57 protein-coding genes (1 of these 57 running past the window's edge) are annotated in these 53,864 nt (G+C 72.5%); 37 read left to right on the forward strand and 20 right to left on the reverse strand.

The features are described 5' to 3' along the window. Window positions 1–85: 85 nt before the first annotated feature. Genes ACYVKX_RS21035 through ACYVKX_RS21070 form a run of 8 tightly spaced genes read left to right on the forward strand, consistent with a single transcriptional unit; the run spans window position 86 to window position 5,008 of the window. On the forward strand, window positions 86–421 hold the full coding sequence (locus tag ACYVKX_RS21035) for a hypothetical protein (protein ID WP_460835646.1): 336 nt from the start codon (window positions 86–88) through the stop codon (window positions 419–421). Further along, window positions 382–930, forward strand: a complete 549-nt coding sequence (locus ACYVKX_RS21040) for a hypothetical protein (RefSeq protein ID WP_460835647.1) — start codon at window positions 382–384, stop codon at window positions 928–930. The genes ACYVKX_RS21035 and ACYVKX_RS21040 overlap by 40 nt, the downstream gene beginning before the upstream one ends. Before the next feature lie 7 nt (window positions 931–937). Continuing rightward, entirely contained in the window at window positions 938–1,615 is a 678-nt protein-coding gene (locus ACYVKX_RS21045) for a hypothetical protein (RefSeq protein WP_460835648.1), read from the forward strand. 36 nt (window positions 1,616–1,651) lie between these two features. Further along, entirely contained in the window at window positions 1,652–2,617 is a 966-nt protein-coding gene (locus tag ACYVKX_RS21050; protein ID WP_460835649.1) for an NAD(P)/FAD-dependent oxidoreductase, read from the forward strand. Between the two features lie 2 nt (window positions 2,618–2,619). After that, complete coding sequence (locus ACYVKX_RS21055; protein WP_460835650.1) at window positions 2,620–2,811, forward strand: ferredoxin; 192 nt, start codon at window positions 2,620–2,622, stop codon at window positions 2,809–2,811. Window positions 2,812–2,829: 18 nt separating this feature from the next. After that, the gene (locus ACYVKX_RS21060; protein WP_460835651.1) at window positions 2,830–3,756 is read left to right on the forward strand and encodes a 3-oxoacyl-ACP reductase; all 927 of its coding nucleotides are present in this window, start codon (window positions 2,830–2,832) and stop codon (window positions 3,754–3,756) included. Then, a complete protein-coding gene (locus ACYVKX_RS21065; protein ID WP_460835652.1) occupies window positions 3,753–4,505 on the forward strand; it encodes a glucose 1-dehydrogenase in 753 nt (250 codons plus the stop codon). The genes ACYVKX_RS21060 and ACYVKX_RS21065 overlap by 4 nt, the downstream gene beginning before the upstream one ends. Before the next feature lie 5 nt (window positions 4,506–4,510). Further along, on the forward strand, window positions 4,511–5,008 hold the full coding sequence (locus ACYVKX_RS21070) for a pyridoxamine 5'-phosphate oxidase family protein (protein ID WP_460835653.1): 498 nt from the start codon (window positions 4,511–4,513) through the stop codon (window positions 5,006–5,008). A gap of 94 nt (window positions 5,009–5,102) precedes the next feature. Here the strand turns inward: ACYVKX_RS21070 and ACYVKX_RS21075 are convergent, their stop codons facing one another. Beyond that, window positions 5,103–5,348: an addiction module protein gene (locus ACYVKX_RS21075; protein ID WP_460835654.1), complete on the reverse strand. Its 246-nt coding sequence runs from the start codon at window positions 5,346–5,348 to the stop codon at window positions 5,103–5,105. A 105-nt stretch (window positions 5,349–5,453) separates the two neighbouring features. Between ACYVKX_RS21075 and ACYVKX_RS21080 the strand changes: the two genes are divergently transcribed. Beyond that, window positions 5,454–7,631: a CocE/NonD family hydrolase gene (locus ACYVKX_RS21080; RefSeq protein WP_460835655.1), complete on the forward strand. Its 2,178-nt coding sequence runs from the start codon at window positions 5,454–5,456 to the stop codon at window positions 7,629–7,631. Between the two features lie 146 nt (window positions 7,632–7,777). Here the strand turns inward: ACYVKX_RS21080 and ACYVKX_RS21085 are convergent, their stop codons facing one another. Beyond that, window positions 7,778–8,395: a TetR family transcriptional regulator gene (locus ACYVKX_RS21085; RefSeq protein ID WP_460835656.1), complete on the reverse strand. Its 618-nt coding sequence runs from the start codon at window positions 8,393–8,395 to the stop codon at window positions 7,778–7,780. A gap of 184 nt (window positions 8,396–8,579) precedes the next feature. Between ACYVKX_RS21085 and ACYVKX_RS21090 the strand changes: the two genes are divergently transcribed. Genes ACYVKX_RS21090 through ACYVKX_RS21100 form a run of 3 tightly spaced genes read left to right on the forward strand, consistent with a single transcriptional unit; the run spans window position 8,580 to window position 11,693 of the window. Continuing rightward, window positions 8,580–9,833: a glycosyltransferase family 4 protein gene (locus ACYVKX_RS21090; RefSeq protein WP_460835657.1), complete on the forward strand. Its 1,254-nt coding sequence runs from the start codon at window positions 8,580–8,582 to the stop codon at window positions 9,831–9,833. Continuing rightward, window positions 9,820–10,572, forward strand: a complete 753-nt coding sequence (locus tag ACYVKX_RS21095) for a class I SAM-dependent methyltransferase (protein WP_460835658.1) — start codon at window positions 9,820–9,822, stop codon at window positions 10,570–10,572. The genes ACYVKX_RS21090 and ACYVKX_RS21095 overlap by 14 nt, the downstream gene beginning before the upstream one ends. Continuing rightward, complete coding sequence (locus tag ACYVKX_RS21100) at window positions 10,569–11,693, forward strand: prenyltransferase/squalene oxidase repeat-containing protein (protein WP_460835659.1); 1,125 nt, start codon at window positions 10,569–10,571, stop codon at window positions 11,691–11,693. The genes ACYVKX_RS21095 and ACYVKX_RS21100 overlap by 4 nt, the downstream gene beginning before the upstream one ends. Here the strand turns inward: ACYVKX_RS21100 and ACYVKX_RS21105 are convergent. Beyond that, complete coding sequence (locus ACYVKX_RS21105; RefSeq protein WP_460835660.1) at window positions 11,652–12,332, reverse strand: class I SAM-dependent methyltransferase; 681 nt, start codon at window positions 12,330–12,332, stop codon at window positions 11,652–11,654. The genes ACYVKX_RS21100 and ACYVKX_RS21105 overlap by 42 nt on opposite strands. A gap of 86 nt (window positions 12,333–12,418) precedes the next feature. Between ACYVKX_RS21105 and ACYVKX_RS21110 the strand changes: the two genes are divergently transcribed. Both ACYVKX_RS21110 and ACYVKX_RS21115 read left to right on the forward strand, forming a co-directional pair. Then, window positions 12,419–14,464, forward strand: coding sequence for an acyl-CoA dehydrogenase family protein (locus ACYVKX_RS21110; protein ID WP_460835661.1), 2,046 nt, complete (start codon window positions 12,419–12,421; stop codon window positions 14,462–14,464). 88 nt (window positions 14,465–14,552) lie between these two features. Continuing rightward, window positions 14,553–15,815, forward strand: a complete 1,263-nt coding sequence (locus ACYVKX_RS21115) for a lytic transglycosylase domain-containing protein (protein WP_460835662.1) — start codon at window positions 14,553–14,555, stop codon at window positions 15,813–15,815. Here the strand turns inward: ACYVKX_RS21115 and ACYVKX_RS21120 are convergent. Beyond that, window positions 15,788–17,044, reverse strand: a complete 1,257-nt coding sequence (locus ACYVKX_RS21120; RefSeq protein WP_460835663.1) for an alpha/beta hydrolase fold domain-containing protein — start codon at window positions 17,042–17,044, stop codon at window positions 15,788–15,790. The two genes, ACYVKX_RS21115 and ACYVKX_RS21120, sit on opposite strands and share 28 nt — an antisense overlap. Before the next feature lie 109 nt (window positions 17,045–17,153). Here ACYVKX_RS21120 and ACYVKX_RS21125 point away from each other — a divergent pair, with 109 nt between their 5' ends. Continuing rightward, entirely contained in the window at window positions 17,154–18,593 is a 1,440-nt protein-coding gene (locus ACYVKX_RS21125; RefSeq protein ID WP_460835664.1) for a WS/DGAT/MGAT family O-acyltransferase, read from the forward strand. A gap of 153 nt (window positions 18,594–18,746) precedes the next feature. Here ACYVKX_RS21125 and ACYVKX_RS21130 read toward each other — a convergent pair whose 3' ends face one another. After that, entirely contained in the window at window positions 18,747–19,661 is a 915-nt protein-coding gene (locus ACYVKX_RS21130) for an alpha/beta fold hydrolase (protein ID WP_460835665.1), read from the reverse strand. 96 nt (window positions 19,662–19,757) lie between these two features. On the opposite strand from ACYVKX_RS21130, the gene ACYVKX_RS21135 reads away from it, so the two are divergent. The 6 genes from ACYVKX_RS21135 (at window position 19,758) to ACYVKX_RS21160 (ending at window position 25,688) form a co-directional block, all read left to right on the forward strand. Next, a complete protein-coding gene (locus ACYVKX_RS21135; protein WP_460835666.1) occupies window positions 19,758–21,944 on the forward strand; it encodes an acyl-CoA dehydrogenase in 2,187 nt (728 codons plus the stop codon). Beyond that, window positions 21,941–22,447, forward strand: a complete 507-nt coding sequence (locus ACYVKX_RS21140) for an FAS1-like dehydratase domain-containing protein (protein ID WP_460835667.1) — start codon at window positions 21,941–21,943, stop codon at window positions 22,445–22,447. Before ACYVKX_RS21135 ends, ACYVKX_RS21140 begins: the two co-directional genes overlap by 4 nt. Beyond that, window positions 22,444–22,842, forward strand: coding sequence for a Zn-ribbon domain-containing OB-fold protein (locus ACYVKX_RS21145; RefSeq protein ID WP_460835668.1), 399 nt, complete (start codon window positions 22,444–22,446; stop codon window positions 22,840–22,842). The genes ACYVKX_RS21140 and ACYVKX_RS21145 overlap by 4 nt, the downstream gene beginning before the upstream one ends. After that, the gene (locus ACYVKX_RS21150) at window positions 22,839–23,219 is read left to right on the forward strand and encodes a MaoC family dehydratase (protein WP_460835669.1); all 381 of its coding nucleotides are present in this window, start codon (window positions 22,839–22,841) and stop codon (window positions 23,217–23,219) included. Before ACYVKX_RS21145 ends, ACYVKX_RS21150 begins: the two co-directional genes overlap by 4 nt. Further along, complete coding sequence (locus ACYVKX_RS21155; RefSeq protein ID WP_460835670.1) at window positions 23,216–24,379, forward strand: lipid-transfer protein; 1,164 nt, start codon at window positions 23,216–23,218, stop codon at window positions 24,377–24,379. The genes ACYVKX_RS21150 and ACYVKX_RS21155 overlap by 4 nt, the downstream gene beginning before the upstream one ends. Before the next feature lie 109 nt (window positions 24,380–24,488). Continuing rightward, entirely contained in the window at window positions 24,489–25,688 is a 1,200-nt protein-coding gene (locus tag ACYVKX_RS21160) for a DUF480 domain-containing protein (protein WP_460835671.1), read from the forward strand. On the opposite strand, the gene ACYVKX_RS21165 is transcribed toward ACYVKX_RS21160, so the two are convergent. Genes ACYVKX_RS21165 through kstD form a run of 4 tightly spaced genes read right to left on the reverse strand, consistent with a single transcriptional unit; the run spans window position 25,669 to window position 28,934 of the window. Beyond that, window positions 25,669–26,091, reverse strand: a complete 423-nt coding sequence (locus ACYVKX_RS21165) for a TA system VapC family ribonuclease toxin (protein ID WP_460835672.1) — start codon at window positions 26,089–26,091, stop codon at window positions 25,669–25,671. The two genes, ACYVKX_RS21160 and ACYVKX_RS21165, sit on opposite strands and share 20 nt — an antisense overlap. Beyond that, entirely contained in the window at window positions 26,088–26,318 is a 231-nt protein-coding gene (locus ACYVKX_RS21170) for a ribbon-helix-helix protein, CopG family (RefSeq protein ID WP_460835673.1), read from the reverse strand. Before ACYVKX_RS21170 ends, ACYVKX_RS21165 begins: the two co-directional genes overlap by 4 nt. A gap of 47 nt (window positions 26,319–26,365) precedes the next feature. After that, entirely contained in the window at window positions 26,366–27,217 is an 852-nt protein-coding gene (locus tag ACYVKX_RS21175; protein WP_460835674.1) for a MaoC family dehydratase, read from the reverse strand. 49 nt (window positions 27,218–27,266) lie between these two features. Continuing rightward, window positions 27,267–28,934 (reverse strand): 3-oxosteroid 1-dehydrogenase, encoded by a 1,668-nt coding sequence (gene kstD / locus ACYVKX_RS21180; RefSeq protein ID WP_460835675.1) that lies wholly within the window; start codon window positions 28,932–28,934, stop codon window positions 27,267–27,269. Window positions 28,935–28,960: 26 nt separating this feature from the next. Between kstD and ACYVKX_RS21185 the strand changes: the two genes are divergently transcribed. The 5 genes from ACYVKX_RS21185 to ACYVKX_RS21205 all read left to right on the forward strand — a co-directional run bounded on the left by ACYVKX_RS21185 (window position 28,961) and on the right by ACYVKX_RS21205 (window position 33,515). After that, on the forward strand, window positions 28,961–29,767 hold the full coding sequence (locus ACYVKX_RS21185; protein ID WP_460835676.1) for a 2-keto-4-pentenoate hydratase: 807 nt from the start codon (window positions 28,961–28,963) through the stop codon (window positions 29,765–29,767). A 127-nt stretch (window positions 29,768–29,894) separates the two neighbouring features. After that, window positions 29,895–31,061 (forward strand): 3-hydroxy-9,10-secoandrosta-1,3,5(10)-triene-9,17-dione monooxygenase oxygenase subunit, encoded by a 1,167-nt coding sequence (gene hsaA, locus ACYVKX_RS21190; protein ID WP_460835677.1) that lies wholly within the window; start codon window positions 29,895–29,897, stop codon window positions 31,059–31,061. Then, the gene (hsaD, locus tag ACYVKX_RS21195; RefSeq protein WP_460835678.1) at window positions 31,062–31,943 is read left to right on the forward strand and encodes a 4,5:9,10-diseco-3-hydroxy-5,9,17-trioxoandrosta-1(10),2-diene-4-oate hydrolase; all 882 of its coding nucleotides are present in this window, start codon (window positions 31,062–31,064) and stop codon (window positions 31,941–31,943) included. Further along, entirely contained in the window at window positions 31,940–32,839 is a 900-nt protein-coding gene (gene hsaC, locus ACYVKX_RS21200; RefSeq protein WP_460835679.1) for an iron-dependent extradiol dioxygenase HsaC, read from the forward strand. The genes hsaD and hsaC overlap by 4 nt, the downstream gene beginning before the upstream one ends. Before the next feature lie 13 nt (window positions 32,840–32,852). Further along, the gene (locus ACYVKX_RS21205) at window positions 32,853–33,515 is read left to right on the forward strand and encodes a flavin reductase family protein (protein WP_460835680.1); all 663 of its coding nucleotides are present in this window, start codon (window positions 32,853–32,855) and stop codon (window positions 33,513–33,515) included. Between the two features lie 155 nt (window positions 33,516–33,670). On the opposite strand, the gene ACYVKX_RS21210 is transcribed toward ACYVKX_RS21205, so the two are convergent. Genes ACYVKX_RS21210 through ACYVKX_RS21225 form a run of 4 tightly spaced genes read right to left on the reverse strand, consistent with a single transcriptional unit; the run spans window position 33,671 to window position 38,188 of the window. After that, on the reverse strand, window positions 33,671–34,630 hold the full coding sequence (locus ACYVKX_RS21210) for an acyl-CoA dehydrogenase family protein (RefSeq protein WP_460835681.1): 960 nt from the start codon (window positions 34,628–34,630) through the stop codon (window positions 33,671–33,673). Then, entirely contained in the window at window positions 34,630–35,514 is an 885-nt protein-coding gene (locus ACYVKX_RS21215) for an acyl-CoA dehydrogenase family protein (RefSeq protein ID WP_460835682.1), read from the reverse strand. Before ACYVKX_RS21215 ends, ACYVKX_RS21210 begins: the two co-directional genes overlap by 1 nt. Continuing rightward, window positions 35,511–36,680, reverse strand: a complete 1,170-nt coding sequence (locus ACYVKX_RS21220; protein ID WP_460835683.1) for an acyl-CoA dehydrogenase family protein — start codon at window positions 36,678–36,680, stop codon at window positions 35,511–35,513. The genes ACYVKX_RS21215 and ACYVKX_RS21220 overlap by 4 nt, the downstream gene beginning before the upstream one ends. Continuing rightward, window positions 36,680–38,188, reverse strand: a complete 1,509-nt coding sequence (locus ACYVKX_RS21225) for a FadD3 family acyl-CoA ligase (protein ID WP_460835684.1) — start codon at window positions 38,186–38,188, stop codon at window positions 36,680–36,682. Before ACYVKX_RS21225 ends, ACYVKX_RS21220 begins: the two co-directional genes overlap by 1 nt. 21 nt (window positions 38,189–38,209) lie before the next feature. Between ACYVKX_RS21225 and ACYVKX_RS21230 the strand changes: the two genes are divergently transcribed. The 4 genes from ACYVKX_RS21230 to ACYVKX_RS21245 are packed head-to-tail and all read left to right on the forward strand — an operon-like array spanning window position 38,210 to window position 41,930. Continuing rightward, window positions 38,210–39,427 carry an acyl-CoA dehydrogenase family protein gene (locus ACYVKX_RS21230; protein WP_460835685.1) on the forward strand — a complete coding sequence of 406 codons (1,218 nt, stop codon included), beginning with the start codon at window positions 38,210–38,212 and terminating at the stop codon, window positions 39,425–39,427. Further along, complete coding sequence (locus tag ACYVKX_RS21235) at window positions 39,424–40,209, forward strand: SDR family oxidoreductase (RefSeq protein ID WP_460835686.1); 786 nt, start codon at window positions 39,424–39,426, stop codon at window positions 40,207–40,209. Before ACYVKX_RS21230 ends, ACYVKX_RS21235 begins: the two co-directional genes overlap by 4 nt. After that, a complete protein-coding gene (locus ACYVKX_RS21240) occupies window positions 40,202–40,774 on the forward strand; it encodes a TetR/AcrR family transcriptional regulator (protein WP_460835687.1) in 573 nt (190 codons plus the stop codon). The genes ACYVKX_RS21235 and ACYVKX_RS21240 overlap by 8 nt, the downstream gene beginning before the upstream one ends. Continuing rightward, on the forward strand, window positions 40,767–41,930 hold the full coding sequence (locus ACYVKX_RS21245; RefSeq protein ID WP_460835688.1) for an acetyl-CoA C-acetyltransferase: 1,164 nt from the start codon (window positions 40,767–40,769) through the stop codon (window positions 41,928–41,930). Before ACYVKX_RS21240 ends, ACYVKX_RS21245 begins: the two co-directional genes overlap by 8 nt. Before the next feature lie 21 nt (window positions 41,931–41,951). On the opposite strand, the gene ACYVKX_RS21250 is transcribed toward ACYVKX_RS21245, so the two are convergent. Beyond that, window positions 41,952–42,320 carry a hypothetical protein gene (locus tag ACYVKX_RS21250; protein ID WP_460835689.1) on the reverse strand — a complete coding sequence of 123 codons (369 nt, stop codon included), beginning with the start codon at window positions 42,318–42,320 and terminating at the stop codon, window positions 41,952–41,954. 78 nt (window positions 42,321–42,398) lie between these two features. Between ACYVKX_RS21250 and ACYVKX_RS21255 the strand changes: the two genes are divergently transcribed. Continuing rightward, entirely contained in the window at window positions 42,399–43,385 is a 987-nt protein-coding gene (locus ACYVKX_RS21255; RefSeq protein ID WP_460835690.1) for a GNAT family N-acetyltransferase, read from the forward strand. On the opposite strand, the gene ACYVKX_RS21260 is transcribed toward ACYVKX_RS21255, so the two are convergent. Genes ACYVKX_RS21260 through ACYVKX_RS21275 form a run of 4 tightly spaced genes read right to left on the reverse strand, consistent with a single transcriptional unit; the run spans window position 43,386 to window position 46,853 of the window. Continuing rightward, window positions 43,386–44,468, reverse strand: coding sequence for an NAD(P)H-dependent flavin oxidoreductase (locus ACYVKX_RS21260; protein ID WP_460835691.1), 1,083 nt, complete (start codon window positions 44,466–44,468; stop codon window positions 43,386–43,388). Next, the gene (locus ACYVKX_RS21265) at window positions 44,465–45,223 is read right to left on the reverse strand and encodes a CoA-transferase subunit beta (protein ID WP_460835692.1); all 759 of its coding nucleotides are present in this window, start codon (window positions 45,221–45,223) and stop codon (window positions 44,465–44,467) included. The genes ACYVKX_RS21260 and ACYVKX_RS21265 overlap by 4 nt, the downstream gene beginning before the upstream one ends. Next, the gene (locus ACYVKX_RS21270) at window positions 45,220–46,101 is read right to left on the reverse strand and encodes a CoA transferase subunit A (RefSeq protein ID WP_460835693.1); all 882 of its coding nucleotides are present in this window, start codon (window positions 46,099–46,101) and stop codon (window positions 45,220–45,222) included. The genes ACYVKX_RS21265 and ACYVKX_RS21270 overlap by 4 nt, the downstream gene beginning before the upstream one ends. After that, entirely contained in the window at window positions 46,098–46,853 is a 756-nt protein-coding gene (locus ACYVKX_RS21275; protein ID WP_460835694.1) for an enoyl-CoA hydratase family protein, read from the reverse strand. Before ACYVKX_RS21275 ends, ACYVKX_RS21270 begins: the two co-directional genes overlap by 4 nt. Before the next feature lie 78 nt (window positions 46,854–46,931). Between ACYVKX_RS21275 and ACYVKX_RS21280 the strand changes: the two genes are divergently transcribed. Continuing rightward, window positions 46,932–47,681, forward strand: a complete 750-nt coding sequence (locus ACYVKX_RS21280; RefSeq protein ID WP_460835695.1) for an SDR family oxidoreductase — start codon at window positions 46,932–46,934, stop codon at window positions 47,679–47,681. Further along, window positions 47,678–48,574, forward strand: coding sequence for an SDR family oxidoreductase (locus ACYVKX_RS21285; protein ID WP_460835696.1), 897 nt, complete (start codon window positions 47,678–47,680; stop codon window positions 48,572–48,574). The genes ACYVKX_RS21280 and ACYVKX_RS21285 overlap by 4 nt, the downstream gene beginning before the upstream one ends. Before the next feature lie 12 nt (window positions 48,575–48,586). On the opposite strand, the gene ACYVKX_RS21290 is transcribed toward ACYVKX_RS21285, so the two are convergent. Beyond that, window positions 48,587–49,750, reverse strand: coding sequence for a steroid 3-ketoacyl-CoA thiolase (locus ACYVKX_RS21290; protein WP_460835697.1), 1,164 nt, complete (start codon window positions 49,748–49,750; stop codon window positions 48,587–48,589). A gap of 146 nt (window positions 49,751–49,896) precedes the next feature. On the opposite strand from ACYVKX_RS21290, the gene ACYVKX_RS21295 reads away from it, so the two are divergent. Then, entirely contained in the window at window positions 49,897–51,135 is a 1,239-nt protein-coding gene (locus tag ACYVKX_RS21295) for a cytochrome P450 (RefSeq protein WP_460835698.1), read from the forward strand. Here the strand turns inward: ACYVKX_RS21295 and map are convergent. Beyond that, entirely contained in the window at window positions 51,122–51,901 is a 780-nt protein-coding gene (gene map, locus ACYVKX_RS21300) for a type I methionyl aminopeptidase (protein WP_460835699.1), read from the reverse strand. The two genes, ACYVKX_RS21295 and map, sit on opposite strands and share 14 nt — an antisense overlap. 138 nt (window positions 51,902–52,039) lie before the next feature. On the opposite strand from map, the gene ACYVKX_RS21305 reads away from it, so the two are divergent. The 3 genes in view from ACYVKX_RS21305 to ACYVKX_RS21315 are tightly spaced (at most 29 nt apart) and all read left to right on the forward strand, a layout consistent with a single transcriptional unit that may run on beyond the window. Continuing rightward, window positions 52,040–52,645, forward strand: a complete 606-nt coding sequence (locus ACYVKX_RS21305) for a ClpP family protease (RefSeq protein WP_460835700.1) — start codon at window positions 52,040–52,042, stop codon at window positions 52,643–52,645. Further along, window positions 52,642–53,244 carry a ClpP family protease gene (locus ACYVKX_RS21310; RefSeq protein ID WP_460835701.1) on the forward strand — a complete coding sequence of 201 codons (603 nt, stop codon included), beginning with the start codon at window positions 52,642–52,644 and terminating at the stop codon, window positions 53,242–53,244. The genes ACYVKX_RS21305 and ACYVKX_RS21310 overlap by 4 nt, the downstream gene beginning before the upstream one ends. Before the next feature lie 29 nt (window positions 53,245–53,273). After that, a protein-coding gene (locus tag ACYVKX_RS21315) for a maleylpyruvate isomerase family mycothiol-dependent enzyme (RefSeq protein WP_460835702.1) crosses the window boundary here: on the forward strand, window positions 53,274–53,864 show its 5' portion. Its footprint extends 183 nt past the window's final position; 591 of the gene's 774 nt are visible here — the first part of the coding sequence; the start codon lies at window positions 53,274–53,276; its stop codon lies off the right edge, out of view.

The following is a 53,864-nucleotide window of genomic DNA, read 5'->3' on the forward strand; positions in this document are numbered from 1 at the left end:
TGAAACCAAAGAGGTCCGAACCCACACCTCATGGGTTCGGACCTCCGGGATGTCCTGAGACATCACAGGCGACGGCTACGGCCATGTGAACCTGCAGCTGGACTACCGGCAGCCGCCCTGCACCGAGGGCTACAAGCCGCGCAGCCAGTGGCGCCAGACCAACGACCTGACCGACTCCCCGATCTACCCGGCGCGGTGCGCCAGCGGGCCGCCGTTCGCGATGCGCGGCTCCAACTACACGCCCGGGCCCGGCTCGCCGGGGCGCGTCTACCGATCGGCGTACGACCCCGGCAGCGGGTTCGTGTCGGGTGCGGTCGATCGGAGGGGCAACGCCGTACGATTCGTCGATCAGGGCAACCTGTCGATCCTGGGAGGGGACGCGTGGAAGTGGCTGCTGGTGGGTCCGGTGACCAGCCGGTGATCCCCGGCTCCCGGACCCGCCTCGACATCGGCCTCTTCGTGGCCGCGCTGCTGCTCGCCTGCGCGAGCGCCTTCGGCGGCGTGCTGGCGGTCCAGCAGCACCGCGACGGCGAGCGCGCGCAGGAGGAGCAGGAGCGGTACGGCGCCGTGCTGGCCGCGGCCCGGGACGAGGTGACGGCGTTCATCAACATCGACTACCGCAGCGCCCAGGAGAGCATCGACGCCGTCGCGCAGGGGGCCACCGGCGACTTCGCCAAGCAGTACGACTCCTCCTCCCAGGGCGTCCTGCGGTTGCTCACCCGGGAGAGGTCGGTGATGGACGGCGAGGTCCTGTGGGCCGGCGTGTCCGACATCGACTCCGACAGCGCCACCGTGCTGGTCGCGACGACCGGCACCGTGCGCAACCGGTCGACCGACAACGAGTCGGTCGCCCGCTACTTCCGCCTCAAGCTCGACCTGCAGCGGGTCGGCGGCGCGTGGCTGACCAGCAACCTGGAGTTCGTGGGATGAGCACCGCATGAGCGGGCCGAAGCGCGGCCTCGGATCCCGCAACCCGACCGGGCGCCCCCGCAAGCTCGCGACCCAGACCCACGAGATCCCTCCCGAGACGCCGGAGCCGGTCGAGGAGCCCCCGACCCCGCCCGCGGAGCCGCCGGCCGAGGAGCCCGCGGGCGGTGGATCCGGCGGGCGGCGTACCACGATCGCGCTGGTCGTCGCCGTCGTGCTGCTCCTCGGGATCGGCGTCGCCGAGGTGGTCTACCTGGCCCACGACGACCAGGCGACGGTGTCCTCGTCGCGCCCGGTCGTCGTCGGCGACGCGACCCGCGCGGAGGCGGTGCGCACGGCCGCGCAGTCGACCGAGGAGATCCTCTCGACCAGCTTCGAGAGCTACGACGAGCAGGTCGACCAGGCCACCGCGAAGATGACCGACGCGTTCGCGGCGGAGTACCGCACCACCGCCGACGGCATCCGCGACCGCTTCGTCCAGCAGCGCACCAAGCTCCAGGTGAAGGCCGTCGGACAGAGCGTGGTGCAGGCGTCTCCCGAGCAGGTGCAGGCGCTGCTGTTCCTCAACCAGTACGTCGCGAAGCGCGAGCAGGGCCGACCGAAGACCGACTTCGCGCAGTACCGTGCGCTGGTCACCGTCGTCCGCACCGATCAGGGCTGGCTGGTGGCGGGCATCGAGACCCAATAAGGTAGAACACGTTCTATTTCGAGTGGAGGACCGCAGGTGCACGAGACCGACCTGCTGATCATCGGTGCCGGCCCGACGGGGCTGTTCGCCGCCTACTACGCCGGCTTCCGCGGCATGAGCGTCGCCGTCGTCGACTCCCTGCCCGAGCTCGGCGGCCAGATCACCGCGATGTACCCCGAGAAGCAGATCCTCGACGTCGCGGGCTTCCCGACGGTCAAGGGCCGCGACCTGGTCGAGGGGCTGGTCGCGCAGGCGGCGACCGCCGACCCGGCGTACTTCCTCGACCGCACCGCGGCCACGCTCGCCGAGGACGAGGACTCCGTCACGATCGGCCTCGACGACGGCACCGAGATCCGTGCGAAGGCGGTGCTGATCACCGCGGGCATCGGCAAGTTCAGCCCGCGGGCGCTGCCCGCCGGCGACGGCTGGCTGGGCCGGGGCCTGGAGTTCTTCGTGCCGAGCTTCGCGCCGTACGCCGGCAAGGACGTCGTCATCGTCGGCGGCGGCGACAGCGCGTTCGACTGGGCGCTGCACCTCGAGCCGGTCGCGCAGTCGGTGACGCTGGTGCACCGGCGCGACGCGTTCCGCGCCCACGAGCGCACCGTCGAGGCCGTCCGCGCGTCGTCGGTCGACATCGTGACGAGGGCGGAGGTCTCCGCGCTGCGCGGCAACGGCCGGCTGGAGTCGGTCGAGATCACCGTCGACGGCGAGGCCACCGAGCGTCCCGCGCAGGCCGTGGTCGCCGCGCTCGGCTTCATCGCCGACCTCGGCCCGCTGCAGCAGTGGGGGCTCGAGGTGCAGAAGCGGCACATCGTCGTGAACCCCGCGATGCGCACCAACCTGGCGCGGGTCTTCGCCGCCGGCGACATCACCGAGTACGCCGGCAAGGTCCGGCTGATCGCGGTCGGCTTCGGCGAGGCGGCGACCGCCGTCAACAACGCCGCGGTCGTCATCGACCCCACCGCCCACGTGTTCCCCGGTCACTCCTCGGAAGGGAGCTAGCAGTGAAGATCAAGGTCGACTTCGACCTCTGCGAGTCCAACGCGCTCTGCGAGGCGCTGGCACCCGAGGTGTTCGAGCTGGACGACGACGACTTCCTCCAGCTCAAGACCGAGGAGACCACGCCGTCGAACATCGAGGCCGTCCAGCGCGCCGTGGCCGCCTGCCCGCGCGCGGCGATCTCCCTGTCCGAGTGAACGCGGAGGAATGAGCTCGTGAGCACCTCACTGGAGGGCAAGGTCGCGATCGTCACCGGGGCCGGCGCCGGCCTCGGTCGCGCCGAGGCCCTCGCGCTGGCCGACGCCGGCGCCCGCGTCGTCCTCAACGACCTGCCCGGCGGCGCGGACGAGACGGCGGAGGAGGTCCGCTCCCGCGGCGGCGAGGCGTCCGTCGTACCCGGCGACGTGGGGGAGCGCGCCACGGCCGACGCGATGGTCGCGGCCGCGGTCGAGGGCTTCGGCGCGCTCGACGTCGTGGTCAACAACGCCGGCGTCACGCGCGACCGGATGCTGTTCAACATGTCCGACGAGGAGTGGGACCAGGTCGTCCGCATCCACCTGCGCGGCCACTTCCTGCTCTCGCGCAACGCCGCCGCCTACTGGCGCGCACGGGCCAAGGAGTCCGGGCCGGTCGGCGCCGCGGTCGTGAACACCGCGTCCGAGGCGTTCCTCTCCGGCCCGCCCGGACAGGCCAACTACGGCGCCGCCAAGGCCGGCATCGCCGCGCTCACGGTCTCGACCGCCCGGGCGCTCGCGAGCTCCGGCGTCCGCGCCAACGCGATCTGCCCGCGGGCCCGCACCGCGATGACCGCCGAGGTGTTCGGCGCCGACGAGTCCGGCCTCGAGGTCGACCCGTACTCGCCGGACCACGTCGCGCCGGTCGTCGCCTACCTCGCCTCGCCGGCCGCCGAGCGGATCACCGGCCAGGTCTTCGTCGTGTACGGCGGCATGGTGGCCCTCGTGGCCGCGCCGACCATCGAGCAGCGCTTCGACAAGTCCGGGACGCTCTGGACCGCCGACGACCTCGACAAGCAGCTCGGCGGCTACTTCGACGACCGCGACCCCGCGGTCGGGTTCGCCGCCGACGCGATCATGGGGCTGACGCTGGTCGAGCCCGTCGAGACCCGGGGGGCCGGGCGATGAGACTCCAGGGGAAGGTCGCCATCGTCACCGGCGGCGCGATGGGCCAGGGCGCGGCGATCGTCCGGGCGTTCGTGGCCGAGGGCGCCCGCGTGGTGATCGCGGACGTGGCGAAGGAGCAGGGCCAGGCGCTGGCAGACGAGCTCGGGTCTCCCGCCCGCTTCGCGGCCCATGACGTGTCCGACGCCGCCTCGTGGGAGGCGCTCGTCGAGGACACGAACGCCCGCTTCGGGCCGGTCGGCGTGCTCGCCAACAACGCCGGCATCCTGCGCTTCGGCGACATCGAGCGGATGCCGGCCGACGAGGTCGAGCTGCTCTGGCGGGTCAACCAGCTCGGCTGCTTCCTGGGCATGCAGGCGGTCACCCGCACCATGCGCAAGGCGGGCGCCGGGTCGATCATCAACGCCTCGTCCGTCGAGGGCCTCGCGGGCATGGCCGGCTGCACGGCGTACGCCGCGACGAAGTGGGCGATCCGCGGCATGACCAAGTGCGCGGCGATGGAGCTCGGCCCGAAGGGCATCCGGGTCAACTCGGTGCACCCCGGCATGATCGACACCCCGATGACGCGGGTGCACGGCGGCGACGCCGCGATGGAGTACGGCGCCTCGAAGGTGCCGCTGCGCCGGGTCGGGACACCTGCGGACATCGCGCCGCTCTACGTCTACCTCGCCAGCGACGAGTCGGCGTACGTCAACGGCGCCGAGATCTCCATCGACGGCGGCGTCACCGCGACGCACGCCTTCGGCGGCTGAGTCTCTTGGCCAAGCAGCGCGCCCAGGTCGTGATGACGCACGACGAGCAGGTCGAGTTCCTCGGCCAGCAGCGGTCCTCGACGCTCGGCACGTACGGTCCGCAGGGCCGGATCCACCTGGTCGGCATGTGGTACGCCGTGATGGACGACCACATCTGGTTCGAGACCAAGAGGAAGGCGCAGAAGACGCTCAACCTGCGCCGCGACCCGCGCTGCTCCTTCCTCGTCGAGGCCGGCCACACCTACGACCAGCTCCGCGGCGTCGCCATCGAGGGCACCGCCGAGGTGATCGAGGACGAGGCCGTCGTCTGGGACGTCTGCGTCAACATCTTCGAGCGCTACCACGGCCCCTACTCCGAGGAGATGCGGCCGTTCGTGGAGTTCATGGCCCACAACCGCGCCGCGCTGCGCCTCGACCCGGCCCGGGTCCGCTCCTGGGACCACCGCAAGCTCGGGCTGCCGCCGATGGAGCTCGGCGGGTCGACGGCGGAGTCCGTCGAGTAGTGCTCTTGGAGGCGCCGCGGCACGCCGACGGTCCTGGTTGGTGGCCAGCGCTCGTCGGAGGCTGTGGTCGCTGGCCGTGCTTACCCAGTCGTCGTCATGGACGGGCGGCCCACTTGTCCTCGAAGCGAGTGCGCACCGTCTCGGCCGGGATCGCGCGCGACGGGTCCGCCTTCAACGCGTCAGAGGCCGCGGCAGCCTCAGTACGCAGCCAGCCCTCCGCCGCAGTGTCGAACGCCGCGTCCGGCTCGACCGACTCGAGGAGTCGCAGCGCCACGTCCCTGCGCACATCAGGAGGCAGTGCCAGCCCCGCCTCGTAGAACTCCGACGCGCTCAGCGACATGCACTCGAGTCTACGCCCAGCCGCGGCGAGGGCTCCCTCGCCGGCTGGAGTGACCAGCGCCCGATTCCGGACCCATCGGGACCGGATCGGTGGCAGCATCGCGCCATGGGAGTCCGGAGGATGGCGGCGGTGGCCGCGGCAGGGGCATGCGTGCTGGCGGGCACGCTGGTCGCGACCGGCGGTGCGAGCGCCGCCGGCCCGGACTTCACGGTCCGCGGGAGCGTCAACCAGCTGTACGTGCTGGATGGCACGCCGGGGGACTCCCTCGAACTGCGCGACGGCGACCGCGTGGTCGCGAGCGGGACCGTGGACGACCTCGGCAGTCTCGTGTGGCGTGGCCTGGACGCCGGCGCCTACACGGTCGTCGGAGCCGGCGGCTCGGTGCCCGCGACGGTGGCCGACTTCGACGACCCGGCCCCGACCCAGGCGTTCTACGATGCCCAGACCCTCGAGGGCGGGTTCGGCTACGTCACCACTCGCGACGGCACCACGCTCTCGGTCAACGTCTCGCTGCCGCCCGGCGAGGGGCCGTTCCCGACGGTCGTCGAGTACTCGGGCTACGACCCCAGCCGGCCGGACAACACGACGTTCGCGCGCCTCTTCAACGCCCTCGGCTACGCCTACGTCGGCGTGAACATGCGCGGCACCGGCTGCTCGGGCGGGTCGTTCCAGCACTTCGAGCCGGTCCAGAGCCTCGACGGGTACGACGCCGTCGAGGCGATCGCCGCACAGCCGTGGGTGAAGTTCGGCAAGGTCGGGATGGTCGGCGTCTCCTACTCCGGCATCTCGCAGCTCTACGTCGCCCGCACCCGCCCGCCCCATCTGGCCGCGATCACGCCGCTGTCGGTGCTCGACGACTCCTTCCGCGGCACGCTCTACCCGGGCGGCATCCTCAACACCGGCTTCGCGGTGCCATGGGCGGCCGAGCGCTCGGCCCAGGCGGCGCCGTACGGCCAGGGCTGGGAGCGGGGCCGGGTCGACGCGGGCGACACCGTGTGCGAGCAGAACCAGCGGGTCCGGCTGCAGAACCCGGACGTGATGCAGTTGATCGAGGACAACCCGTTCTACACCCCGGAGGTGGCCGACCCGCTCAACCCGAGCCTGTTCGTGGGCGCGATCGACGTGCCGGTCTTCCTCGCCGGATCGTGGCAGGACGAGCAGACCGGCGGGCACTTCCCGGCGCTGCTCGACGACTTCACGTCGGCACCGCAGGTCTACGCGTCCCTGGTCAACGGGTCGCACGCGGAGTCGCTGAGCCTCGGCGTCTTCGGCCGCTACGCCGACTTCCTCGATCTCTACGTCGCGCGCCGGGTGCCGACCGGCGCCAAGAGCCTCGTCGCGCCGATCCTGGCCGCGTCGGTCACGGGTGTCTCGGGGCTCTCCCTGCCGCGCGGGATCGACTATGCCGGCCTGAGCTATCGGCAGGCGCTCAAGAGATTCGAGGCCCAGCGGCCGGTGCGGATCCTCTTCGAGGAGGGCGCGGCCACGGGCCAGCCGGCCGGCTCGCCGCTGCCGCGGTTCGTGCGCACCTTCGACTCCTGGCCGATCCCGCAGGCGAGGCCCACGGCCTGGTATCTCGGCCCGCGGGGCCGCCTGCGAGGCACGCCGTCGAAGCAGTCCCCGGGGACTGCCGAGGTCCGGGGATACGCCGCCGACCCGTCGGCCCTGCCCGAGACCACCCGCGGCGGCGCCGACGACGCGCTGTGGGGTCCCAGCCCGGCGTACGACTGGCGGCAGATCCCGAAGGGCTACGGCCTCGGCTGGGTCAGCGCGCCGCTGAAGCGGGACGTCGTCGCGATCGGCAACGGCTCGGTCGACCTGTGGGTCCGGTCCGATGCCGCCGACACCGACCTGGAGGTCACGCTCACCGAGGTGCGCCCCGACGGGACCGAGGTCTACGTCCAGTCCGGCTGGCTGCGCGCCAGCCAGCGGGCGCTCGACCGGGAGCAGTCGACGGTGACCGCCCCGGTGCAGACCAACCTGGCCGCCGACGAGGCCCCGCTGCCGGCGGGGAGGTTCACGAAGGTGCGGGTCGCGCTGCTCCCGTTCGCCCAGGCGTTCCGCGCCGGCTCGCGGCTGCGGATCACGCTCGACGCTCCGGGGAACGCCCGCCCCCAGTGGGCCTTCGACACGATCTCCGACGGCGAGCGCGTCGAGATCGCGGCCGACCGCCGGCACCGCTCCCGCGTGGTCCTGGCCGTCGTCCCGGGCGTCAAGGTGCCCCGTACGGCCCCGGCCTGCGCGTCCCTGCGCAGCCAGCCCTGCCGCACCTACCGCCGCTGAGATGCCGAGTCGGCGTGTCTTGCCCGGCTGAGGGGCGCGAGTCGGCGTGTCTTGCCCGCTGTGTCCACCACGGCTGTGGAGAGAGTGGGCATGTTGCGCCGAGTCGGCGGTGCTGGGCGGGCAAGTTGCGCCGAGTCGGCGGAAACTCAGTCGCGCAGCAATAGCTTGACCGCGACCTCGATCTGCTGGCCGGTCTCGACCGCGGACGACCGGCCGGTGACCCAGCCGACGAGGGCGGAGAGCCAGACGTCGCCGATGACACGCGCGATCTGGACGTCGTCCTCGGTGACCTCGTCGTGGCCCTCGGGGTACATCGCGCGAGTCAGCATCGAGGTCAGCAGCATGCCGACCTGGTGGATCTCGGCGGCGACGGAGGCGTCGGCGAACATGAACGCGCGGGTGAGCGCCTCGGTGAGCTGCGGGTCGCTCTGCATGCCGCGGGTGGTGCGCTTGAGCACGGAGATCACCCGGTCGGCGGTGCCGTCGCCCTCGATCGGCTTGTCCCGGAGCGCGGTCTCGGTGCGCTCGAACTCGCGCTGGAGCGCGGAGACGAGCAGGTGGATCTTGGAGGGGAAGTACCGGTAGAGCGTGCCCAGGGCGACGTCCGCGCGCTCGGCCACGGCGCGCATCTGGACGGCGTCGAAGCCGCCCTGCGACGCGAGCTGGATCGTGGCGTCGAGGATGCGCTTGCGCCGGTCGCGCTGCGCGGCCGAGCCGAGATCTTCCATGGCGAGCGAGTTGGCGCTGCTCACACGGACCCCCATCGAGAGATTGTTCGTTCGGAACGTCGTTGGCCCGCAGAGTCTAGAGAACCCCCGAGAGTTCCGTTGATATCGACATTGATACCGGCGACTAGGCTAGCAATTCGTGGGCTAAAATAGGAACACGTTCCAGTTCGTCGGCCGCTCGTGTCCGACAGCTCCCCGAGTGATGAGAGAGAGGGCGCGGATGCGGGTCGCGTTGCTGTCCTACCGGAGCAAGCCCCACTGCGGTGGACAGGGGATCTACATCCGGCACCTGAGCCGCGAGCTCACCAACCTCGGCCACCGGGTCGAGGTGTTCTCCGGGCAGCCGTACCCCGAGCTCGACCCCGGCGTGGAGCTGACCAAGCTGCCCAGCCTCGACCTCTACCGCGAGCCGGACCCGTTCCGCGTGCCGAAGCGCAAGGAGTTCCGCGACCGCATCGACGTCGAGGAGTTCGCCACCATGTGCGCGGGGGGCTTCCCGGAGCCCAAGACGTTCAGCCTGCGCGCCGCACGCGCCCTGCGGGACCGCGTCGGCGACTTCGACATCGTCCACGACAACCAGGTGCTCGGCTACGGCATGCTCGAGATCGAGCGGCTCGGCCTGCCGCTGATCACCACCCTGCACCACCCGATCAGCTACGACCGCCGCATCGACATCTCGGCCACGAGGAACCCGTGGCGCAAGCTCACGCTCTCGCGCTGGTACGGCTTCGTGCGGATGCAGGCGCGGGTGGCCCGCCAGGCGCGCCGGATCATGACGCCCTCGGAGACCTCCAAGCGCGACATCGCCCGCGACTTCGGCGTCGACCCCGCCAGGATGCAGGTCATCCTGCTCGGCGTCGACGACGTCTTCGTGCCGCCGACCGCGCCGCGGGTGCCCGGCCGGATCATGGCGATGGCCAGCGCCGACGCACCGATGAAGGGCATCGCGACCCTGCTCGAGGCGTTCGCCAAGCTGCGCACCGAGCGCGACGTCGAGCTGTTCCTCGTCACCAGGCCCAAGGCCGGCGGCCGCACCGAGAAGCTGATCGAGAGGCTCTCGATCCAGGACTCGGTCCGCTTCGTGCACGGCATCAGCGACGCCGAGCTGGTCGAGCTGATGGGGTCGGCCGAGGTCGCCTGCGTGCCGTCCCTCTACGAGGGCTTCTCGCTGCCGACCGCCGAGCTGATGGCCTGCGCGACCCCGCTGGTCGCCTCCGACGCCGGCGCGATCCCCGAGGTCGTCGGCCCCGACGGGCTCTGCGCCGACCTGGTCGCGCCGGGCGACGTGGGCGAGCTGGAGGCCGCCATCGCGGCGCTGCTCGACGACCCCGAGCGCCGGGAGCGGTACGGCGCCGCCGGCCGCCGCCGGGTCGAGGAGCTGTTCAGCTGGCGGGCCGTGGCGCGACAGGTGGCGGCGGCGTACGAGGACGTGATCGAGGAGTTCCAGAAGGAGAACCGGCATGCTGACCGTTGATTTCGACCGGCTCGGCCTCCTGCCGGGCGACCGCGTGCTCGACATGGGAGCGGGCGGCGGCCGGCACGCCTTCGAGATGTACCGCCGCGGCGCCGACGTGGTCGCGTTCGACAGGGACGCCGACGAGCTGGCCGGCGTGCTGGAGATCTTCGGCGCGATGAAGGAGAACGGCGAGGTGCCCGAGGGTGCCCACGCCGACATCAAGCAGGGCGACGCGCTGGAGCTGCCGTTCGCGGACGGCGAGTTCGACCGGGTCGTCGCGGCCGAGGTGCTCGAGCACGTCCACGCCGACGTCTCGGCGATCACCGAGCTGGTCCGCGTCCTGCGCCCCGGCGGCACACTGGCCATCTCGGTGCCGCGCTGGCTGCCGGAGGTCATCAACTGGAGGCTCTCCGAGGACTACCACAACGCCCCGGGCGGCCACATCCGGATCTACACCGATCACGAGCTGATCGACAAGGTCACCAAGGCCGGACGGCTCAACGACGGCACGCCCGGCGACGCGATGGTCTTCGAGGGCAAGGACCACGCGCACGGCCTGCACGCGCCGTACTGGTGGATCAAGTGCGCGGTCGGCGTCGACAACGACGACCACCCGCTCGCCAAGGCCTACCACCGGCTGCTGGTCTGGGAGATCGTCAAGCAGCCGAAGGCCCTCCAGTACGCCGGCAGGGTGCTCGACCCCCTGATCGGCAAGAGCATGGTGCTGTACTTCCGCAAGCCGGAAGATCCCTCGTGAGCATCCCCTACGTCGAGGGCGTGCTCAGCGCGGAGCAGGTGGCCGACTCCGCCGCCGCGATCGCCGCGATGCAGGAGCCGTGGGGCGCCGTGCCGTGGACGGTCGGCGAGCACGTCGACATGTGGAACCACGTCGAGGCCGCCATGGCGATGCTCGTCGGCGGCCAGGTCGACGCCGCCGAGCGCGCCTACGCCTGGATGCCCGGGCTGCAGCGCGCGGACGGGTCGTTCCCGATGAAGATCGTGGGCGGCCTCCCGGCGGACGAGCGCGGCGACGTCAACATGACGGCCTACCTCGCCGTCGGCGTCTGGCACCACTGGCTGGTGCGCCGCGACATCGGGTTCGTGCACCGCTACTGGCCGGTGGTCCGGTCGGCCCTCGACTGGGTCGTCTCGCAGCAGGTCGCGTGGGGCGGGATCAACTGGACGCCGAGCGAGGACTTCTGCCTGCTGACCGGCAACTCGAGCATCTACCACTCGCTGCGCGCGGGCGTCGCGCTCGCCGACCTGCTCGACGACCCGCAGCCGGAGTGGGAGCTCGCCGGCGGCCGCCTCGGGCACGCCGTGCGCGAGCACCGCGATCTGTTCGCGGACAAGTCCGTGCACTCGATGGACTGGTACTACCCGGTCCTCGGCGGTGCGGTCCGCGGCCGCGACGCGTTCGAGCTGCTGGACAGCCGGTGGGACGACTTCGTGCGCCCGGGCCTGGGCATCCGCTGCGTCTCGACCAACCCGTGGGTGACCGGTGCCGAGACCTGCGAGCTGGCGATGGCGCTGGACCTCCTCGGCGACCGCCGCCGCGCGCTCGCGCTGCTCGAGGACGTGCAGCACCTGCGCGAGGACGACGGCCGCTACTGGACCGGCTGGGTCTACGGCGACGGCGACACCGACGCGGAGAGCGGCGAGCCGCGCAACGTCCACTGGCCGGTCGAGCACACGACCTACACCGCCGCCGCCGTGATCCTCGCGGTCGACGCCCTGGGCGAGGTCGCCGGGCACGGCACGGCCGGCTCCGGCATCATGCGCGGCACCTCGCTGGCGCCGCACTTCGCCGAGCTCGCCCTGGAGTGCGGCTGCCCCTCAGCCGACGCCCTCGCCGGCGTTCCCGGCCGTACGCCGTAGCACCCGCATCGAGCCCAGCGCCTCGACCTCGGTGAAGGCGCCGCTCTCCAGCGCCCGCAGGAAGACGTGGTACGGCGGCCGGCCGCCGTCCGCCGGGTCCGGGAACACGTCGTGGATGACGAGCAGCCCGCCCGGCATCAGCCAGTGCGCCCAGCCGGAATAGTCGCTCTGGGCGTGCTCCTCGGCGTGCCCGCCGTCGACGAACAGCAGCGACAGGGGGGTGCGCCAGTGCGCGCTGACCGTGGTGCTGCGGCCGACCACGGCGACGACCTGGTCCTCCAGGCCGGCGCGGGCGAGGGTCCTGCGGAACGCCGGCAGCGTGTCCATCAGGCCGAACTCGTCGTCGACCAGCGACGCGTCGTGGTGCTCCCACCCGGCCTGGTTCTCCTCCGAGCCGCGGTGGTGGTCGACGGTGAAGACCGTCCCGCCGACCTCGCGGGCGGCCGCGCCGAGGTAGATCGCGGACTTGCCGCAGTAGGTGCCCACCTCGAGCACCGGCCCGTGGGGGAGTCGCTCGCGCGCGTGCCGGTGCAGCAGCATCCCCTCGTCCGCGGGCATGAAGCCCTTGGCGGCGCGGGCGTGGGTGAGCCAGTCACTGGTCGGGTCGCTGGTCGGGTCGCTGGTCGGGTCGGTGGTCACGGCCGCACTCTAGTAGGATTGGAACACGTTCTAGTTTCGAGACGGTTGCCGAGCAACCTCCTCAGCTACCGGACACGAGGAGCCGCATGTCCATCGGGATCTCCGACGAGCACGTCGAGCTGGCCGCCAGCCTGCGCAAGTGGGCCGCCGACCTGGGCGGCCGCGAGCTCGCCCGTGCCGCCGAGCAGGACGCCGACGCGACCTTCGCCGGGGCCCGGGCCGCGCTCGTCGAGATGGGGGTGCCGGCCATCGGGTTGCTGGAGAGCGCCGGCGGCGGAGGGGGTACGCCGCTCGACGTGGCCGTCGCCCTCGAGGCGTGCGCCCACGAGCTGGTGCCGGGCCCGCTGCTCGGCCCTGCGGTCGCCGCCGCGGTCCTGGGTGAGCTCCCCGACAATGCCATCGTCGGCATCGCGCTCGACGACGTGCTCTGGGACGCGCCGTCGGTAACTCACGTGCTCGTCGATGCGGACGGCTGGCGACTCCTGCCGCGCGACGCCGTCGAGATCTCCACCGCGACGGGGCTCGACCTGACCCGCCGGCACGGCCGGGTGCGCGTCACCGACGCGAGCGCCGGCCGGGCCGTCGACGTGACGACCGAGCTGGTCCGGCGTACCGCCGTCACGTTCGGCGCCGCCGAGGCCGCCGGCGTCGCCCGCTGGTGCCTGGCGACCGCGGTGGAGTACGCCAAGGTGCGCGAGCAGTTCGGCCAGAAGATCGGCGGCTTCCAGGCGGTCAAGCACCTCTGCGCCGAGATGCTCGAGACCGCCGAGGCCGTCACGGCGGCCGCCTGGGACGTGGCGTCGGCGGCCGGTGGGGATGACGAGCAGTGGGCGTTCGCGGCCGACGTCGCGGCCGAGACCGCCTTCGACGGCGCGGTGGCCGTGGCCAAGGGCTGCCTCCAGGTGCTCGGCGGGATCGGCTTCACCTTCGAGCACGACGCGCACCTCTACCTCCGCCGCGCGCTCGCCCTGCGCGCGCTCGCCGGCGACTCCGACGCCGCCGCCGAGCGGCTCACCGCTGCCGCGGTGGGGGGCGCGCGCCGCCGGGTCGAGCTGGACCTCGAGGGCCGCGACGAGGCGATCCGGCCCGGGGTGCGGGAGAGCGTCGCCCGGATCGCCGCGCTGCCCGACGGCGAGCGGCGCCGGGGGTTGGTCGAGACCGGCTACCTCACGCCGCACTGGCCGGCGCCGTACGGCCTCGGCGCGGACCCGGTCGCCCAGATCGTGATCGACCAGGAGCTGGCCCGGGCCGGGCTGAGCCGGCCGGACATCGTGATCGCCGGCTGGGCCCTGCCGACGATCCTCGAGCACGGCACCGACGCGCAGCGCGAGCGGTTCGTGACGCCGTCGCTGCTCGGCGAGCTGGTGTGGTGCCAGCTGTTCTCCGAGCCGGGCGCCGGCTCCGACCTGGCGTCGCTGCGCACGAGGGCCGAGCGGGTCGACGGCGGGTGGCGGCTGACCGGGCAGAAGGTGTGGAACTCGGTCGCCGAGCGCGCCGACTGGGGCATCTGCCTGGCCCGCACCGACCCGGACGCCCCGAAGCACCGGGGCATCACCTACTTCCTCGTGGACATGAAGGGCAGCGACGGCATCGAGGTGCGGCCGCTGCGCGAGATCACCGGCAAGGCGCTGTTCAACGAGGTCTTCCTCGACGAGGTGTTCGTACCAGACGAGATGGTGGTCGGCGAGGTCGGCGACGGGTGGCGGCTGGCGCGCACCACGCTGGCCAACGAGCGGGTCGCGATGGGGTCGACCCGGCTCGACCACAGCACCGAGCGGGCCGTCGAGCTCGCGGCCGACGGCGTCTCGGCCGCCCAGCGGGTGCAGGTCGGCCACGCGGTCGCGCTGGCGACGGTCTGCGGCCTGCTCGGCGTCCGGTCGACGCTGCGCTCGCTGGCCGGCCACGGGCCCGGTGCGGAGTCGAGCGTGGCCAAGCTGCTCGGCGTACGCGCCCGGCAGGACGGCGCCGAGCTGGTCGCCACGCTGCACGGCGAGCGGATCCTCGTCGACGACGAGCGGGTCCGCGCGGACGTCTGGGAGCTGCTCAACACCCGCTGCCTCTCGATCGCGGGCGGCACGACGCAGATCCTGCGGAACGTGGCCGGCGAGCGGATCCTGGGCCTGCCCCGGTGAACGCCGCGAGGTCGGCGCGTGAACGCCAGGCGGCGTAGCCCGAAAGGAGGGCACGTCGCCTGGGGCGCCGGTCTAGGCTAGGGGAACCATGCGTCACGTCCGTCCCGTTCGCCTCGTCCTGACTGCCTCGCTCACCGCTGCGGCGCTCGCCGTCGCGCTCTACCCGCGCTCCGCGCCGGAGCCCGCGGCCCGGATGAGCGTCCCGGTCGCCCCGTCGGTCGCTCCGACGGCCGACCCCGCCGATCCGGTCGTCCCGGCCACGGCCGACGCGCGGGTCGCGATCGAGCGGGCGGTGCTGCCGGCCGCGAGCGGCGCCGACCAGATCCCGGACGTCGCGCTCGCGGCGTACCAGCGCGCCGCGTCGGTCGCCTCGAAGGTGGACGACGGGTGCGGCATCACCTGGACCCTGCTCGCCGCCGTCGGCGGCGTCGAGTCCGACCACGGCCGCCACGGCGGCGCGGTCCTCGGCGACGACGGCGTCTCGACGCCGCTGATCCGCGGCGTCGCGCTCGACGGCCGCGGCCGGGTCGCCAGGGTCGCCGATACCGATGCGGGCCGGGTCGACGGCGACCGGAGGTGGGACCGCGCGGTCGGCCCGATGCAGTTCCTGCCCGCCACCTGGGCGACCGTCGGTGTCGACGCCGACGGCGATGGCACCCGCTCGGCCGACGACATCGACGACGCGGCGCTCGGCGCCGCCGTGTTCCTGTGCGCGGTGCCCGGCGACCTCACCGACCGCGCCGGCGTGCGGGCCGCGCTGCTCCGCTACAACCCCTCGACGGCGTACGTCGCCGAGGTGATCGCCCTGGAGCGCGCGTACCGCACCGGCGACTACGCCCCGCCGGAGACCGGCGAGGTGCCGGCGACCGTCGTGCAGGCCGCGCGCCAGCCCCAGACCGTGCAGTCGGAGCAGCCGGAGCAGCCACAGCAGCCGGACCGCGAACCGCAGGCGCAGGCGGGCGTGGCCGGGGGCGAGGACGGCACGGTCGGGAGCAGGGCCGGGGGCATCAAGGACTGGCCCGACCAGCAGCCGGCGCCGGAGCCCGAGCCGACACCGGAGACCGAGGCGGTCACCGGCGTGCTGACCGACTGCGGCACCGAGGCCGAGCCGGCCCAGCCGTCGACCTGGTGCCTCGAGGAGACCGTGCTCGACCTCGGCGACGCCGACTACCTCGCCGCGCCGGCGCTCGGCGACTTCGACGGCGACGCGGTCGTCGAGACCAACGCCGAGGAGCTCGCCGGCCTGGCCGGCACCGAGGTCACGCTGACGGTGCTGCGTCGCGAGGACGCGGCCCCGCAGGTGCTGAGGATCGGCGACCTGGACTACGTGGCCACCGACCCCGAGGACTGAGCCTCGCGCTCACGGCGCCAGCGGTTCCAGTGCCAGTGCAGGTAGCGGTCGATGGCGCGGACCACGTGCGCGCTGCGGATCGACGCGAACACGTCGAACGCGTGCTGCGCGCCGGGTAGCTCGGCGTACACGACGGTCGCCCCGGAGGTCTCCCGGAGCCGCTGCACGAACAGCCGGGCCTGCTCGACCGGCACGAGGGTGTCGTGGGCGCCGTGCAGCACGAAGAAGTCGGGCGCGTCCTTGCCGACCCGCAGCAGGGGAGTGCCGGCCTCGAACACCTCGGGCGCCTCGGCCCAGGTGCGCCCGACGATCCGCGGCGCGAGGAACCGGTCGCGCATCAGCTCGGCGTTGCGCAGGCCGGTGCAGCCGGCGAAGTCGTAGACGCCGTAGTGCGGGATCGCGACGGCGACGCTGGTGTCGGCGTCCTCGACGCCCGGCTGGTACGCCGGATCGTTGGGCGTCACCGCGGCCAGTGCCGCGAGGTGGCCGCCGGCGGACCCGCCGGTGATCGCGAGGTAGTCCGGGTCGCCGCCGTACTCCTCGATGTGCTCGCGGATCCACGCGATCGCGCGCTTCACGTCGATGATCTGGGCCGGGAACGGGTCGCGCGGCGCGAGCCGGTAGTTGATCGCGACGCAGACCCAGCCCTTGGCGGCGAGGTGCCGCATGAGCGGGAGGCCCTGCTGGTCCTTGGTGCCGATCGTCCAGCCGCCGCCGTGCACCTGGAGCAGGACCGGAGCGCCCTCGGTCGGCTCGGCCGGCCGGTAGACGTCGAGCAGGCCGCGCCTGCCGTGCTCGGGCGCGTAGGGGATGTCCTTCTCGACGACCACGCCGGCGTCGCGAACTCGGAACGGGTTGACCAGCTGCCGCCACGGGGTCGCGAGCTCGGCCGGGGTGGGCAGCGCGTCGAGCTGCTCGCCGTACTCCGCCCCCAGGCCCTCGACCAGTGCCTCCTCGGCGTCCTGCCGCACCCGCCGCGCCTGGTCGAGCAGGAATGCCTGGCCCGCGAGGTTGGCCGCGGCGAGCGCGAGGCCGGCCCGGCTGTGCGGGCGGCGGCGCAGCAGGTGCGCCGCGGTGTCGGCGGCGGTGAGCGCGAACAGGTGCGTGGCGAGCTCGGAGGTCAGCCACCCGGCGGCGAAGGCCGGGATGCCCGCGCGGTAGCCCGGCGCGGGGTGGATCGCGTTCGCGGTGAGAGCGGCGGTGACGAGCTGGCGGCGCAGGTAGGGCATGGCGTCCGATCCGGTGGGGGGAGGATGGTGAGAGGGCGGTCACGCGTGTCGTCCATGGGGGACCGTCGTTTCAAAGTGAAACACGTTCCACCGCACGAAGGGGAGGGCCATGGAGCGGCTGTCGGGACTCGACGCGAGCTTCCTCTACCTGGAGACGCCCGAGCAGCTGATGCACGTCTGCGGCGTGATCGTGCTCGACCCGACGACGATGCCGCAGGGCTACTCCTACGAGGGGTTCCGGGCCGAGCTCGAGCGCCGGGTGCGCGACGTGCCGGAGTTCACGCGCAAGCTGCGCCGGGTCCCGATGGGCATCGACCACCCGATCTGGGTGCAGGACGCGCACTTCGACGTCGACCGGCACGTGCACCGGCTCGCGCTGCCCGCGCCGGGCGGCTACCGGGAGCTGGTCGAGCTCACCGGCCACCTCGCCGGCCTCCCGCTGGACCGCTCGCGCCCGCTGTGGGAGATGTGGGTGATCGAGGGGTACGGCGACCGGGTCGCGGTCTTCTCCAAGATGCACCACGCGACCGTGGACGGCGTCTCCGGCGCGAACCTGATCTCCCATCTGTGCAGCCTGGAGGCCGACGTGCCCCCGCTCCTGGCGAGCGAGCCGCAGGAGAGCGGCCACGAGCCGACGCGCGCCGAGCTCTTCGCCCGCGGGGTGGTCGGGTTCGCGGCGCGGCCGCTGAACGCCGTACGCCTCGTGACGCCGTCGGCCCAGCTCGTGGCCAGGACCGTCGGCCGCGCCCGGGCCGGTACGGCGATGGCGGCGCCGTTCTCGGCCCCGCGCACGTCGTTCAACGGCACCATCACCGGCCACCGCGCGCTCGCGCTCGCGGACCTGGACCTCGAGGACGTCCGCGGGGTCAAGAGCGCGACCGGCACGACCGTCAACGACGTCGTGCTCGCCGTCGCGGGCGGCGCGCTGCGCTCCTATCTCGAGGAGCGTGGCGAGCTGCCGTCGTCCTCGCTGCTGGCGACCGTGCCGGTCTCGGTGCGCGAGGAGTCGCACCGGTCGGGTGGCGCCAACAAGGTCTCCGCGCTGTTCGCCAAGCTGGGCACCGACACCGAGGACCCGCTCGAGCGGCTGCGCGACCTGGCCGAGCGCAACCGGCACGCCAAGGACCACCACGCCGCGATCAGCGCCGAGACGCTCCAGGACTGGGCCGAGTTCGCGGCGCCGCGCACCTTCGGCCTCGCCGTCCGGGCCTACGCCGGCCTGCGGCTGCCCGAGCGGCACCCGGTCGTGCACAACCTGGTGATCTCCAACGTCCCCGGACCGCCGGTGCCGCTGTACTTCATGGGCGCCCGGATCGAGGGGCTCTACCCGCTCGGCCCGGTCTTCCACGGTGCCGGCCTGAACATCACCGTGATGTCCAACAACGGCCAGCTGCACGTCGGGATCATCGCCTGCCGCGAGTCGCTGCCGGACGTCGAGGACCTGGTGCGGCGGTTCCCCGCCGAGCTGGCCGCCCTCAAGGCGGCGGTCGTGTCGGACCGGAAGCCTTCCGTCCGGCGGGCGCGGAAGGGGTCTGCTCCGGCGGGGTAGGCGGGATGGATCCCCGGTCAGCCGGGGATCCCTGACGTTGTCAGGGGTTGCAACGCCCGACAACGTCAGGAAGAGCCTGACCAGCGCGAGAGGTGCCGGCGATGGGGGCGGGCAGGCTGGGAGCGCGGCAGGCGATCGCCCGCTACCGCGCCCCTAACCGGCGGCCGGCCGCTGCCGGAAGTCGCGCCGGCGGGCGTTGACGGTGTTGACCGCCTCCAGGAGCGCAGGGACGAACCGCTCCGACTCGAGCACGCACGCGGCATGCCCGGCCGGGATGTCGTGGACGGTCGCGCCCGGGATCCGGCGGGCCAGGGCGAGCTGGTTGGCCGGCGGCAGCACCCGGTCCCGCATCGTCACCACGACCGCGGTCGGGACGTCGATCCGGCCCAGCCACGGGCGCGAGTGGTGCCGGCCGAGCGCGGCCACGGCCTGGCCGACCGCCCACGGCGAGGTGCTGCGGAACTCCGCCAGCGCCCAGTCGTGCATGTCGGTCGGGCGCAGGTCGAGCGCGGCGGCCGCGGTCCGGGCGGCGCGCACCGCCGTACGCGACCGGGACAGGCCGCGGGCGCCGAGCATCGCCGCCTCCATGCCCTGGTGGAAGAGCCGCTCGGCGACCGTCGACCGGAACCGGTCCGTGGTCGCGCAGAGCACCAGGCCCGCCACCGCGGAGGGGTGCTGGCGCCAGACCCGCTGCGCGACGATCGAGCCCATCGAGAAGCCGGCGACGATCACGTCACGCAGGCCGAGTACGTCGACGAGCGCGGCGACGTCGTCGGCGCAGTCGTGGAGGGAGAACTCCTCGGACGCGATGCCGCGGCCGTGCCAGCGCTGGTCCATCGTGACGACCCGGTAGCGCCGCGAGAGCGGCTCGAGCGACGGGAACCAGGTCAGCAGCCCGGTGCACCCGACCGCGTGCAGGAGCAGCACGGTCGGGGAGTCGGGGGAGGGGCCCGGCGTGTCGGTCACGTACGTCGAGCCGCGGCCCGCGAGGTCGACCATCCGCCCCTCGGGGAGCCGTGCGTACGGGACGTACACGCGGCTCCTGAGGAGCGAGCGCGGGGTGAGCATCGGGAGGCTCCTCACTCTCGACGGGCGTGCCCTCCTGGGATAGAACAGGTTACAGTTTCGCACGAGAGGTACCCGGAGAGCGGCAAGGAGATGCAGGTGACTGAACCCGTCGAGGGGGCCGCCGAGGCGGTCGCGTCGGTTGTCCGCGAGGTGCTGGACCGGGCCGCCGAAGACGCCGATACGACCTGGAGCGCACTGGGCGCCGCCGGGCTGCTCGCCCTGCCGGTGCCGGAGGCGCAGGGCGGCGAGGGGCTCGGGCTGCCCGAGGTCGCCGTCCTCCTGCGCGAGAGCGGCCGGCGCGCCGTCCAACTGCCGGTCTGGGAGACGCTCTGCTGCGGCGTGCTCACCCTCGCCGCGGCCGGCTCCGACGAGCAGCAGGCGCTCCTGGCAGGTGTCGCCACGGGCGACACGATCCTGACCCCGGCCATCCGTGAGGTCCCCGGGGTCTCGACAGACTCGACCACCGAGACGAGGTACGCCGGCGGCACGGTCACCGGCCGCAAGATCGGCGTCACGTACGCCGACCGGGCGGCCCGGCTCCTCGTGACCGCCCGGGACGGCGATGCCGAGGTCGTCGCGCTGGTCGACCCGCACGGTCCCGGTGTCGAGCTGCGGGAGTCGATGTCGAGCCTCGGCACGCCCCAGCACACCGTCGTCCTCGACGGCGCGCCCGCCGAGCTGCTGCCGGGTGCAGACGCCGCGCGCGTCCTGCGCGAGCTCGCGACCACCGGCCTCTGCCTGACCGCCGCGGGCCTCGTTGCCGGCGCGCGCGACCTGACCGCCGGCTACATCAAGGGCCGCACCCAGTTCGGCCGCAGGCTGGCGGAGTTCCAGGCGGTCGCGATGCAGATCGCGGACGTCTACATCGCCTCCCGCACGATCGCCCTGGCGGCCGAGAACGCCGCCTGGCGGGTCGCCGAGGGCCTCGACGTCACCGACGACCTCGCCGTGGCGGCGTACTGGGTCTGCCACGAGGCGCCCGGCGCGATGCGCACCTGCCACCACCTCCACGGCGGCATGGGCGTCGACATCACCTACCCAATGGCGCGCTACTCCTCCTGGGTCACCGACATTGCGCACACGCTCGGCGCGCAGGCCGACGACGTGCGGATCGAGGACCCGACCGCCAAGAACCTCGAGCTCACCGAGTCCCAGCGCGCGCTCAAGGCCGAGCTCCGCGCGTACTTCACCAGCCTCGCCGACGCGAACGAGCACCGCGATATGGCGATCGACCGGCACGGCGAGACCTACCAGCGCGTGGTCAAACAGATGGGCACCGACGGCTGGATGGGCGTCGGCTGGCCCCAGGAGTACGGCGGGCACGGGCTCGGCGAGATCGAGCAGACGATCTTCGCGAACGAGGCGCAGCGCGCCGACGTGCACCTGCCGGCCGTGACGCTGCAGACGGTCGGCCCGACGCTGATCAGGTACGGCACCCAGAGGCAGAAGGACCTGTTCCTCCCGCGGATCCTGGCCGGCGACGTGCACTTCGCGATCGGCTACTCCGAGCCCGACGCCGGCACCGACCTCGCGTCACTGCGGACCACCGCCAGGCGGGACGGCGATCACTACGTCGTCAACGGGCAGAAGCTCTGGACGACCGGCGGCCACCAGGCCGACTACCTCTGGCTCGCGGTGCGCACCGACCCGGACGCCCCCAAGCACCAGGGGATCTCGATCCTCATCGTCGACACCACCGACCCCGGCTACTCACACACGCCGATCATCACCGCCGACGGGTCGCACCACGTCAACGCGACGTACTTCAACGACGTGCGGGTCCCGATCGACATGCTGGTCGGCGAGGAGAACCAGGGCTGGAAGCTGATCACCACCCAGCTCAACCACGAGCGGGTGATGCTCGGCCCCGCCGGCCGCATCGAGGGCCTGCGCGACCGCGTCGCGGAGTGGGCGACGAAGGCGGGCGTCATCGACCGGCCCGACGTACGCCGGGTGATGGGCGAGGTGACCGCGGTCTTCCGGGTCAACGAGCTGCTGAACTGGGAGGTGGCCCGCGCGGCCGCCCAGGGGGAGATCTCGGTCGGCGACGCTTCGTCGTCCAAGGTGTTCGCCGCGGACCAGGTGCAGCATCTCGCGGCCGATCTGGCCGGCATCGTGCACCGCTACGGCGACCCGTCGGAGGAGGAGACCGATCGGCTGATGAGGTACCTGGACGGCCAGGCCAAGCGCAACCTCGTCCTCACCTTCGGCGGGGGCGTGCAGGAGGTGCAGCGCGAGCTGATCGCGATGTTCGGCCTGGGCCTGCCGCGGGTGCCGCGATGAGTGGCCCCCACGACCGGATCATGGCCGAGGCCGAGCGGATCGAGGCGCTCGGCGAGGCGTCGGAGTCGCTGGCGCCCTACGAGGTCAACCAGCCGACGATCGGCACCTGGCTGGACGCGATGGGCTACGACAACGACCGGTTCCGCAGCGGCGAGGCGCCACCGTCGATGGCGCAGGTGTGGACGATGCCCGGCCTGGGCCGGCGGCGTCCGGACGACGACCCGCTGAGCCGGATGATGGAGGTGCTCACCGCCGAGGGCTACACCGCGGTGCTCGGCACCAACTGCGAGCAGACCTACGAGCGCTACCTGCGCGTGGGCGAGCGCGTCCGCGTGACGACCGCGCTCGACTCGGTGGCCGGCCCGAAGCGCACCGCGATGGGCGAGGGCTACTTCGTGACCTCGCGCAACACCTGGTACGTCGCCCATCCGGACGGGCAGAGCGAGAAGGTCGCCTCGATGCTGTTCCGGGTGCTCAAGTTCGTCCCGAAGGAGAAGGCATGACCGCCGGCGTCATCCGCCCGATGGTGAACCGGGACTCGCAGTTCTTCTGGGACGGTACGGCGGCCGGCGAGCTGCGCATCCAGACGTGCAACGCCTGCGGCGTACTCCGCTTCCCGCCGGGGCCGGCCTGCCCCGACTGCGGCGCGCTCGACCGCGGCCACGTGGTGGCCGCCGGCACGGGCACGGTCTTCTCCTACGTCGTGCACCGCCACCCACCGGTGCCCGGCAAGGAGCTGCCGATCGTGATCGCGCTCGTCGACCTCGACGAGGGCGTGCGGATGGTCGGCGAGGTCGTCGACGTGGCCGACGACGAGATCGAGATCGGGATGCGGCTGCGGGTGGACTACCGCCGCGTCGACGACGAGCTGACCCTGCCCGTGTGGAGGCGAGCATGAAGGCCGGAGACACCATCCCGGAGTGGTCGCTCCCGCTGACCCCGACGACGATCGTGAGCACCGCGATCGCTACCCGGGACTGGCAGGACGTCCACCACGACCGCGACGTCGCGCAGGCGGCCGGGTCGAAGGACATCTTCATGAACATCCTGACCACCAACGGGCTGGTCGAGAGGTTCGTCGTCGACTGGGCCGGGCCGGACACCGAGCTCAAGGGCATCGCGATCCGGCTCGGCGCGCCCGCGCACCCCTACGACACGCTGACCTTCAGCGGCACCGTCGAGTCCGTCGAGGACGGCATCGCGACGATCGCGGTGGTCGGCCGGGTCTCGCTCGGCGACCACGTGACCGGGACCGTGCGGGTGGTGGACCAGTGAGCCTGAGCAGGAAGGCCGCGATCGCCGGCATCGGCGCCACCGAGTTCTCCAAGGAGTCCGGCCGCTCCGAGCTCCAGCTCTCCGTCGAGGCGGTCCAGCACGCGCTGGCCGACTGCGGGCTGACGCCCGCGGACGTCGACGGGTTCACGACGTTCACCATGGACACCTCCTCGGAGATCGCGGTCGCCCGCGAGCTCGGCTGCGGGGAGCTGCGCTTCTTCAGCCGGATCAACTTCGGCGGCGGGGGCGCCTGCGCCACCGTGCAGCAGGCCGCGATGGCGGTCGCGACCGGGGTCGCGGACTGCGTGGTGGCCTACCGCGGGTTCAACGAGCGCTCGGAGTCGCGGTTCGGCCAGTTCTCCGTCGCGGCCGCGACGCAGGTCAACACCAACGGGCTCGACAACGCCTGGACCTACCCGATGGGCCTGGGTACGCCGGCGGCGACGGTGGCGATGCAGGCGAGGCGGTACCTGCACGAGTACGGCGCCACGTCGGAGGACTTCGGGCGGGTCGCGGTCGCCGACCGGCGGCACGCCGCCACCAACCCGGCGGCGTTCTTCCACGGCAGGCCGATCACGCTGGAGGACCACCAGGCGTCCCGCATGATCGTCGACCCGCTGCACCTGCTCGACTGCTGCCAGGAGAGCGACGGCGCCGTGGCGCTCGTGGTCGTCTCGGCCGCGCGCGCGCGCGACCTGAGGCAGCCGCCGGCGTATGTCTCGGCGGCCGCGCAGGGCAGCGGCGTCGACCAGTTCGTGATGACGTCGTACTACCGCTCCGACATCGGCATCCCCGAGATGGGCGTGGTCGGGCGCGAGCTGTGGCGGCAGAGCGGGCTCGGCCCGGACGACATGGCGATGGCGATCCTCTACGACCACTTCACGCCGTACGTGCTCATGCAGCTGGAGGAGCTCGGCTTCTGCGGCCGCGGCGAGGCGCCCGGCTTCATCGCCGACGGCGCGATCGAGCTCGGCGGCAGGCTGCCGCTGAACACCCACGGCGGCCAGCTCGGCGAGGCCTACATCCACGGCATGAACGGCATCGCCGAGGCGGTCCGCCAGGTGCGCGGCACGTCGGTCAACCAGGTGCCGGACGTCGAGCACGCCCTCGTCACCGCCGGCACCGGCGTCCCCACCTCCGGCCTCATCCTCTCCCGTTGAGTTGGGCAAGACTCGCCGTCGAGTTGGGCAAGACTCGTCGCGAAGATGCCCCAACTCATGGGTGAATCCGGCCCAACTCGACGTAGTTGTCGCACCCTAGGGTGGGTCCGTGACCGACCTCCCCGTCCTGGACCCCGAGGAGCAGCGCGTCCTCGGCAGCCTGCTGGAGAAGCAGGTGACGGTGCCGGCGACGTACCCACTCACCCTCAACGCGCTGCGCACCGCGTGCAACCAGTCGAGCAGCCGCGAGCCGGTGACCGAGTACGACGAGCAGGCCGTCGAGCGGGTGGGCCGCCGGCTCAAGGACCGCGGCCTGCTGCGGATCGTGTGGGCGGACACCGGGCGGCGGACCTTGAAGTACCACCAGGTGCTCGACGAGGTGCTCGACCTGGCCGAGGACGAGCGTGCGCTGGTCACGGTGCTGCTGCTCCGCGGCCCGCAGGCACCCGGAGAGCTCAGGACGCGCACCGACCGGCTGCACGCGTTCGCCGACCGCGGCGCCGTCGAGGACGCGCTGCGCCGGATGGCCTCGCGCGGGCTGGTCCGGGAGCTGCCGCGCCGCGGCGGCGACCGCGACAACCGGTGGACGCACCTGCTGGGCGCGGAGCCCGCGGTCGAGGCGCCGGTGCCGGCCGTCGACGTGCTCGCGTCGGGTGGCGAGGCGCGCGATGCCCGCGTGCGGGCGGCGTACGACGCGGTCGCGGGTCGGTACGCCGAGACGCTGTGCGACGAGCTCGCCGGGCTCCCCTTCGAGCGGTGGCTGCTGGACCGGGTCGCCGCGCACGCTGCAGGGGGACCCGTGGTCGAGGTCGGCTGCGGACCGGGTCAGGTGACGGCGTACCTCGCCGAGGCGGGCGCCGACGCCACCGGGCTCGACCTGTCGCCGGGGATGGTGGCCGAGGCGCGGCGCCGGTTCCCGGACGGCTCCTACGAGGTCGGCGACCTGCGCCGGCTGATGCGCCCGACGACCGCCCCGGGCTGGTCGGCCGTGCTCGCGTGGTACTCGCTGATCCACCTCGCGCCCGCCGAGCTGCCCGGCGCCGTCCAGGCGCTGGTCCGCCCGCTCGCCGCCGGCGGCTGGCTGGTGCTCGCGCTCCACGCCGGCACCGAGGTGCGGCACGTCGACGAGTGGTTCGACGAGGACGTCGACCTCGACCTCGTCCTGCACGAGCCCGAGGAGGTCACCGCCCTGGTCGAGGCGGCCGGCCTGGTCGACGTGGAGTGGTACCGCCGCGGCCCGGTCGAGTCCCGCGGCGAGACCACCGAGCGGCTCTACCTGATCGGGCGGGTCACTCCGCGAGCGGATTGAACCACCGCAACCCGGAGAACCGCGCGAAGTCCGAGTCCGACGAGCAGAGGCCGACGCCGTGCTCGATGGCGAGCGCGGCCAGATGCACGTCGGGCACCAGGTCCGCTGTCGGCAGGTGTCGCCGCACGAGGTCGTCGAGTACGTCGGCGTGGCGTTGCGTCGGGGCCGGCACCCACGCGGCCGGCGCCGCCAGCCAGTCCTGCACCCGACTCCAGGCGGTGGTGATGTCCAGCGGCCGCTCGTAGAGGCGGGGGTGGGTCCGGATGCGCAGGAACGCGAGCAGGCTGGGCCACGGCAGGCCGATCCTGGTCGGCCCGTTCAGCGCCTCGGTCAACCAGTCGACGCAGGGCCGACGGTGCGGACTGGAGGAGTCCTCGGCAGAGAGCAGCACGTCGACGATCACCGCGCGCCGCGGTCCTCGACGAGGTCGAGCACGACCGCGACGTTGGACACGTCCATCCGTGCGCCGCCGTCGGAGACCCGCTGCTCGAACCGGCGCGCGTCCGGCCGCTCGGCCATGCCGCGCCGGGCGAGCTCGTTGAGGGCGGCACTCAGTCCGAGGCGACGCTGCGCCCGCATCTGCTCCACCGCCGCCACGACGTCGTCGTCCAAGGTCACCGTGGTCCGCACGGAACGACCCTAGATGGCGATGCTCCGAGAGGCGCATCATGACGCGGTCAGCGGGCGAGCGTCAGCACCACGTCGCCGAGCACGGGGGAGCCGTCACGGTCGCCGCCGGCGACGGTGGCGGTGCCGACGATCCGGCCGTCCTCGCGCCAGGCCCGGGTCCGGATGGTCTCGCCCGGGTAGACGACGCCGGCGAACCGCACGCCGAAGCCGGCCACCCGGGAGGCGTCGCCGCCGAGCAGGCCGTCGGTGAGGGTGCGCAGCACGATGCCGTAGGAGCACAGCCCGTGCAGGATCGGCGCGGGGAAGCCGGCGGCCTCGGCGAAGTCGGGGTCGGCGTGCAGCGGGTTGCGGTCGCCGCAGAGGCGGTAGAGCAGGGCCTGCTGGGGGAGGACGTCGTACGTCGCGTCGAGGTCCGGCACGCGCTCGGGGAGTGCGACCGGAGTGGACGAGCCGCGGTCGCCGCCCCAGCCGCCCTCGCCGCGCACGAAGATCGAGGACCGCGTGGTCCACAGCGGGTCGCCGGTCGGGGAGACGGCGACGCCCTCCTGCCAGATCACCGCGGCCGTGCCCTTGTCCCAGACCTCGCTGATCCGGGTGGTGACCATGGCCGATCCGGAGCTCGGGATCGGGCCGGTCACCGAGATCGACTGCGATCCGTGCACGACCTGGGCGAGGGTGATCTCGCAGCCGGGCAGGTCCAGCGGCGGCGGTTGGGTCTCGCGGAAGGTCGGCGCGACCACGCCGAAGGACGCCAGCACCTGGAGCGCCGGGCCCTCGAGGGTGTACGACAGGTCGGTCGCGCCGATCGCGAGCTGATAGAGCAGCACGTCGCTCTCCGTCCAGGAGAACTCGGTCGAGCCGAGCGAGGCGCCGATCGCGACGGATGGGTCGATGGGCATGTTTCCTCCTGAGCTGACGGGGCTTCGAGACAGGCGCTACGCGCCTTCCTCAACCGCCGTCAGCGGCGATGTCCTCTGCGGCAAGGTAGCCGAAGGTCAGCGCCGGGCCGATGGTGGCACCGGGGCCGGCGTACGTGCGGCCCATGACCGCGGACGAGCAGTTGCCGGCGGCGTACAGGCCCGGGATCGCCGACCCGTCGGGTCGCAGCACCCGCGCGCGCTCGTCGGTGACCAGCCCGCCCTTGGTGCCGAGGTCGCCGGGCACGATCCTCACGGCGTAGAACGGGCCGTGGTCGATGGCGTGCAGCGACGGGTTCGGCTTCACGGTGGGGTCGGAGTAGTACCTGTCGTAGGCGCTCTCGCCGCGGTGGAAGTCCTCGTCGACGCCGGTCCTCGCGAAGCCGTTGAACCGCGCGACGGTCTCGCTCAGTGCGCCCGGCGGTACGTCGATCTGCTCGGCCAGCTCCTCGAGCGTGGCCGCCCTCGTGACGGTGCCGTGCTTGTACCAGCGGCCGGGGAAGGGCTGCCGCGGCGACAGTCCGGCGAACAGGTAGCGGTTGCGGTAGCGCTGGTCGACGACCATCCAGGCGGGCACGTGGCCGACGCCGGTCGCCTCGCCCCGGTAGATCTCGTGGACCGCCTCGACGTAGGGCAGCGCCTCGTTCATGAACCGCCGGCCGGCCTGGTTGACGATGATCGAGCCGGGCAGGTTGCGCTCGGCCAGGCAGAACCACGGACCGGACGGCAGCGGGATCGTCGGGCCCCACCAGGCGTCGTCCATCAGGTCGACCTGCGCGCCGGCCGCGATGCCGGCGAGGACGCCGCCGCCGGTGTTGAACTGCGAGCCGGTCGTCCAGTCGACCGACGTGGGCTGGGGCTGGTACTTCTCGCGCATCTCGAGGTTCTTCTCGAACCCGCCGCTGCCGAGGATGACGCCGCGCCGCGCCCGGACGACCGTCTCCTGGCCGCCGCGCTGCACGCGTACGCCGACGACGCGGCCGTCCTCGAGGAGCAGGCCGGTGAGCTCGGTGTCGTAGTGGACCGGCACGCCGGCGTCCATCAGGCCCTTGCGGAGGCCGATCGCGATCGCGTTGCCCATCGCGTACATCTTCTGGCCGCGGACCAGGCTGACGATCCGCTTCAGCAGCACCTTGACCATGGTGAGCGGGCCGCGGATGGTGCGCAGGCCGAGGCTGATCCTGCGGTAGTCGGCCTGCGTGACGATCAGGTTCGCCGGCGCCTTGGTGTACTGCGGATGCAGCCGGTCGAGCTCGTCGCCGAGGAAGCGGGCGTCCATCGGCACCGGCTCCGCCGACCGGCCCGCGGCCCGGCCGCCGGGCGCCTCCGGGTGGTAGTCGGCGTACTGCGGGACCCACACGAACCGCAGCGGGGTCCGCTCCCTGAGGAAGTCCATGACCTCGGGCCCGCGCGCCAGGTAGGTGTCGCGGCGGACCTTCGGCACCACGTCGCCGACGATCGAGTCGAGGTAGGCGCGCGAGAGCTCGGGGTCGTCGCCCTGGCCGGCGGCCTGGAGCGCGTAGTTGTTGGGGATCCAGACGCCGCCGCCGCTGCGCGCGGTGGACCCGCCGAAGTAGGAGCTCTTCTCCAGCAGCACCGTCTGGAGGCCGCGCGCCCGCGCCGCCAGCGCGGCGGTCATGCCGGCGCCTCCGGCCCCGACGACCACGACGTCCACCTCGGTGGGCAGGGGGGTCTCCATGGCCAGAAACTGTAACAGGTTCTACTATGGCGGACGTGACCTCTCAGGACTCCATCTCGGCTGCTGTAGCGCGGCTCGCCGAGGCGCAGGCGACCCGGGTGCCGTGCGCCCCGGTGCGCGACCTGATCGGCACCGACGACCTCGATGCGGCGTACGCCGTGCAGCAGGGTCTCGTCCGCGCCCGGATCGCTGGGGGAGCGCGCGTCGTCGGCCGCAAGATCGGCGCGACCTCCGAGGCGGTGCAGACCCAGCTCGGCGTTGACCAGCCGGACTTCGGCTACCTGCTCGACGACATGGACGTGAGCACCCACGACCCGATCTCGATGTGCACGCTGTTGCAGCCACGGGTCGAGGGCGAGGTCGCCTTCGTGCTCGCCAAGGACATCGACCCCGCTGGCGGAGCTGAGATCACCCTCGATCAGGTGCGTGACGCGGTCGACGTGGCGCTGCCGGCGCTGGAGATCGTCGACTCGCGCATCGCCGACTGGGCGATCGGCTTCACCGACACCGTCGCCGACAACGCCTCGAGCGGCCTGTTCGTGGTCGGCACCGACGGCCGCACGCTCGACGAGATGGAGCCGCGCGACGTGACGATGTCGCTGACGATCAACGGCGAGGAGCGCTCGGCCGGCACCGGCGCCGCCTGCCTGGGCGACCCGCTGGAGGCGCTGCGCTGGCTGGCCGTGCAGGCCCGGGCCTTCGGCGACCCGCTGCGCGCCGGCCACCTGATCCTGTCCGGGGCCCTGGGCCCGTTCGTTCCGTTCGCCCCGGACGACCGGGTCGTCGCGACCATCAGCGGCTTCGCGCCGCTCAGCGTCGCCTTCGCCGAGTGATCCGCGAGGAGGGGACTGAGCAAGCTCGTCGCAGCCGTCGTTCACGACCCGTACGGGAGTTCCGTCTGGCTCAAAACGAGAACGTGTTCTAGTATTGCTCCCGTCCGTACACGTGACAGGAGATGCGATGTCCCAGGCTGTTCTCGACGGCGTCCGCGACCTGCTGCCGGGCTTCCGGGAGCGGGCCGACGAGGCCGAGCGACTTCGCGTGGTGCCCGAGGCCTCGATCAAGGAGCTGGACGAGGTCGGGTACTTCCGGCTGCTCCAGCCGCGGCGGTTCGACGGGTTCGAGGCCGACCCGGTGGACTTCTACACCGCGGTCCGCGAGATCGCCGGCGCGTGCGGCTCGACCGGCTGGGTCTCCAGCGTGGTCGGCGTGCACCCGTGGCAGGTCGCGCTGTTCTCCGACGAGGCGCAGCAGGCCGTCTGGGGAGCCGACACGTCGACCCGGCTCAGCTCGTCGTACGCCCCGACCGGCAAGGCGGTGCTCACCGACGGCGGCTTCACGCTGTCGGGCAAGTGGAGCTTCTCGTCCGGTTGCGACCACTGCAGCTGGGTGCTGCTCGGCGGCCTGGTGTTCGACGCCGACGGCAACGTCGTCGACTTCCGCACCTTCCTGCTGCCCCGTGAGAACTACACGATCGTCGACGTCTGGAACGTCGTCGGCCTGGCCGGCACCGGCTCCAACGACATCGTCGTCGAGGACGTCTTCGTGCCCGAGCCGTTCACGCTCTCGATGGGCGACACCGGCCGCTGCTACGGCCCGGGCCAGGAGCAGAACACCGCCGACCTCTACAAGCTGCCGTTCCACTCGATCTTCACCGGCACCATCACCACGCCGATCATCGGCATGGCCGCCGGGGCGTACGCCGAGCACGTGGACCTGCAGCAGAGGCGGGTGCGTGCGGCGTACCTCGGGGAGAAGGCGTCGCTCGACCCGTTCGCCGCCGTCCGCATCGCGAGGGCGTCCTCGGAGATCGACGCGGCCTGGGCGCTGCTGGTCAACAACATCCGCGAGGAGCAGGCCTGCGTGGAGCGCGGCGAGAAGATCCCGCTCCAGCTCCGGCTCAAGGTCCGCCGCGACCAGGTGCTCGGGACCCAGCGCGCGATCGACGCGATCGACTCGCTCTTCGAGGCCTCCGGCGGCCGCGCCCTGGCGACCGGCACCTACCTCCAGCGCGCCTGGCGCGACGCCCATGCGGGCCGCGTGCACGCCGCCAACGACCCCGAGCGGGCGCTGCAGATGTACGGCGCCCACGAGTTCGGGCACAAGGTCGACCCGGGGATGTACTGAGTGATCTCCAAGGAGTCCGTCCAGCGCTCCGCCAAGGTGCTGGACATCACGCTCGACTACTACGAGGCGGGGGAGCCGACCCGGGTCGGCGGCGGCCTCCCGCTCGTCATGCTGCACGGCGGTGGGCCGGGGGCATCGGCGTGGTCTAACTTCGGCAGCGCGCTGCCGAGGTTCGCCGCGTCGTTCCGGACCCTGCTCGTGGACCAGCCGGGCTTCGGCGGCTCCGACCGGCCGCCGGTCGTCGGCAACTACTACCGCCACGCCGCCGACCACGTGGTCGCCCTGCTCGACGAGCTCGGCATCGACCGCGTCCACCTGCTCGGCAACAGCCTCGGCGGCGGTACGGCGATGCGGCTGGCGCTCACCCACCCCGACCGGGTCGGCCGGCTGGTCCTGATGGGCCCGGGCGGGCTCTCGCTCAACCTGTTCCACGCCGACCCGACCGAGGGCGTGCAGCGGCTGATGGAGTTCGGGGCGAACCCCACCCGCGAGGCGCTGCGGGCCTTCATCTCGACGATGGTCGTGAACCAGGACCTGGTGACCGACGAGCTGGTGGAGGAGCGGTTCGCCGACGCGACCGCACCGGGCGCCCAGGAGGCGATGCGCTCGATGGGCATGTCGTTCTGGAACCCCGAGACCGCCGAGGACGGCATGCTGTGGCGCGAGGCGCACCAGTTGCGCAAGCACACCCTGCTGACCTGGGGCCGCGAGGACCGGGTGAACCCGCTCGACGGTGCCTTCGCCGCCCTCAAGCTGATCCCCAAGGCCCAGCTGCATGTCTTCCCCAACTGCGGGCACTGGGCGCAGATCGAGGCCGCCGACGAGTTCGCCGAGATCTCCACGGCGTTCCTCGGTCGTCACGTCGAGAGGAGTCGGTCGTGATCGACATCAAGAGCATGGGCTACGTCCGCGTGGCCAGCACCGACCTGTCCCAGTGGGAGACGTTCTCCGGCAAGGTGCTCGGGCTCGCCAAGGGCCGCGGCCCGAACCCGGAGCACCAGTACTGGCGCATCGACGAGGTCTCCGCCCGGCTCGTGGTGTTCCCCGCCGACGTCGACCAGCTCGCCTGCGTGGGCTGGGAGGTCGCCGACCACCGCGCGCTGCAGGAGGCGCGCGAGCACCTGCAGAAGGCCGGGGTCGAGTTCGAGGAGGGCAGCGCCGACGAGCTCGACGAGCGGCGCGTGCAGGAGCTGATCCGGTTCGGCGACCCGTTCGACAACGTCTTCGAGCTCTTCCACGGCATCGCCTACGAGTCGCGACCCGTCGTCACGCCGTACGCCGCGAAGTTCGTCACCGGGGACCAGGGCATGGGCCACATCGTGCTGCCGGTGACCGACGACGTGGAGGCGCTGCGGTTCTACGCCGACGTGCTCGGCTTCCGGCTGCGCGACTCGATGAGCATGCCGGGTGAGTTCGTCGGGAGGGAGCCCGGCTCGAAGGTGTGGCTGCGCTTCCTCGGCGTGAACCCGCGGCACCACTCGCTGGCGTTCCTGCCGATGCCCAACCCGGCCAAGTGCGTGCACATCATGCTCGAGGTCGACGAGCTGGACCACGTGGGCCGCGCGCTGGAGCGGGTGCGCAAGCACGGGGCGCCGCTCTCGGCGACGCTGGGCCGGCACATGAACGACGAGATGATCTCGTTCTACGTGAGGTCGCCCGGCGGCTTCGACGTCGAGTTCGGCACCGACGGCCTCACCGTCGACGACCAGCGCTGGGTGGCGCGGGAGTCGACCGCCGTGTCGTACTGGGGCCACGACTTCGGCGCCGGCGGTCGGTGAGACGATCGACGCCATGAGCTCGGAACCCAGTCGCGACGTCCCGGAGGGGATGAGCCCGGACGCTCGCGAGACCTGGCCGAGCCCCGAGCTCATCTCGTCCTGGCTGGGCGACCAGGACATCGACTTCGAGTTCCGGCCCGGCGAGGACGTCGCCGTCCACGACGATCCCGAGGCCGTCGCCGCCGCGCGTCGCTTCCGCGACGTGCTGGGCCGGTTCGCCTCGGGCGTCACCGTCGTCACCGGTACGTCGGGCGGCGAGCCGGTCGGGCTGACCTGCCAGTCGTTCTCGAGCGTGTCGCTCGAGCCGCCGCTGGTGGTCTTCATCCCGGCGAAGTCCTCGCGCGCGTGGCCGCTGATCCAGCGCTCCGGCAAGTTCTGCGTGAACTTCCTGGCCGCCGACCAGGCCGAGCTGTCCAACACCATGGCCAGTCGCGGCACGGACAAGTTCGCGGACGTGAAGTGGACGCCCTCCCCGGAGACCGGATCGCCGATGCTCGAGGGCGCACTCGCCCACGTCGACTGCGCCATCCACACCGTCCACGAGGCCGGCGACCACTACGTCGTCATCGGCCGGGTCCTCGACCTGGTCACCCCCGGCGAAATCGACGGGGCCGCCGGCGAGCAGGACCCCCTGCTGTTCTACCGCGGGTCGTACCGCACCACCGCCCCCCGCTGACTCGGCGCGAGTTGCCCGCCAGGAGAGCCCGAGTCGGCGCGAGTTGCCCGCGAGGAGAGCCCGAGTCGGCGCGTCTTGTACGGAGCGGCGGGCAAGATGCGCCGACTCGCGCCTCCCATGTGGGCAAGATGCGCCGAGTCGCGGCGAGCGAGGGGTCAGAGGGTGATGGCGCGCCGGTGCTCATGGGGGGCGCCGAAGAGCTGGCCGAGGGCGTGGGCGCGCTTGAGGACCAGGTGGGCGTCGTGCTCCCAGGTGATCGCGATGCCGCCGTGCAGCTGGATGGTCTCACCGGCGATCCGCGAGGCCGCCTCGCAGCAGTAGGACTTCGCGACGTGGGCGAGCTCCTCGGCGTCGTCGGCACCCGTCGCGACGGCGTACGACGCCGCCCAGGACGCCGAGCGCGACATCTCCACGAGCACCAGCAGGTCGGCCATCCGGTGCTTGAGCGCCTGGAAGGAGCCGATCGGGCGGCCGAACTGCACCCGCTCCCGCGAGTAGGCGACGGTCATCTCGAGCGCCCGGGCCGAGAGGCCGGCGGCGAGCGCGGCGCAGCCGACCGCCCCCACCAGCCGGGCCCGCTCCCGGGCCGCCGGTCCGTCGCCGATCCGCGTCGCCGAGGACAGGTCGGTGGACACGGTCGCGAGGCGGATCGTCTGGTCCATCGACGGCACCCAGGTCGCCTCGGCGCCGGTGACCTCGTAGAGGCCGTCGTCGGTCGCCGCGATCACGATGGCGGCGAGATCGCCGTCGAGCACCGGCCCCTCGCCGTCCACGAGCGCCGCCACCTCGCCGGTCGCGATGCGCGGCAGCAGACGGGTCTTCGCGGCGTCGTCCGCGCCGGCGAGCAGCGCCTCGGTGACGACCAGCGAGGCGAGCAGGGGCGAGGGCACGAGCGAGCGGCCGAGCTCCTCGAGCACGACCGACGCCTCGAACAGCGAGGCGCCGAAGCCGCCGTACTCCTCCGGGACCGCGAGCGCCGCGACGCCGATCTGCTCGCACAGCGTCGACCAGAGCGCCTCGTCGTACCGCTCGACCCGCGCGTCGGCCCGCTTGGCCAGCAGCGCGCGGACGGTCGCCGCGAGCTCCTCCTGCTCCTCCGACAGCGCGAACTCCATCAGCGGGCCTCGACCGGCTCGACCAACGAGGAGAGCAGCCGCCCGCGGTGGTACGCCGGCGTGCCCCAGGCCGTCACCAGCGCGCGCACCTTGGTCAGCCACAGGCTGAGGTCGAACTCCTGGGTGTAGCCGATCGCGCCGTGCACCTGGAGTCCCGTGCGGGAGGCGAGGTACGCCGCGTCGCCGGCGGCCACCTTCGCGGCCGAGGCAGGAACCTCGCCGAGCGCCGCGCCGAAGACGAGCGGGCGGGCGAAGTCGAGCGCGATCCGCACGTCGGCGAGTGCGTGCTTGATCGCCTGGTACGACCCGATCTCGCGGCCGAACTGCCGGCGCTGCCGCACATAGGTCACCGAGTCGGCGAGGATCCGCTCGCCCGCGCCGAGCAGCTGCGCGGCCGTGGCGAGCACCGCCAGGTCGAACGCCTCGCCATCGGCCTCGCCCGAGCCCGCGACCCGGAACAGGTGCCGGGTGCGGTCGACCGAGCGGACCGCCTCGCCGACCGACTCGGCCGGCGTCGTACCGACGTAGACGCGGTCGGCGACGTCGGCGTCGAGCGCGTAGGGCACGTGCGGCGGGAGGGCGAGCGTCGCGACGCCCTCGACCTCCCGGCCCAGCGCGACCGGGAGGTACGCCGCCGACTCGACCCACGGGCCCGGCACGGCGTGTCGGCCGAGCGCCTCGAACGCGATCGCGACCTCGACCGGGGTCGCCTCGGTGGTGAGCTGGGTGACGCCGAGATCGGCGAGCCGCGCCCACAGTCTCAGGCCGGGGCCGTGGTCGCCGTCCGCCCAGGCGCGGGCCGCGGCGACGGTGTCGACCGCGGAGAGCAGGCTCTCCAGCGCGGCCGCGAAGTCGCGCTGGTCGTCGTCGAGCTCGAACCTCACCGCCGCACCTCCCGCGGGAGACCGAGGATCCGCTCGGCGACGATGTTGCGCTGGATCTCGTTGGTGCCGGCGTAGATCGGCCCGGAGAGCGAGAACGTGTAGCCGTCGAGCCACCGCGATTCCACCTCGGCCTCGGGGCCGAGCAGGTCGAGCGCGGTCTCGTGCAGCGCGACGTCGAGCTCGGACCAGAACACCTTGTTCACCGACCCGGCCGCGCCCAGGTCGCCACCGGCGGCGAGCCGGGTGACCGTGCCCCAGGTGTAGAGCCGGTAGGCCTGCGCGCGCAGCCAGGCGTCGACGACCTGGTCGCCCACGGTGGTTGAGGAAGGCGCCCCGGCGCCTGTCTCGAAACCACCGCGCTCGCGGTAGAGATCAAGCAGCCGGTCGGCGGCCGCGCAGAACCGGCCGGGGGAGCGCAGCGACAGGCCGCGCTCGTTGCCGGCGGTCGACATCGCGACCCGCCACCCGTCGCCGGGCGCGCCGAGCACGTCGCTGTCCGGGACGAAGACGTCCTCGAAGAACACCTCGGCGAAGCCCGCCTCGCCGTCCAGCTGGGCGATCGGACGCACGGTGATGCCGTCGGCGTCCAGCGGGAACAGGAAGTAGGTCAGGCCGTGGTGGCGGGTCGTGTCCGGGTCGGAGCGGAACAGCCCGAAGCCCCAGTGCGCGAACACCGCCCGCGACGACCAGGTCTTCTGGCCGTCGAGCACCCAGCCGCCGCGCTCGTCGTCGCGCCGCGCGGTCGAGCGGAGCGAGGCCAGGTCGGAGCCGGCCTCCGGCTCGGACCAGCACTGCGCCCAGACCTGCTCGCCGGTGGCCATCGAGGGCAGGAACCGGTCCTGCTGCTCCTGCGTGCCGTGGTCGAAGAGGATCGGGGACAGCAGGAAGATGCCGTTCTGGGAGACGCGGCCGGGTGCCCCGGCCCGGTAGTACTCCTCCTCGAAGACCACCCACTCGACAAGCGACGCGTCGCGACCGCGGTACGCCGCCGGCCAACTGACCACCGACCACCTCGCGTCGGCGAGCCGCCGCTCCCACTCCTGGTGCGCGGCGAAGCCCTCGGCGGTGTCCATCGACGGCAGCGGCTCGGCCGGCACGTTCGCGGCCAGCCACGCCCGCGCCTCGTCGCGGAAGGCGAGCTCCGACTCGCTCAGCTGCAGGTCCATCACTGCCTCAGCTCGGTCTTGAGCACCTTGCCGGACAGGTTGCGCGGCAGCGCGTCGACCGGCTCGACGTACCGCGGCACCTTGAAGTTCGCCAGCCGCTCCCTGGCGAAGGCGATGACGTCGTCAGGGGTGGCCGTGCCGACGACGTACGCCTTGCCGACCTCGCCCAGCCGCTCGTCGGGCACGCCGATCACGGCGACGTCGGCGACGCCGTCCATCCGGGCGAGCGCCTGCTCCACCTCGGCGGGGTAGACGTTGAAGCCGCCGGAGATGTACATGTCCTTGAGCCGGTCGGTGATCGTCAGGTTGCCCGCCTCGTCGAGGAGGCCGACGTCGCCGGTGTGCAGCCAGCCGTCGGCGTCGATCGCCTCGGCGGTGGCCTCGGGGTCGTCGAGGTAGCCGAGCATCACGTAGTCGCCACGCACCAGCAGCTCGCCCGCCGCAGAGTCCGACGCAGAGTCCGTCGCGGCGGCGATCCGCGTCTCCATCCCGGGGATCGCGCGGCCGCAGGTGGTCGCCACCAGCTCAGCCGGGTCGCCGGCGCGGCACATGGTGACCACGACCGCCTCGGTCATGCCGAACGCCGTGACCACCTGGTCGATCCCCAGACCCTCGGGATGGTCCTCGCGCATCCGCTCGATCAGCACGACGGGTACGACGGCGGCGCCGGTCACCGCGAGCCGCAGCGAGGACAGGTCGCGATCCGCGCGACCCGGTGCGGCCAGCAGCGACTGGTAGATCGTCGGCGCGCCCGGGAGCACGGTGATCCGCTCGGTCTCGATCAGCCGCATCGTCTCGTCGACGTCGAAGGTCGCCAGCGGGTAGAGCGTGGCGCCGGTCAGCAGTCCGACGACGATGCCGATCTTGTAGCCGAAGGAGTGGAAGAACGGGTTGACCACCAGGTAGCGGTCGTCTCGCCGGACGCCGCCCAGCTCGGCCCACGCCCGCGCGACGCCGATGGTCTGCCGGTGCGCGCTCATCGCGCCCTTGGACCGTCCGGTGGTGCCGGAGGTGAACAGGATGTCGGCCACGTCGTCCGGCGCGACGTCCGCGGGCGGGACGCCCTCACCCGCCCGGGCCGCGGCCATCAGCTCGGCCAGCGGCCGGACGATCTCGTCGTCGACCCCGGCCTCCCGCAGCTCGCGCACCTGGTCGCGCCCGAGGAACCCGTCGTGCACCACCACCAGTGCGGCGCCGGTGCGCCCGACCACGTCGGCGACCTCGGCCCCGACGTAGCGGGAGTTGACCGGCACCAGCACGGCGCCGGCGTACGAGACGGCGAGGGCGGCGACCGCCCAGTCGATGCTGTTCGGGCCCCACACCACGATCCTGTCGCCGGAGCCCGCGCCGGCGTCGGCGTAGACGCCGGCGGTGGCCTCGACTAGGCGCAGCAGCTCGGCGTACGACACCGTCCGACCGCCGGCGCCGGCCTCGACGTAGGCCGGGTGCTCGCCGAAGCGCTCCGCGGCGTCGCGGAGCAGGGCGGGCAGTGTGTCCGTACCAAGCATTTGCTTGGTAGACTACCACCCGTGGACCTGACCTACTCCGCGGCGGACCAGGCCCTCCGCGCCGAGGTGCGGGGCTGGCTCGAGGAGCACCTGAGCGGCGAGTGGGCCGCGCTGCGCGGGCTCGGCGGCGCCGGGCGCGACCACGAGGCGCACGACGAGCGGCTCGCGTGGAACCGGCTGCTCGCCGAGCACGGCTGGACGTGCGTCGGCTGGCCGGAGGAGTACGGCGGCCGCGGGCTGAGCCTCGTGCAGCAGGTGATCTTCCACGAGGAGTACGCCCGGGCGGACGCGCCGGTGCGCGTCAACCACCTCGGCGAGGAGCTGCTCGGCCCGACGCTGATGGCCTTCGGCACTGACGCCCAGAAGGCGCGGTTCCTGCCGAGGATCGTGGCGGTCGAGGAGCTGTGGGCGCAGGGCTACTCCGAGCCGAACGCCGGCTCCGACCTGGCCAACGTGCAGACCAGGGCCCGGCTGGTCTCGACCGGCTCGACCACCGCAGGCGAGTGGGTCGTGGACGGCCAGAAGGTGTGGACGTCCAACGCGCACCTCAGCCAGTGGGCGTTCGTGCTGTGTCGCACCGAGCCCGGGTCCGAGCGGCACCGGGGGCTGTCCTTCCTGCTGGTCCCGCTCGACCAGGACGGCGTCGAGATCCGCCCGATCGAGCAGCTCACCGGCGGCTCGGAGTTCAACGAGGTCTTCTTCACCGCGGCCCGGACCGACGCGGACCTGGTGGTGGGAGAGCCCGGCGGCGGCTGGCAGGTCGCGATGGCGCTGCTCGGCTTCGAGCGCGGCGTCTCGGTGCTCGCCCAGGTGGTCGGCTTCGCCCGCGAGCTGTCCGGCGTCGTGGACCTCGCCGGGGAGAACGGCGCGATCGACGACCCCGTCCTCCGCGACCGACTCGCGCAGCTCAAGGTCGAGCTGGACGTGCTGCGCTCCCAGGCCCTGCGCGGTCTGTCGTCCGACGCGCCCGGTGGGGACTCGATCTTCAAGCTGGTCTGGGCGAACTGGCACCAGCGGCTCGGCGAGGTCGCCATGGACGTCCTCGGCCCGGCCGGCCTGACGACCGGGACCGCGGACGGCTACGACCTCGGCCGCTGGCAGCGGCTCTTCCTCTTCTCGCGCGCCGACACGATCTACGGCGGCAGCGACGAGGTGCAGCGCAACATCCTCGCCGAGCGGGTGCTCGGCCTACCTCGCGAACCGAAGGGGAGCAACGAACACAGAGAGGTACGCGGATGACCACCGCTCCTGAGTACGTCCCGGGACATGACCTGCTGAAGGGCAAGGTCGTCGTCGTGACGGCAGCCGCCGGCGCGGGCATCGGCGCCGCCGTCGTACGCCGCGCGCTCGAGGAGGGCGCGCAGGCGGTGGTCCTCGGCGACACCCACGAGCGCCGGCTCGCGGAGGCCGAGGCGGCGCTGGGCGAGGAGTTCGGTGCCGAGCGGGTGCGTGCCCTGGTCTGCGACGTCACCGACGAGGCGCAGGTCGCCGCGCTGCTCGACGCCGCCGACGAGCTCGGCGGGGTGGACGTGATGGTCAACAACGCCGGCCTCGGCGGCACCGCCAGCATCCTCGACATGACCGACGACCAGTGGGGACGCGTCCTCGACATCACGCTCACCGGCACGTTCCGCTGCATCCGCGCCGCCGGGCGGCGGATGGTCGCCGCAGGCACGAGGGGCGTGATCGTCAACAACGCCTCGGTGATCGGCTGGCGGGCGCAGGAGGGACAGGCGCACTACGCCGCCGCGAAGGCGGGCGTGATGGCGCTGACCCGCAGCGCGGCGATGGACCTGGCGCCACACGGCATCCGCGTCAACGCGGTCTCGCCGAGCCTGGCGATGCACCCGTTCCTCGCCAAGGTCACCTCCGACGAGCTGCTCGAGGAGCTGACGAGCCGCGAGGCGTTCAAGCGGGCGGCGGAGCCGTGGGAGGTCGCGAACGTGATGGTGTTCCTCGCCAGCGACTACTCGTCGTACCTGACCGGCGAGGTCGTCTCGGTGAGCAGCCAGCATGCCTAGGAGAGACGAGCTGCTCGAGATCGCGGCCGGGCTGTTCGCCGAGAAGGGCTTCAAGAACACCACCGTGCGCGACATCGCCGACGCGGCCGGGATCCTGTCGGGCAGCCTCTACCACCACTTCGACTCCAAGGAGTCGATGGTCGACGAGATCCTGCGGACCTTCCAGGAGGAGCTCTTCGGGCAGTACGACGCCATCCTGGCCGGCGACCTCGACCCGCTGGCGAAGCTCGAGCAGGCCGTGCTCGTCTCCTTCGACGCGATCGACAAACACCGCGACGAGGTGGCGATCTTCCAGAACGAGGCCGCCTACCTGCTCACCTTCGACCGGTTCGCCTACCTCGGCGACCGCAACCGGCAGTCCCGCGAGGTCTGGCTGACCCTGCTCCGCAACGGCGTCGACGCCGGCGTACTCCGCGACGACCTCGACCTGGAGCTCACCTACCGGTTCATCCGCGACACCGTCTGGGTCGCCGTCTCCTGGTACCGCCCGGGCGGCCGACGCACCCACACCGAGATCGCGAGGCAGTACCTGTCCATCCTGCTGGAAGGGGTTCGACGTGGCTGAGGCATTCATCGTCGACGCGGTCCGCACCCCGGTGGGCAGGCGCGGCGGCGCCCTCGCCGGCGTGCACTCCGCCGACCTCGCGGCGCACACGCTCTCCGCGCTGGTACGCCGCACCGGCGTCGACCCGGGTGCCGTCGACGACGTGATCCTCGGCTGCTGCGACACCATCGGCTCCCAGGCCGGCGACGTCGCCCGCACCGCGTGGCTGGTGGCCGGGCTGCCCGACCATGTGCCCGGCGTGACCATCGACCGGCAGTGCGGCTCCTCCCAGCAGGCGGTGCACTTCGCGGCCCAGGGGGTGCTCTCCGGCACCCAGGACCTGGTGATCGCGGGCGGCGTGCAGAACATGAGCGCGATCCCGATCTCCGCCGCGATGCTGGTCGGCCGGCAGTACGGCTTCTCCACGCCGTTTGCCGAGTCGCCCGGCTGGCAGGCGAGGTACGGCGACCAGGAGGTCAGCCAGTTCCGCTCGGCTGAGATGATCGCGGAGAGGTGGGACCTCTCGCGCGAGGAGATGGAGGAGTTCGCGCTCGCCTCGCACGAGCGGGCGCGGACCGCGATCGCCGAGGGGCGGTTCGAGGGCGAGATCGAGCCGGTGCCCCTCGGGGACGGGCCGAGTTTCGACACCGACCAGTGCCCGCGCGAGACCTCGCTGGAGAAGATGGCCTCCCTGGAGCCGCTGGCGCCGGGGGGCCGGATCACCGCGGCGGTCGCCGCGCAGATCTGCGACGCGTCGAGCGCGCTGCTGATCGCCAGCGAGACCGCCGTACGCGACCACGGGCTGACGCCACGGGCGCGGATCCATCACCTGTCGGTGCGCGGCGACGACCCGGTCTGGATGCTCACCGGACCGATCCGGGCGACCAGGCACGCGCTCGACCGGAGCGGCCTGACGATCGAGGAGATCGACCTGTTCGAGTGCAACGAGGCGTTCGCCTCGGTCGTGCTCGCGTGGATGCGCGAGACCGGCGCGCCGCACGAGCGGGTCAACGTCAACGGCGGCGGCATCGCGCTCGGCCATCCGATCGGCGCCACCGGCACCCGGCTGATGGCCACGCTGCTGAACGAGCTCGAGCGCACCGGCGGCCGCTACGGCCTGCAGACGATGTGCGAGGGCGGCGGCCAGGCCAACGTCACCATCATCGAGCGGCTCTGATCCGTCCCCCGGTAGGTGCACTCAGAGGACGACGAACAGCCCGACGATGCCGGGGACGACGCCGAGGAGCAGCCAGGGCGACGCGAGCGGCTTGCGGTGGATCGCGCGGAACGCGGCGATCGCGATCACGCCGAAGGCGGCCGCGATCACGTTGAGGCCGACCTGCGCGTCCGTCCGGCTGTCGTCGACGTAGGCGGCCGCGATCACCAGGCCGACCGAGAGGTGGATGATCGTGGTGAAGGCGAGGGCCGAGAGCACCCACTTCTGCACGGGCTCGAGGTGCATCGGACCGGAGTCCCGGCGCCGGATGGTCTCGCGGCGCGGGTTGTCGGGGTCCATCAGGTGCCGGGGCCGCTTCCTGGGCCGCTGACCCGCCTGCTGCTCGCTCACCCGGCCATTGTCGCGCGCCCCGTCCAACGCCGGAAACTCGGATGCGCTCCGGCCGCGATGGAGTCATCCTCGGGAACCATGGACATCCGGCAGGTGACATGGGACGACGCCGATGCGGTACGCCGCTCGGCGGCCGTGCTGGAGGCCGTGCGCCTCGCCGAGCAGCCGTGGTCGCACGAGCACCGCGCCGACGCGCTCGCGCTGAGCATCCGCCACGGCTGGGACGGCGAGCCCGCCGACCACTTCCTGGTCACTGTCGACGGGACCGACGTCGCCACGGCGACGTACGAGACGTCGACGTTTGACAACCGGCACGTCGCCTGGCTCGGCGTCGACGTGCATCCCGACCACCGGCGGCGAGGGCACGGCTCGGCGGTCGTCGAGCACCTGGTGGAGCGGGCGCGACGCGACGGCAAGACGTCGGTGGGCATGGACAGCTGGGATCTGCCCGGCCCGCAGGCGTTCGCCGCGAGGCACGGGTTCGAGCGCAGGCAGGTCACGGTCAACCGGCGCCAGCACCTCGCGAAGGTCGACCGGGCCGAGGTCGACCGGCTGCATGCCGAGGCGCTCGCCGCGGCCGCCGGCTACGAGCTGGTCCGCCGGGTCGGCGCGACGCCCGAGGCCGAGCTGCCCGCGCTCACGCGGCTGACCGAGTCGATCAACGACGCCCCGCTCGACGACCTGGACCTGGAGGACGAGGTCTTCCCGCCCGAGCGGATCGCCGCCTACGAGTCGGCGCAGGCGGGGCTGGGCCACGTGCTCCACCGGATCTACGCGCGGCACCGGGGGACCGGCGAGCTGGCCGGCCACACCGTCGTCGCCGTGGAGGGGCTGCGGCCGCGGATCGGCCACCAGCACGACACCGCGGTGGCGCGGGCGCACCGCGGGCACCGGCTCGGCGTGCTGCTCAAGGCCGACATGGTGCGCTGGCTCGCCGAGGCGCAGCCGCAGCTCGAGACGATCGACACCTGGAACGCCGAGTCCAACGACCACATGATCGGCGTCAACCGGGCGCTCGGCTACCAGATCCTCGCCCGGGCGTTCGCCTACCAGCGCTCGCTCTAGCTAGACGACGTACGCCGAGGCACGGCGCAGCTCGTCGGCGGCGCGGATGACCACGCGGTCGATGAGCTCCTCGCAGGTCGGCAGGTCGTCGATCACGCCGACGACCTGACCGCTGGCGAGCACGCCGGCGGAGGTGTCGCCCTCGACCAGCCCGGCCTTGAGCATCATCGGCGTGTTCGCCGCGAGCGCCATCTGGCCCAGCGTGCGGCCCTGCGCCCGCCTCATCTCCCGGCCGTCCCTGAGCAGCGCGGCCCACGACATCCCCGAGTCCCTCTTGAACTCACGGGTGCGTCGCATCGTCGGGCCGAGCCGCCTGAGCACGCCGGTCTCCTCGAGCTCCGCGACCAGCTCGGTGCGCAGCATCCGGTGCGGCATCCCGTCGACCTTGGCGGTGACGACGGTGTCGGTCAGCCCGCGCTCGAGGTAGAGCCGCTTGACCGCGTCGGGCACGGCCGAGTCCTGGGTCAGCAGGAACCGGGTGCCCATGCCGATCCCTGCGGCGCCGTACGAGAGCGCCGCGGCGAGCCCGCGGCCGTCGAAGAAGCCGCCGGCCGCCACGACGGGGATGTCGCTCTGCACGCTTCTCAGGCCATCCAGCACGGTCGGCAGCAGCAGCGTGGTCGGCACCGGGCCGGTGTGGCCGCCGCCCTCGCCGCCCTGGACCATGACGGCGTCCGCGCCCCACGACGCGACCTTGACCGCGTGCCTGGCCGCACCGATCGACGGCATCACCACGATGCCGTGCTCCTTGAGCTTCGCGATCAGCTCGGGCTTCGGCGCGAGGGCGAAGGACGCGACCTTGACGCCGTGGTCGATCAGCAGCCGGCACCGGTCGGCCGCGTCGGCGGCGTCGGCCCGGAGGTTCACCCCGAACGGCTGGTCGGTGCGTGCCTTGACCTCGACGATCGCCTGCTCGAGCTCGGCGAAGGCCATGGTGGCGCTGGCCAGGATGCCGAGGCCGCCGGCGTTGGCGGTGCCGCTGACCAGCCGCGGCCCGGACACCCACCCCATGCCGGTCTGCACGACCGGGTGACGCACGCCGACCAGGTCCGTGAACGGCGTGCGGAGCAGCTGCTCAATCATTCGGCCGGCACCTCCTTGAACCGGAGCCCCTTCGGGTCGAGCACCTCGCGGATGAGGATCAGCTCCTCCGTGGTGGGCTCGCGCGTGGTCGGTACGTCGTCCTCGACCGGCAGCTCGAAGCCGGTCGCCGCGCGGACCTCGTCGACGCTCACCCCGGGGTGCACGCTCAGCAGCCGCACCGTGTCATCGGCGCCCCGGACGTCGAAGACCCCGAGGTTGCTGACGATCCGGTGGATGTCGTGGTAGCGCGCCGCGGCCGGCCCCGCCTCCTTCGCCAGCCTCGGGCCGACGCCGGACACGACGTCGACGCGCTCGACGAAGACGCGGGGTGAGTGCCTCGGGACCCAGTACGACGTGCGGTTGTTGACCGTGTTGCCCGGGGCGCCGCGGCTGCCGAGCAGCTGCCGCGTGGGCCGGCGCCAGTCGCCGATGGCGGAGATGTTCTGGTTGCCGTGCCGGTCGACCTGGGTCGCGCCCATCATCACGTGCCGCTTGCCGTAGGCGACCACGTCGAAGACCCTGCGGAACGGGATCCACCCCTCGACCACCTCGGACTTCGAGTGGATCGGCGGGACGCCGGCGAGGAAGAGCGACTCGCCGTCGGAGATCACCAGGTCGGGGTTGCTCGTCAGCTTGGCCAGCCGGACGCCGAGCATCGGCAGCAGCCCCATCGGGCTGGCGAAGACCTCGCCGTCGTCGCGGAACGCGTCCGCGATCGCGGCGGCGCACACGTCTGCCCTCGTGGCGTCGCTCATGCCTGCTCCTCCCCGAACGCCTGCACCGCGGCCTGGTAGGCCGCCTCGTCGCCGGCCAGGAATCGGTCGTGGAACGCCGCCCAGTCCTCGTCGCTGCCGGACGCCGCGGCGGCGTACGCCCGCTGGAACCTCTCGTCGCGCTCGTAGTCGGGCGTGCAGGTGGTGAAGTGCGCGCCGTTCGGGGTCTCGACCACGCCGCTGACCATCATCCGGTTGAGCAGCAGGCGCTGGACCGGGGTGTCGACGGTGAGGCCGGCCGTGTCGACGACCTCCTCGCAGGAGACGTAGGCGCGGTCGGCGGCCATGCAGAAGAGGTCGTCGAAGTAGGGGTCCGGGCCGAGGTAGGACGCGTTGCCGTGCCGGTCGGCGCGGTTGAGGTGGACCAGGGCGGCGTCGAGGTGGAGTGCGGGCACCGCCACGAGCTCCTCGCCGTCGTCGTAGGGGCTGGTGACCGTCTTGATCCACGGCTGGTTGACGAGCACGTCGGAGCCGAGGCCGGCGCGCATCGGCAGGAACGGCAGCCGCTGGGCGGCGGCGCGCAGGCCGGTCTGGAACATGCCCTCGTCGAGCTCGACCAGCTCGGGGATGGTGCCCTCCTGGCGGGCCTTCGCGAAGTTGGGCTCGAGCGGCACCGAGTCGAGGCTGACGAACGCGAAGACCAGCTTGCGGATCCTGCCGGCGCGGGCGAGCAGGCCGACGTCGGCGCCGCCCCAGCTGACGATGGTCAGGTCCTTCAGGTCGCTGCGGAGGATGCCGCGGACCAGCGCCATCGGCTTGCGGCGCGGGCCCCAGCCGCCGATGCCGATGGTCATCCCGTCCTGCAGCTCGCCGACGACCTCGTCGATCGACATCTGCTTGTCGCGTGGTCCCTTGCTCACTTCTTCGACTTCTCCGTTCCCGCGAAGTGATCGCGCAGCTCGTCGCTCACCCCGGCGAGGTTCAGCTCGAAGGTGAACCCCTGCTCGAAGCGGTAGCTCTTGTTCACGTCGATCGGGTCGATGCCGTTGAGCGCCTCCTTGGCGGCCCGGATCACCCGGGTGTCCTTGGCGGCGATCTCACCGGCCACCTCCAGCGCCGCGTCGTCGAGCCGGTCGCGGGGGACCACCTCGAGCACGCTGCCGAACCGCACGAGCTCGGTCGCCTTGATGGTGCGCGCGGTGAAGTAGAGGGTGCGCATCAGGTGCTGCGGCACCAGTCGGGCCATGTGCGTGGCCGCGCCGAGCGCGCCCTGGTCGACCTCGGGTACGCCGAAGTAGGCGTCGTCGCTCGCGACCACGCAGTCCGCGTTGCCGACCAGCCCGACCCCGCCGCCGAGGCAGAAGCCGTGGACCGCCGCGACGACCGGCACGGCGCACTCGTAGACCGCCTTGAACGCCGCGAAGCAGCCCCTGTTGGCGCCGATCAGCGCCTCGAAGCCGGCGGTGTGCTGCATCTCCTTGATGTCGACGCCCGCGTTGAAGCCGCGGCCCTCGGCCCGCAGCACGACGACCTTGGTGTCGAAGTCGGTCGCGGCCTGGTCGAGAGCCGACGCCACGTCGTACCACCCCTGGACGGTGAGCGCGTTGACCGGCGGATGGTCCATCGTCACCACCCGGATCCCGTCGGCGCGGAGCTCGGAGGAGATGCCCATGGCGCAGCCTTCCCGTGTCGGAATCCCCGGTCGACCGGGGATCCTCACAACCTAACGCTTGCTTGGTAGACTACCAGCATGACGCTCGCCGTGGACCTCACCGGCCGGGTCGCGCTCGTCACGGGCGGCGCCCGGGGGATCGGCCTCGGCATCACGCGCGCCCTGCTGGCGGCCGGGGCCGACGTGGTGACGTGCTCGCGCTCGGAGGCGGAGCCCGTCCCCGGCACCACGCACCGGGTCTGCGACGTCCGCGACGCCGACGCCGTGCAGGCGCTGGTCTCCTCGCTCGACCGGCTCGACGTGCTGGTCAACAACGCCGGGGGAGCGCCCGCGGCCGACGCCGCGACGGCGTCGGCGCGGTTCCACGAGAGGATCGTGGGCCTCAACCTGCTCGCGCCGCTGGCGTGCGCGCAGGCCGCGAACGCGGTCATGCAGCAGCAGGAGGCCGGCGGCGCGATCGTCAACATCTCCTCGGTCTCGGCGAGCCGCCCGGCGCCGACCATCGCGGCGTACGGCGCCGCCAAGGCCGGCCTGGACTCGCTGACCGCGTCGCTGGCGATGGAGTGGGCGCCCAAGGTGCGCGTGAACTCCATCGACGTGGGGCTGTGCCGGACCGAGCAGACCGACGACCACTACGGGGACGACGCCTCGGTGGCCGCGATCGAGCGGACCATCCCGCTCGGCCGGATGGCGCGACCCGAGGAGGTCGGGAACGTCGCCGCGTTCCTGGCCAGCGACCTGGCGTCGTACGTCTCCGGGGCGACCGTCGCCTGCCACGGTGGGGGCGAGCCGCCCGCCTTCCTGATCGTCTCGAAGGGACTCTCATGACCAAGCTGCTCGAGGGCCGCGTCGCGATCGTCACCGGCGCCGGCCGCGGCATCGGCCGGGCGCACGCGCTGGAGCTCGCCCGGCACGGCGCGGCCGTGGTGGTGAACGACTACGGCGTCTCGTTGGCCGGCCAGAAGAATCGAGCAGAGGACCCGGCGGAGACCCCGGCCGAGTCGGTGGTCGCCGAGATCGAGGCCCTGGGTGGCCGCGCGGTGGTGAACACCGCCGACGTCGCCGACTTCGCCCGGGCGGAGGCCATGGTGCGGCAGGCGATCGAGACGTTCGGCGGCCTCGACATCCTGGTGAACAACGCCGGCTTCGTGCGCGACCGGATGCTGGTCAACACCTCCGAGGAGGAGTGGGACGCGGTCGTCCGGGTGCATCTCAAGGGCCACTTCGCGCCGCTCCGGCACGCCGGCGCCTACTGGCGCGCCGAGGCCAAGGCGGGCCGCCAGCGCGCCGCCCGCGTCGTCAACACCTCGTCCGGTGCCGGCCTCCAGGGCTCGCTCGGGCAGGCGACGTACTCCGCGGCCAAGGCGGGCATCGCCGGCCTCACCCTCGTGGCCGCCCAGGAGATGGGCCGCTACGGCGTCGCCGTCAACGCGATCGCCCCGGTCGCCCGGACCCGGATGACGGAGGGCGCCTTCGACACCTCGGCGATGGCGCTGCCCGAGGACAACTCGCCGATCGTCGCCTGGCTCGCCTCCGAGGAGGCCGGCGACGTCACCGGACGGGTGATCGAGATCGACGGGTCGACGATCACCGTGGAGACCGGCTGGGCGCACGGCCCGGCCCGCGACCTCGGCCGCCGGTGGGAGGCGGCCGAGGTCGGCCCCGCCCTGCGGGAGCTCCTCGCCGCCGCCCCCACGCCGGAGCCGGTGTACGGCGCCTGACCGCTCGACGGATCAGATGCGCTCGATGACCGTCCCGGTCGCCATGGCGCCGCCCGCGCACATCGAGATCAGCGCGGTCGAGGCGTCGCGGCGCTCGAGCTCGTGGAGCGCGGTGGTGATCAGCCGGGTGCCGGTGGAGCCGACCGGGTGGCCGAGCGCGATGGCGCCGCCGTTGACGTTCACCAGGTCCAGGTCCACGCCGTGCTGGTCGGCCCAGGAGAGCACCACCGACGCGAACGCCTCGTTGACCTCGAACAGATCGACGTCGCCGATCGACATCCCGGTGCGGTCGAGCACCTTCCGGGTCGCCTCGATCGGGCCGTCGAGGTGGTAGTAGGGGTCGGAGCCGACCAGGCAGTGCGTCACGATCCGGGCCCGCGGGGTGAGACCCAGGGCGCGCGCCCGGTCCTCGTCCATGAGGAGTACGGCGGAGGCGCCGTCGCTGATCTGCGACGACGTGCCGGCGGTGTGCAGGCCGTCGGGCAGCACCGGCTTGAGCGCGGCCAGGCCCTCGAGGGTGGTGTCGCGGAGCCCCTGGTCGGTGTCGACGAGGCGGGTCTCGGCGGTCGGCGTACCGTCCTCGCCGAGCACCGGGGCCTCGATCGCCGCGATCTCGCGCTTGAAACGGCCCTCGTCGACCGCGACCCGGGCCTTCTGCTGGGAGGCGAGGCCGAACGCCTCGAGGTCGGGGCGGGCGAGGCCGCGGTTGCGGGCGATCCGGTCGGCGGCCTCGAACTGGTTGGGCAGGTCGATCGACCAGTCGTCGGGGCGGGGGTCGCCCGTGCCCTGCGGGACGTTCGCGCCGAGAGGGATGCGCGACATCGCCTCGACGCCGGCCGCGATGCCGACGTCGATGGTGCCGGCGGCGATCATGTCGTTGACCAGGTGCGCGGCCTGCTGGCCCGAGCCGCACTGGGCGTCGACCATGGTGCCGCCCGTGTGCCGGGCGAGGCCGGCGTGCAGCCAGGCGCGCCGCACCATCGCGTTGGACTGCTCGCCAGCCTGGGTCACGCAGCCGGCGACGACCTGGTCGACCAGGTCGGACTCGACGTCCGAGCGGGCGAGGAGCTCGCGCATGGCATGGCCGATGAGGACGGCGGGGTGCACGCCGGCGAGCCAGCCCCCGCGCCTGCCGAGGGGAGTGCGGACGGCGTCGACGATGACCGGAGTGCCCATGGGAGAAAACTAGAACATGTTCTGATTGCGGACAACCTCGGGGCGGCGACTCGGCGGGCGGCGGCTTCCCCTGCGTACCGCCGGTAGGTATCCTCCGTTGCTAGAACGTGTTCCACTATGACGACGAGCCAGCAGAGGGAGCTCCCGTGACCGCTACCGCCCTGCCCGAGGGATTCGACTTCACCGACCCCGACGTGAACCAGGCGGCGATCCCGCATGAGCAGTTCCGCGCGGCGCGCCAGAGCTCGCCGATCATGTGGGTCGGCCAGGAGCCGGCGTGGACGACCGGCTTCGCCCCCGAGGGCCAGGCCGGCTACTACGCGATCACGCGACATGAGGACGTCTCGGCGATCTCCAAGGACAGCAAGAACTGGTCGACGTACGAGAACGGCGCGATCATCCGGTTCCCCGGCGAGATGCTCCGCGAGCAGATCGAGCTCCAGCGCGTCATCCTGATCAACCAGGACCCGCCGGAGCACACGCAGACCCGCGCGATCATCTCCCGCGGCTTCACGCCCCGGTCGATCGCGGAGCTCGAGGAGACCATGGTCCGGCGCGGCAACGAGATCGTGCAGGCGGCCGTCGGCCGCGGCACCGGCAACTTCGTGGAGGAGGTGGCCGCCGAGCTGCCGCTGCAGGCGATCGCCGACCTGATCGGCGTTCCCCAGGAGGACCGGCACAAGCTCTTCGACTGGTCGAACCAGATGCTGGCGGGGGAGGACCCCGACTACGCCGGCAACAACGACGTCGCGGCCGCCGAGATCCTCGGCTACGCCATGATGCTCGCCGCCGACCGGCAGGCCAACCCGCGCGACGACCTGATCACCAAGCTGATCAACGCCCACAAGGGCGAGCGCGGCCTCAGCGACGACGAGTTCGGCTACTTCGTGATCCTGCTCGCGGTGGCCGGCAACGAGACCACGCGCAACGCGATCTCGCACGGCATGAACGCCTTCCTCGACCACCCCGAGCAGTGGGAGATCTGGAAGCGCGACCGGCCGGCGACCATGGTCGACGAGGTGGTCCGCTGGGCGACGCCGGTGACGGTCTTCCAGCGTACGGCGCTCCACGACGTCGAGATCGGCGGCGTGCGGTTCAAGAAGGGTGAGCGGGCCGCGCTGTTCTACGCGAGCGCGAACTTCGACGAGGAGGTCTTCGAGGACCCCTTCACCTTCGACGTCCTGCGCGACCCGAACCCGCAGCTCGGCTTCGGCGGCCACGGCGCCCACTACTGCCTGGGCGCCAACCTGGCGCGTCAGGAGATCCGGGTGATCTTCAACGCGCTGGCCGACCACGCGCCCGACATCGCCAAGCTCGCCGAGCCGGCGCGGCTGCGGCACTCGTGGGTCAACGGGCTCAAGGACCTGCCGGTCAGGTACGCGTAGACACGCGCTCGGTGAGAACCAGCGGGCCGTCCGCGGTGATGGCCACGGTGTGCTCCATGTGCGCGCCGCGCGAGCCGTCCTTGCTCCGCAGCGTCCACCCGTCCGCGTCGGTGTAGATCTCGTCGGTCGTGTGCAGGAACCACGGCTCGATCGCGATCACCAGGCCCGGTCGCAGCTTCAGACCGCGGCCGGCCCGGCCGTCGTTCGGCACGTGCGGCTCGCCGTGCATGGTGCGGCCGACGCCGTGCCCGCCGAACTGGAGGTTGACGCCGAGCCCGGCGCCGCGCGCGACCTCGCCGATCGCGGCGGAGATGTCGCCGAGCCGGTTGCCCGGGCGCGCCTGCTCGATGCCGGCCGCCAGCGCCCTGCCGGTGAGCCCGATGAGGTCGAGATCCTCCTGGCGCGGCGTGCCGACCACGACGCTGAGCGCGGAGTCGGCGACCCAGCCGTCGACGTTCGCCGCGAAGTCGACGCTGAGCAGGTCGCCGTCCTGGAGCGCGTAGTCGTGGGGGAGGCCGTGCAGCACGGCGTCGTTCACCGACGTGCAGAGCACCTTGCCGAACGGCGAGGCGCCGAACGACGGGTGGTAGTCGATGTAGCAGGACGCGGCGCCGCGCTGGCGGATCATCGCGTGGGCGAGCTCGTCGAGCTCGAGCAGGTTCACGCCGACGTCGGCCTTCTCCTCGAGGGCGGCGACGACGTCGGCGACGAAGCGTCCGGCGGGACGCATCTGTTCGATCTGGTGGGGAGTGCGGAGCTCGATCACCACACGACCCTATCCAGGCTCGGCTCACGGACCTCGCCCACCGGGCACGGCGGTCGGAGCGGGGTCCCTCCGCTGAGGGCGGATCCGCTGCCGGCGGATTCGCTGGAACGGCGTACCCGCGCCGTCGACGCTGGAGACATGACCCAGACACCTGCGCTCGCCGGCCTGTCCGCGGCCGACCGCCTCCTGCACCAGCGGATCATCGTCCTCGGCCAGGAGGTCGACGACGTGATCGCCAACAAGGTCTGCGCCGAGCTGCTGCTCCTCTCGGCCGAGGACCCGCACCGCGACATCAGCCTCTACCTCAACTCGCCAGGAGGATCGGTCAGCGCCGGCCTCGCCATCTACGACACCATGCGGCTGATCCCGAACGACGTCAGCACGCTCGCGATGGGCCTCGCGGCGAGCATGGGGCAGTTCCTGCTCTCCGCCGGCACTCCGGGCAAGCGCTTCGCGCTGCCGCACTCGCGGATCCTCATGCACCAGGGCTCGGCCGGGATCGGCGGGTCGGCGATCGACATCGAGATCCAGGCCGAGAACCTCGAGCACGTGAAGAACGTGCTGCTCGACCTGATCGCCGAGCACACCGGCCAGCCACGCGAGCGGGTCGAGCGGGACTCGCTGCGCGACCGGTGGTTCACCGCCGAGGAGGCGCGGGAGTACGGGTTCGTCGACCAGGTGCTCACCGACGTCGCCGCGGTGACTCCGGCTCGCCCGAGCGCGACGTTCGGAGGGGTCCGGTGAGCACCTACGCCATCCCCTCCGTCGTCGAGAGGACCGTGCGCGGCGAGCGGGCGGTCGACATCTACAGCCGGCTGCTCACCGACCGGATCGTCTACGTCGGCACCGAGATCGACGACGGCGTCGCCAACGTCGTCATCGCCCAGCTCCTGCACCTGGAGTCGGAGAGCCCGGAGACGCCGATCAACCTCTACCTCAACTCGCCCGGCGGCTCGGTCACCGCGATGCTCGCGATCTACGACACGATGCAGTACGTCCGCTCGCCGGTCGGCACCACGTGTGTCGGGCAGGCGGCCTCGGGCGCAGCCGTCCTCCTCGCGAGCGGTACGCCGGGCAGCCGGATGGTGCTGCCGCACGCGCGGGTCGTGCTGCACCAGCCGTCCGGGGGCGGCCAGGGCACGCTGCCCGACCTCGCCCTGCACGCCAAGGAGATCGTGCGGCTGCGGGCGGAGATGGAGCAGATCCTGGCCCGGCACACCGGGCAGTCGGTCGAGAGGCTGCGCGAGGACACCGACCGCGACCTGATCCTGGCCGCTGAGGACGCCGTGGCGTACGGGCTGGCCGACGGCGTACTGGACAGCAGAAAGGCGCCGGTGGAATGAACGGGCCGGGCCGATCGGTTGCGGCTCACATGAGCGAACTGGTGGACCGCACGATCACAGCTCTCCGGACCGAGCACGACGTCCTCGTCGCGCTGCTGCCGAACCTCCCCGACGAGTCCCTCGAGGCGCCGAGCGGCGCGTCGGAGTGGACGATCGCCCAGGTGCTCTCGCACCTCGGCAGCGGCGCCGAGATCGGCCGGGCGCCGATCGCCCGGGCGGCGGGGGAGGACGCCGAGCCCACGGACAACCAGGCGATCTGGGCCCGGTGGGACGCCGCCAGCCCGGTCGACCAGGCGGCCGGCTTCGTCGAGCACGACACGGCGTACGTCGAGACGGTGGAGGCGCTGACGCCGGAGCAGCGCTCCTCGTCGACCGTGGACCTGGGGTTCCTGCCCGAGCCGGTGCCGCTCGTGGTCGCGCTCGGGATGCGGCTCAACGAGGTCGCCAACCACTCGTGGGACGTGCGGGTCGGCCTCGACCCGTCCGCGGAGGTGCACCCGGACTCCGCCGACCTCCTCGTCGAGCTGTTCCGCGGCCCACTGGGCTTCCTGCTCGGCTTCTCCGCCAAGCCCGGCGAGCTGCCCGAGCCGGCCACGGTCGCGGTGCCCGGCGCCGGCCTG

The sequence above is a fragment of the Nocardioides hungaricus genome, from assembly GCF_054782915.1.

Excerpts from the sequence above, each read along its gene's own strand:
- ACYVKX_RS21140 (WP_460835667.1), top strand. The coding sequence starts at position 21,941 with ATGAGTGGCCCCCACGACCGGATCATGGCCGAGGCCGAGCGGATCGAG.
- ACYVKX_RS21305 (WP_460835700.1), top strand. The coding sequence starts at position 52,040 with ATGACCCAGACACCTGCGCTCGCCGGCCTGTCCGCGGCCGACCGCCTC.
- ACYVKX_RS21150 (WP_460835669.1), top strand. The coding sequence starts at position 22,839 with ATGAAGGCCGGAGACACCATCCCGGAGTGGTCGCTCCCGCTGACCCCG.
- hsaA (WP_460835677.1), top strand. The coding sequence starts at position 29,895 with ATGTCCCAGGCTGTTCTCGACGGCGTCCGCGACCTGCTGCCGGGCTTC.
- ACYVKX_RS21145 (WP_460835668.1), top strand. The coding sequence starts at position 22,444 with ATGACCGCCGGCGTCATCCGCCCGATGGTGAACCGGGACTCGCAGTTC.
- ACYVKX_RS21235 (WP_460835686.1), top strand. The coding sequence starts at position 39,424 with ATGACCACCGCTCCTGAGTACGTCCCGGGACATGACCTGCTGAAGGGC.
- ACYVKX_RS21065 (WP_460835652.1), top strand. The coding sequence starts at position 3,753 with ATGAGACTCCAGGGGAAGGTCGCCATCGTCACCGGCGGCGCGATGGGC.
- ACYVKX_RS21110 (WP_460835661.1), top strand. The coding sequence starts at position 12,419 with ATGTCCATCGGGATCTCCGACGAGCACGTCGAGCTGGCCGCCAGCCTG.
- kstD (WP_460835675.1), bottom strand. The coding sequence starts at position 28,934 with ATGGAGACCCCCCTGCCCACCGAGGTGGACGTCGTGGTCGTCGGGGCC.
- ACYVKX_RS21290 (WP_460835697.1), bottom strand. The coding sequence starts at position 49,750 with ATGGGCACTCCGGTCATCGTCGACGCCGTCCGCACTCCCCTCGGCAGG.
- ACYVKX_RS21095 (WP_460835658.1), top strand. The coding sequence starts at position 9,820 with ATGCTGACCGTTGATTTCGACCGGCTCGGCCTCCTGCCGGGCGACCGC.
- ACYVKX_RS21130 (WP_460835665.1), bottom strand. The coding sequence starts at position 19,661 with ATGCTCACCCCGCGCTCGCTCCTCAGGAGCCGCGTGTACGTCCCGTAC.
- ACYVKX_RS21185 (WP_460835676.1), top strand. The coding sequence starts at position 28,961 with ATGGCGGACGTGACCTCTCAGGACTCCATCTCGGCTGCTGTAGCGCGG.
- ACYVKX_RS21275 (WP_460835694.1), bottom strand. The coding sequence starts at position 46,853 with ATGGGCATCTCCTCCGAGCTCCGCGCCGACGGGATCCGGGTGGTGACG.
- ACYVKX_RS21085 (WP_460835656.1), bottom strand. The coding sequence starts at position 8,395 with ATGGGGGTCCGTGTGAGCAGCGCCAACTCGCTCGCCATGGAAGATCTC.
- ACYVKX_RS21280 (WP_460835695.1), top strand. The coding sequence starts at position 46,932 with ATGACGCTCGCCGTGGACCTCACCGGCCGGGTCGCGCTCGTCACGGGC.
- ACYVKX_RS21265 (WP_460835692.1), bottom strand. The coding sequence starts at position 45,223 with ATGAGCGACGCCACGAGGGCAGACGTGTGCGCCGCCGCGATCGCGGAC.
- ACYVKX_RS21260 (WP_460835691.1), bottom strand. The coding sequence starts at position 44,468 with ATGATTGAGCAGCTGCTCCGCACGCCGTTCACGGACCTGGTCGGCGTG.
- ACYVKX_RS21205 (WP_460835680.1), top strand. The coding sequence starts at position 32,853 with ATGAGCTCGGAACCCAGTCGCGACGTCCCGGAGGGGATGAGCCCGGAC.
- ACYVKX_RS21225 (WP_460835684.1), bottom strand. The coding sequence starts at position 38,188 with ATGCTTGGTACGGACACACTGCCCGCCCTGCTCCGCGACGCCGCGGAG.
- ACYVKX_RS21210 (WP_460835681.1), bottom strand. The coding sequence starts at position 34,630 with ATGGAGTTCGCGCTGTCGGAGGAGCAGGAGGAGCTCGCGGCGACCGTC.
- ACYVKX_RS21285 (WP_460835696.1), top strand. The coding sequence starts at position 47,678 with ATGACCAAGCTGCTCGAGGGCCGCGTCGCGATCGTCACCGGCGCCGGC.
- ACYVKX_RS21240 (WP_460835687.1), top strand. The coding sequence starts at position 40,202 with ATGCCTAGGAGAGACGAGCTGCTCGAGATCGCGGCCGGGCTGTTCGCC.
- ACYVKX_RS21045 (WP_460835648.1), top strand. The coding sequence starts at position 938 with ATGAGCGGGCCGAAGCGCGGCCTCGGATCCCGCAACCCGACCGGGCGC.
- ACYVKX_RS21080 (WP_460835655.1), top strand. The coding sequence starts at position 5,454 with ATGGGAGTCCGGAGGATGGCGGCGGTGGCCGCGGCAGGGGCATGCGTG.
- ACYVKX_RS21115 (WP_460835662.1), top strand. The coding sequence starts at position 14,553 with ATGCGTCACGTCCGTCCCGTTCGCCTCGTCCTGACTGCCTCGCTCACC.
- ACYVKX_RS21220 (WP_460835683.1), bottom strand. The coding sequence starts at position 36,680 with ATGGACCTGCAGCTGAGCGAGTCGGAGCTCGCCTTCCGCGACGAGGCG.
- ACYVKX_RS21075 (WP_460835654.1), bottom strand. The coding sequence starts at position 5,348 with ATGTCGCTGAGCGCGTCGGAGTTCTACGAGGCGGGGCTGGCACTGCCT.
- ACYVKX_RS21120 (WP_460835663.1), bottom strand. The coding sequence starts at position 17,044 with ATGCCCTACCTGCGCCGCCAGCTCGTCACCGCCGCTCTCACCGCGAAC.
- ACYVKX_RS21090 (WP_460835657.1), top strand. The coding sequence starts at position 8,580 with ATGCGGGTCGCGTTGCTGTCCTACCGGAGCAAGCCCCACTGCGGTGGA.
- ACYVKX_RS21255 (WP_460835690.1), top strand. The coding sequence starts at position 42,399 with ATGGACATCCGGCAGGTGACATGGGACGACGCCGATGCGGTACGCCGC.
- ACYVKX_RS21175 (WP_460835674.1), bottom strand. The coding sequence starts at position 27,217 with ATGCCCATCGACCCATCCGTCGCGATCGGCGCCTCGCTCGGCTCGACC.
- ACYVKX_RS21125 (WP_460835664.1), top strand. The coding sequence starts at position 17,154 with ATGGAGCGGCTGTCGGGACTCGACGCGAGCTTCCTCTACCTGGAGACG.